Source organism: Shewanella sp. DNRA4 (genome assembly GCF_012843185.1).
Taxonomy (GTDB): domain Bacteria; phylum Pseudomonadota; class Gammaproteobacteria; order Enterobacterales; family Shewanellaceae; genus Shewanella; species Shewanella xiamenensis.
The window spans coordinates 115343-173013 of record NZ_JABAIP010000003.1 but is presented as its reverse complement, the minus strand read 5'-3'; the positions used below and the strand labels follow the sequence as shown (position 1 = coordinate 173013).

The following is a 57671-nucleotide window of genomic DNA, read 5'->3' as shown; positions in this document are numbered from 1 at the left end:
ATAGTCTCGGTTTTGATTTTCCAAGTTGTTTCCTTAACCCAATTGTAAAAATAACTATCTTGCTCTTTAGCAAGTAGTAAATTGACTTTGCCGTTTCTAGCACTCAGCTGCGCACCGTCAGCAGATTTTATTTTAGTAGCTTTAAGAGTTATATCTCCAAAATCAGAAGATATAAGAACATCACGCCCTGCTTCTAGAGCAGTACGAATTGCAATTGTTTGAAATTGCTGTTCCTGCAAAGTAATATTTCGCACTTTTCCAGAACGAGACGAGCTAAATTGATTAAATTCATTACCAATATAAACCCCTTGCTCTGCAAGTATACGAAGGTAACCGGACTCTGAAATCAACTTTGCAGCATTAATTTCAATCGCCCCTGATGCCAACAGCATTATGTTGTCTTTCGCACTCAAGCGACTACCGACATACTCAACAATGTCTTGTTTCTCGTTATAACCACCAACAGGTTCATTCCGATTATAAGTTGTAAATTGAGTAGTTAGCTTTATGCTTCCATTTGCAGCTAAAACTATATTGTTTCCAGATATTGTACCACCAGTAACTATAAGGTCCCCGTGGGAGCGGATCGAAATATTACCATTGGTCGCATCTATACTCGCTATTTGTCCTAAACGAGTACCTTGTTCATATTTAGTTGCAAATCGATGCACTACAGTTTTTTGCTGATATTGATTAGCTATAATATTGACATTATCTTTAGCTGAGAAATGACCGGAAAGATTTTGTAAGGTGCCACCCACAATTAAATTCAAATCACCATCAGCAATAAGACTAGCACCTTGGCTAACAGTAAAGTCTCCGGCAGTATTGATAAAAGTGCCTCTGCGAGAATATATTGTACCCGCATTAACTGTTATTGTATTAAACTTAGCCTCATCTCCAGAAAACTCAACTCTATGGCTATCAACCAATAAATTGGCAACGGTTGCATCAGTAAGATGAACTATTGGAACTAAAACGGACTCTTTATTAATGACCCTGATTTCAGGCCAAATAAAATTATGCCCAAATGAGTTAATCTGTGCTCGAGTAATCTTATCACCAAACTTTGACGATGATACCGCACTGAATTGATAAGCATTATTATAAAGATCATTTATTTGCTCAATCTCGTTTGAGTAGGAGTCACTAATTAAATTTCTATTTAATAGGTTAAATATTTGAGCCCTAATAAAACGTGATTGAACATATTGATCTCCAATACGCTTACCTAGTAAATAGTTAGGCACGAACACAGTAATACCATTATTAATGATCGGTATCATCTGTGGTTTAGGCAATGAGCCTTTTCTAAACTCGATTAGTTTCTTATGCAATGACTCAATGGTTTGCACAGTCAAACCTGCAGAGTCATTAATATAAAATACTTTCTCAAACTGTCTATCTTTATTATAAACTCGCTCAAACTGAGGGTTCGAGTTTACATCAGACTCAATAAATGAATCAGAAAGTAATTCAACAGCTTGCACAGTGGCCGGCAAACAAATCTGCAACAACATCAAGAATGACATGAAACAAGCTGTAATCCTTTGCCACAAAGGAGAAGCAACAGCTATATTTTTCTTCGTTTTACTATTCATATATGCACCCTGTTGCTTAACGTGGCAAATAGTTCATTAACTCAGCAACAGAAACTCGCTTAGTTAAATCATGGGATTCAGAGAAACTTCTAGTTCCGGCATATTGCACTGTGACAGTATATTGTTCGGTCTGTTTGTAACTAACCAAAACATCATTGTCACTTAGAGAATAAGAAATAAAACTTATCGTATTAGACGTGGTTCCTTTTACTTTACCATCACGCACCTGTTTGAAATTAGCACTCCAAAGATTAGAATCGATTGGCAATGTAGATACGTACTTTTTAGCTGCATCACTGTACTGCTTTTCAGTGTAATGCTTATTATCAGTATTATTTGATGAACACACTGCTTTACCTGGTGAGCCTGCTGCTGATTTCATTAAAACTTCAATAGGGATTCTAACACTATAACTTTCTGTAATAACATTCGTATAAGGGGCATGGTTATAGCCATAGAATGTATTTAACTGCTTATATCCAATAATGGCAAAACACCCATCAATAGAATAAGACGAATATGAAAGTAAGCTACTAACACGAGTGAATGCCTTCCTCTGAGAGTCTGTCCAAGTAACTGGTTGAATAGGTAGAGAGGCAACGTAAGCCTTACTTGCAGCTTCCAGTTGTGAAGGAGTATACCCAGTAGCACCTAATTCACGATCTTTAGCTTCCTCACTTAGCAACCAATTTATACTTACCTGGAAATTATTGTTTTTACAGTTACTATATTGGCGATTAACGCCCCATCCTTTAAAGACTTCCATTTTACACTGAGTCCTAACTCCGGAAAGAATATCACCTTGGACTTCAGAATGTTTGACCGTTCCATATTCATAATCATTATTTTTATAGAAGAATGGTGCCAAATATTTATTGATAGCTTCAATTTCTTTAGATTTTCTTACATTAATATTTGCAACTACCAAATCGGCTTGTGATGCAACATCTTTATCAACACCATAAATGCTCCCATTAACTGAAAATAAAGTTTCAGCTTCCGCAAGTGTTGTCACATTATCACCATCACAGGTTCGAAACATTAAACAGTCACGTATGCCATGCAAATTTGTATAGTCATAATTTTCGGATACTTCTAAACCAATGGTTTTGATTTCAGTTTGATGAAAGTGTGCATCATTGAAAATTTCAAAATAAGACAACTCATTAACAAAACTTTCTCGTTCCGAATCATTAGTACTACCATCACTAAATAAAAACTCACCAAAAGAATATATCCTTGCTGGTGGAGAATATGCAATAATCTTAGCTACAGTACCAACACCTGCAGAATCAAATTGACGCCCTTTGTCTCCACTCATTGTCATCTGATTATAAACATAATTTTCCATTTGCATTCGATAGCGCTCATTACTTAGTTTCGGGCTATTTATAATAAACTTTCCTGTTTGATTTACTCCGATTATGCCAGAAGAGTTCAGAACATAGTTAGATGCTTTAATTTCAATTTTATTCTCAGCTCTAACAGAAACCTGATTTGAAAGTTTATTCTTAATAGAAATGCCTGCAGTCCAATCATCTGATGACGATTTAACAATAGAGTACGGGTTAATATTTTCAAAAGCTTTAGCCTGGATAAATATATTATTTGCAGAAATATTAGCAGATAAGTCAGTTGCTAGAACACCTGATTCATTTACATCATAAAAAACACCAAGTTTGAGAGATGTGATATCAGGTATAATAGGAAGGAATTTTACTTCTCTCGAAAACACTCTTTTGTCGCTACGAGAACCATTAATCACATTTCCATTATTAGATTTAAGAACAACCTCTCCAGCTTTAATATCACCACCATAACTATTAGAAATGTTCCCCTCTGCCTCAGCACGAATAATTTTAGATGATAGCCTGCCTGAGTTAAAAATATTTCTCGCCGCAACTTCAGTCAATGTTGACTGAACATAACCAGCGATATAAGAATCTTCACCTGATATCAATGAAAGATCATCGCTGACAACTGAAGCATTAAGATCTAATCTATTTATTGATTTTATAAGAACTTTATTATCAGAAGACAATTTTCCTTCAGCGACAATATTACTTAAACTATTCTGGGATGATTTTTTTCCTACACTTTGAACAAAAATACCTTCTATAGGTGCATAGAACTGCTCATTTAATGTACTCGTCGATATAACATCAGATATAGTACTCAAATCAGCTGTGGGTGTGATTTTGATATTCTTAGGACTAATAATTGCAATTGAAGCGGCACGAACTTTTGCACTTAATAAAAAATCCTCTGGAACAACATCCGCAGAGACAATTCTCAAATTCTCATAGTCAATTACCATCTTCCCTGGATAAAAGTTAATTCCGCCAGAACCAACGACCTTTCCACCATTAGGATGAATAACATAACCACCTTCTGGGTGAACATCCGCTCTCATGTTAATATCAACAGTTCCGACAACAGATATATTATCAGCAATAAATTCTAACGATTGAACACCTGGAGATATCAAATTTGACACTTGAATACTTCCAGACCCAATAGCTGACAATTTACCAACAACTCCAGAGCTATGTACTAACTGTTTACTATCCATTGATGCATTAGCAAAAGTGACCCTTCCTGCATTATTAAATGAACATCCTGCACAAGTTAAAACAGATGATGATACAAGTATTATATTCGCAGGTGCGCCAATAATTTCAATTTCATTTGCTATAGAAATGTTTTTTGATTTAATGATGATTGTGTTTGCAGGTGCGACACTGTCAGTAAAGCTGTTGAATATCACAAGTTTTTTAGAAGAGATGGAGAACATAGAAAACTCATTATACGATATTCCACCCGACGGTTTATCTATGATCAAAGTATCGAAATTCGAAGCTTCTTGTGAGATAAACTTACTCTCACCACTGCCCGCTAAAACTGATACCGCACCGTATGTCATACCAGTAAAAAAAACGTTCAAGGCTAATAGTGTGAAACAAAAAAACTTAAAATTTGTGATTCTCATAACATTCCATGTCTTTTGACATTTGGATTAATAAAAAATTACCCTAAACATTAACATAAATACTTAAAATGTATCAATACAGGTTTAAAAAAATAATTCAGACAATATACAGAATAAAGAACTGATTGACAAAACAAAAACAATTAAACAACAAAAAACTCACTTAAAATAGAGTGTCAACTTCAGAAATCAAAACTTTATTATCAATATTCTAAATTGCAGGAATACAAAAGTTTACTATCTAAATAAATATGCGAAGACCACACAGTATATTAAGTAAAAGATTAATCAGTAAACATTTACATTTAGCGTAAGTTATCTAAGTGTACCTAATTAAGAGTATACTCAGGCTTTGTTTCCTAAATCGGTTGAACTAAATCAGTAGCCGCTGATCTGATCGACACAGCCTATCAACTAACCCCTCAACCGAGCCAAAACTAGCTATAGAACAACCAACTGGAAGCAATACAATCAGGCTTAAATTAATCGTGGCTCATTTACCTTCTGGATTGATGAAGGCGCTATTGCCCACTGGAAGGCCAATGCAGAGCAACCAGGGAAAGGTCGCCCTCGCGAGTTTAACGACTTAGCCATTACCACTGCGCAGATGGTTAAACGTGTTTTCTCTATGCCACTGCGAGCGCTGCAAGGCTTCATTAACTCGGTGTTTAAATTGGGTGGCATTTTACTAATGTGTCCAAATCACACTTGCATCAGCAAACGCGCAAAAACGGTCGATATTGCTTTTAAAACCAAGACTCGCGGCATCATCGAGCACTTGGCACTTGGCAATCGACTCCACAGGCTTAAAGGTTTACGGTAAAGGTGAGTGGAAAGTGAAGAAACACGGCACAGACGGAAAGCGCAGAATGTGGCGTAAACTGCATATTGCCGTAGATACACATACTCACGAGATTATTGGTGCAGAACTCAGCTTATCAAATGTGACCGACGCTGAAGTCATGCCGAATTTGCTCAAACAAACCCATCGTAAAATCCGCAATATCTCAGGTGATGGTGCTTACGACACGAGATCCTGTCATGATGCCGTTCGTAGAAAACGCGCTTTAGTGCTCATCCCGCCTCGGGAAGGTGCAGCGCTCTGGGAACAAGGACATCCAAGTAACTTAGCGGTCCGTTGGCAACAACTTCATGGCTCAAAAAAACAGTGGAAGAAGCGCTATGGGTATCATCGTCGGTCAATCTCAGAAACTGCCATGTATAGGGTAAAGCAACTACTCGGTGGCAGATTAAGCCTGCGAAATTATAACGGTCAAGTAGGAGAACTTACGCGATGATAAGGGCGTTAAACAAGCTCACTAGGCTAGGTATGCCTGAAATTCACAATATATTAAACAATTATGAGGGGCTTTGTTCGCTGAGTCGATTTAGGAAACAAAGCCACAGTTAACACGTAAAGTGACTCATTTGTACTTTAATAAATCTTAACATGCAGAAATCGTGTGTTTACGCGCATTTTTTTGCTATTTTTGAAGCGAATTGCTCGATTTTGTCGATAGACTTCGATTATGCATACAGAACTGCATAAATAGTCAGATTTTGACTCATATCTGACTTCTAACTAGCTTATGCGTGCAGAAGCATATCAGCACACAACGAACACGAGATCTCTAGGCTTATGCGTGAGTCAGTCTCTCAGAGACTAATTCACACATAAAGCTCACTTTGGACAAAAGCGCGTTTGCTATATTACTCAAAATCGTCTTGTTCACATTACGATAAGTATGGCGAGGGTCAAAAGTTTAAAATTAGGGGACCATTTCAAAGTCCCTAATGGGCACCACCAACGGTTATGCTCATGAAAGCGTCTTCTCTAAGGAAGGTGCAACGTAAGCGTCACCTTGATTTACTTGTACTAGCTCAGACCTGATCTGACAGTTGCCCATTTTTTAGGGTGCCACTGTCAGTTTAGATTTGAGCTAAATTCTTTTCAGCCCAAAACCGTTTCCCATCTATTAATGTGGCCAGTGGTGTTCTGCCGCAGCACATTTTACCTTGATGGGTTCGTTCATTGTTGTAATAAGCCAGCCATTCGTCCAGATCTTTTTGTAGTTCCTCCATGTTACCGTACAGTTTTTTTCGGAAAGTAACCTGATAAAACTCATTCAAAATAGTTTTATGGAACCGTTCGCAGATCCCATTCGTTTGCGGGTGTCGCGCCTTCGTCTTAGTGTGTTCTATATCGTTAATCGCTAAATACAGCTGATAGTCGTGCTGTTCCACTTTGCCACAGTATTCGGTTCCTCTGTCAGTTAAAATGCGCAACATGGGCAGCGCCTGTGTTTCAAAGAACGGTAATACTCTGTCGTTGAGTAAATCGGCCGAGGTGATTGGGGTTTTCGTGGTATACAGTTTCGCGAAAGCAACTTTGCTGTAAGTATCGACAAAGGTTTGCTGATAAATCCTGCCTACGCCCTTAAGACTACCAACGTAAAAGGTATCTTGTGAGCCGAGATAACCTGGATGATGCGTTTCAATTTCACCACAGGCTTCATCGTCTTGCTGCTTACGCTCAAGGGCGGCAACTTGTTCATCCGAAAGGATTATCCCTTCTAGCTCGACTTTGGCTTCGAGGGCTTTTAATCGCTTTTTGAAGTTCTCTAAGCCATGCCGTAACCAAATGGAGCGCACGCCACTAGCGGAGACAAATATCCCTTGTTTTCGAAGTTCGTTACTAGAGCGAGACTGCCCATGGGCAGGAAATGCGATAGCATGTGTTAAGACGGCATTTTCAGTTACATCATCAACACGATTCTTGAGGTTAGGTGTTCTTCTGGACTGATTAATCAACGACTCAACACCGCCGTTTTCAACCAGTTCTTGATAGCGATAGAAAGTATCACGGGAAAGCCCCATGATTTTACAAGCTCTAGACACGTTTCCCAATTCTTCAGCGAGATTGAGTAAACCAGCTTTGTGTTTAATGATGGGATTGTTAATATGAAGCATGAGAGTTACCTTTTTGCTTTGATTAAGTTTCGACACCTTTATCAAAACGGTTAACTCTCATCTTTTCAAGATGATGTGTCAGATCTAGTCTGAACTAATACAATTTACTTGTTAAATTAAACTTGCTTGTTTTGTTCCATAAAATAATTCCCAGCGTTAACTAACTCGTTTAAATAAGCTATTACTATCTCATCAAAAATATCAAGCGCACTAAGAAAATCATTTATAGTTAGTATTATTTTTTCATCTTTTACTTTCCCATTATTATGTGTAAAAGCATTTCTGATTTCTAATATTTTAATAATTAACCCATTACTTGGCTTTGGAAATGGAAGCCCAAATAAAGCCTCAGCTATCCTTGCAACCTTGATTGGATCGTGAAGTGTAGTTTCTCTTAATTTTATCTTAAAATCTTTAGCGTTTCCGTTTTTTTTTATTTTCAAATAGCCTTGATCCTTTGGATCTAACTTTGAAATATTGGCTATTGCGTTATCCATAAACGCATCCTTCCTAAGACATGCATCTAGCAAGTCGTGTACAAAGCCCTCATATGCAGAAATAACTCCAGAAAGTAAAGTCCCATAAAGAAATGAATTATCTTCTCTTATCAACTCTTTTGTTGGGATAATTGCACCTTGTTTCAGTGATCGTAAATTATTTTGAAACTGTTCTGTTAGAGATTTTAGATCGAGTAATACAATCCACCATTCAAAAGCTTCATTCGTTAAGGCGGCCATACGATCAATCTCTGCTAGTTCTTCATCTAAAGGATCAAAATCAAATTCATCAAATTCCATTTCTAGCTCCATGCTTGCTATTATCCAAAATGTAGTGGCCAACTGTTTAGTTGGCCATCAAGACCAATTTTCGAGATTGTTGTGATACAAATTTCGATGCAAAGAGTTGGCGTAATAAGGAATATAAAATGTTTAAAAATACTTATTGACGCCATATAGTTGTTATACAGAGGCTGCTCGGCGATGGTTTTGGTATTCTGACAAGCTGAATGATATAACCTCTAAAAACACCATAGCTATCCAATACATTGCCATTGGGTTTATAAATTTAAATAATTCATCAGAGTCAATAACTTTACCACTTTCAATATTTTTAGCGCCACCATTAAGGTTATGAAAGAACCTATTCCTAATACTAATTATGAAGCTACCCATTTCACAATACTTTATTGAAAGTCTATCAGGCTCAAGTGTAGACTCATGAATAAAATCGGTTGAAATCACTTTCTTAACCTCATTAAAAATTTGAGACTTAACATCATCAGATGCAATAAAGTTAATATCTACCGAAGTATTTGATATACTATCACCTCTATAAATAATGTCGATGAATGTTTTAAAAAAACCTAATTCCTTCTTTTCAGAATCGCCAACAAACAATTCTTTCAGATTATTAAATGAACGCTGAAAATCTTGTGTTTTTGATGTGTAAATCAAAGGGAAAGAATAAGATATTTTTTCTAAAATTCTATAAATATAAATAAAAGCAGAAGTATGAGATTTTCTATTTGTATGTAAAATAAAATGAGACAATTCTGAAAGTATTACAGAATAAAAACCTCTGTTCTCATACTTCTTATTATCGATAAATAATGCTAAATCATTCGCCTTTACATCTTCTGAAAAGTATGTAGGAAATTCTTTTCCCCAGTTTCTAAATTTAGATAAGTCGCTAGAAAAATAATTTACCGTACTTTTTATTGTTTTACTTGTATAATTATGAGTCAACGTCACATTTCCAGACAAAAGACGAATTATGAGCAAAATTTCTGGGTCTCTATTATTTGTAATCTTCAACTTTTCTGGAAGCTGCCCAATAAAACGTAATGGCAAGTTATCCTTATAACTGAATGTTTCATATAAAGGCATTAAGAAGTTAACTCCATGAAATGCTCAACTAATTCCATCTCATCAAACTCAGAGTATTCCGCATAGTTTTCAATATAGTTTCGCGATAACTCACGCCTAAACTTACCTAAATTTACTTTTGATGGATTAATTGCTTTAAATGCTGCCTCAAATAAATTAATTGATGCAGAGAATTCATCAGGAGAAACATCAATAATCACATCATAAGAAGCCTTAACACCTACAGAGAAACCAATCAAATTATTCCCAATTTTCAACCATTTTTTTGTCAAATCGTTCTCAGAAAGTTTTTCAATAAGCTTAATTACTTGCTTAAAGTCTATATCTTCAGCAGTCGGTTGCTTATCCATTATTCTTCCAACAATGATCTGATCCATTTTTTCACCAATGATCTTGTTATTATCATTATTTACACAATCAGTCAAAAATGCCAGATATGCTTTTGATAAGTCTCCTAAATCAAAAGCATCTTTAATAATAGATTTCCCTCTTTCTTTTTCTGTTTGAACATCCAAATTCACATCAGTGAAATCAAATAACTCTTGAGTAAGGATCTCTATTTGATGCCTTGGCGTCATTGGTTTTTGGCCATTATTAAGAGTTATCATTCGATACAACAACTTATCCTCACTAGGTGATATAATGACGTTTAAATATAGTGACTGAGTATCATCAAAACGTTCATTATCTTTTGCACGATTTAACGTACTTAAGCGCTGAATGCCATCCAAAACATAACCAGAATTGATATTTTCTTCAATATATCTAGCAATATCAGCTTCGTCCGTTATTTCAAAATTCGGTTCTACAAATGCAATGGTTAGAGGGGGCATAAGACATTTATCAAGAATATCTCTTTCCAAGCGTGCATAGAATTTTTTATCTTGAGTTTTTCGTTGAGCAGAAAAACGGTCAATTAATGGGTAAAGATTATCAATCGCGTAACGATATGTTGTTTTTCCTGTTGCGACAACACTATCAATTACTCCGTCTTTAGTTTTATCAAATATTATAACATTCATAATTAGCCTTTAAAATCTCACGTCAATGATTCAACAATACTCTATTAATCAAACAGATGGTATCTTGCCGTTAAGCTAACCAGTTTCAAATATAAACACGTACATGAGCGCAAACCTGTGAGCATCGCAGTGACCTACAAATGGCCAAAACTTGTCATTTCTCACTTACTTTCCAACAGTGAAAATGCTGGCAACTGAAAGTCAGATTTACTATTGACAACCCAACTATATACTTGAAAATGCTCACCACTAAGTTCTTTAATTCGATGGTCTGTCTCAATATTATTCTTGCACGTTTGCTGCCATAGAGTATTTACTTGCCGTATGAAGCTGACCTCGACTTCACCAGAGCGCTCATTGAAAGCTATTGTCCTGACAAAGTTGCTCAATGCATCAGCTTTAAATTTCTCTTCGTCAGTTGGGTAAAAGTAAAACTTCATACTAGCTCCAAGAGTTAAAGTATTTATTCATTATCTTCAGGGTATTAAATACTTGTTACAGTTAGTCACAGCCACATCTACGTCAATTGGTATAGATGATGCTATAGGAATTTGCTTTTTTGTGATAGCGGTTTTATACAGTTTGATAGATAATTCCTTGATAAATTTTCAGCTTTCTCATTCTTTTACGCTCACTTTAGACTAATTTTTTAATTTGATTGACAGTATCTTGGCCTCGCATTAAGGCTGATACTCGTACCACATCCTCTCCAATGCTTACAACTATAAGGCTGACAGCTTTTAGCTATCGGTCATTCCATTTAGTTTTGAGGGGGTAATCCTGACAAGCATACTGGCTGGTTTTTGAAAGAGAGTAGGAACATGACTTCTAGGTTGAAAGTAACATCATCACATTAGCTTTACATGCATTTTTAACTTTGAAACGGCTTTGGGGCATATCCTCGTTAGCACTTAACGATCGGCATACTTCGCCACTTAGTCGTGTATTGAGGCGTCAGCAAATCCCTCCGCATTGCCCATTTTTGCTCTATGCCTTGAACCGCGATAAACAGAGTATCACTGCCATAGCGTTGGTTAATGTGATCGAGTGTAAGCATCAGTGCTGGCTTTGCTGTCGGTGGATTGAACAAGTCTAATTGGCTGTGTTTCTCGCTCGCTAAATCAATCAAACCAACGCCTATCTTGTAATAGCGTACACCTTCGCGAAATAGCTTGGGGGCGGCTTCACAAACTGCTTTCGTCAACTCTATCGTACAGTTCGTCGGACAGGGGAAATGCACCACGGTTTTATAGCTAACAGGCCGCTCATCATGGGGTGAGTTACTCGCAAATAGCAGCATCGTCTTGCAAACTGAGCCTTGCTTACGTGCTTTAGCTGCTGCAATCCCCACATGCTTGCTCAGTGCTTGGAGTAACGATTCAAAATCAGCAATGCGCTCCCCCATGCTTCTTGTCGAGAATATCTGCTTCTTATCAGCTCTCGCTTCATCCCACACCTTGCATACTTGGCCGTTAAGCTCTCGTACTGTCCGCTCGACTTCAATGCTGAACTGTTTACGGGCTAACCCCGCTGGCATGTTCGCTAGGTCAAACGCAGTACGGATATTCATCAGTTCAAGCTTTGCACTAATCCTGCGCCCAATTCCCCAAACATCACCTACTGCTAGCTGCTTTAGAATAGCGGTTCGGTCTTGGTTATTGTCGATAACACAAACCCCTTTATAACCCTCAATCTTCTTAGCAGCATGGTTAGCCAGTTTTGCCAAGGTCAGGGTTTCCGCAATTCCCACACAAACTGGCAAGCGAGCTTCTTTCCACACTGCTCGTCTTATTAATTGACCTTGAGTATGTAGGCATTTTATTGCTGGATAGCAGTTCTTAAACGACAGGAACGTTTCATCAATGCTATAGACATGCTGCTCAGGCGCAAAGCGGCCAATGATATCCATCATCTTGCTCGACAAGTCAGCATACAGTTCATAATTAGATGAACACGCAATCACACCACGCTCCGCACACTGCGCTTTGACTTGAAAGTAAGGCACAAACTTCTGAATACCCGCCTCTTTTGCCTGCCTATTGGCAGCAACAATCATCCCATCATTATTACTGAGCACAACAACAGGCTTACCACGCCAATCAGGTCGGAATACTTGTTCCGCACTACAGTAAAAGCTATTGGCATCGACTAGCGCAAACATCTACTTTTTACCCAATTTTTTACTCAATACAGGACTTTTACGGTGGCAACGAATAGAACGAGTGATAACGCCTTCAATACTAAACTCGTCGTATTCATGAATAATGACGGGCTGGTGTTGCTGATTAGAGGAAAGCAGTAAACGGCGGGGGATATCAATGATTTTACAGACAAACTCCCTATTTAAATTGGCTACAATGACATCGCCATTTCGCACAGTCTCGTGGCGGTCAACAATGAGAATATCACCATCAAAGATGCCGACATCTTGCATCGAGTCCCCTAGGGCATAAGCCATAAAAGTTGAGCTTGGGTGGTCGACCAGTAGCTCATCCAAGCTTAGACCTAGCTGAGTGTATTCAGCCGCAGGTGACTCAAAACCTGTAATGCCAGCACGGGCAGGAATAGGGATAACACGCATTGCAATGAACCACTGTCAATATATACAGTGATTATAATCGCAGAATAGCAGCTAGCAAGATCTATTGAACGACCTCGATATAACACCATTGGTTCTTTTCTTTATCGAATGCAGCACTGATGTGCATTGGTGAAGTGTCGCCCTGCTTAGCTCTGAGCAACGCAACATCGGAAACCTCCGACAAGTCATCAATACATTGAGGCTGAGTTAGGGAGTATAAAAACATAGCAGCATAACCGAAAATGGTTAACGCAGCTGTCGCTACAAGAACACGTATAGGTCTGAAAACCATAGGTTAGCCATCCTTAGCGCAGAATCAAAATACCATTTATCGATATGACATTAGTATAGTTTTACCTTAGTTCAAGTAGGATTGGTGCATCGTAATTAATTTTTTGTCTGTATAGACGTTACTAATATACAAAACTTTCTTTGGAGTAAAAAATTCACTGAATCGCGTACTTCACCAGACGACTTTCAGCACCATAACAACAGAACTGAAATGCAACAACAGTGTCACATCTAGTCTGAATATGTGTTGGCGTATATTTCACCACTCACAGTCATTATCATAGCGATCCTTAAGGTATTCCACTTTATTGAGAAGGCAGCCTTCAATTACATTTTTAGCAAATTTGTAGTCTTCGCCAAGGATATCGGCACAATAATGAGCAGCATCAAGGGGTAGGTACCTCTAAGCATTCTATGAATTATCAGTTATTCTAGCCTTTAGGAGCCAATGATAACTCATATCAGAATGAACCATTCTTTTACAAATTCTAATATATTTCAGTACTGATCTTCCTGAAATAAGCTCCCTAACATCATCTAAATCATAATGGCTATTATTTAACATTCGTCTTAGATATTCGACACCATACTTAGTATTATACCAATTAATATTTGTCATTGTAATATATGAAAAACTGTGTAATCTCTTCAAAACCTCTATAAGTCTAGACTCACTAATTCTAATATCCAGCTCACACCTAACCAAATCTGTTAGACATTCAATTTCCTCAAATTCGAAAATAGCCTCCTTAGACGGAGCATCTTCATGTCCTATTATGATATAACCTAACTCACCAACATTAATACCTCCACCTAAACCATTTTTATTTCTTCGAATATTTTTCCTAGAAACAGAAAAGACTTCACCTAAAAAATATCTAGAGTTAAATCTGTTATATAAAAAGAGAGCTATCTTTATCTCATTGATTTTCAAAAATGAATTAGAATAGACATTTGAGCAAAAGTAATCACTGTTTTTTTCATACTTCAAATCAGATAATTCAGCAGCCTCACTTCCTTCTGAATATTGGAAATCAGAGTAGTAATCCAGCAAGAACCTTGCCATATAAATTGAATTTTCCTGTTTCTTTTCTGTAATTGACTCAGGGACAGGAATTATTGGATTTTCAATTGTACCTATATCAGCCATAACTTTCCTCTCTATAACTGTTAGTACGCCCATTCATTTGGCTAAGTGCTCAACTATACTATCATTCATCAAAAAGAACACAAGATGTATGCAATTTTACTAATTAAATGATTAAAAACAATAAGATAAATATTTAACAAATACTTATAGACTCCTGACTTAGGATACAGCATGGATTCTAAGGGAATATGACTGTACCTAACTTCTACTCATGCCTCATGTGTTAATAGTCGGGTAACTTTCTAGAGGAGCACACCATGAAGAAACAAAAAAATCACTCTAAATCCCAAGTGCAACAAGGTAAAAACAAGGAGAATCAGCTGCGTAAGGTAACAAAGAAAATCACACCACCGAAGAAGCCAAAAATAAAGGCCATCACAAAGACTAAAAATTTAAAAGGCAATTTAGTAAAGGGTATTCAAGACTATTCAATATCCACATTCGAATACATTGTTTACGACCCAACAAAGCCATTAGTGGTAGAAGACAAGCTTCCAAAGTTTGGCCTAGAACTAGTGAAGTCTATCTCGTTTGCCTCAGCCTCATGCATTGAATTTGCTGCTGCTGGGATGCACTGCGTCCTTAGCTGTGCTATCTCCAATATGTTCCGCATCCGCCCCTATGCCGACAATAAAACTTACTTAGTAACCCCTAATCTTTCAGGTGTCATTATTGCTGAACCAGGGAGTAATAAATCTGCTCCATCACAATTATTAATGCAAATCATTAATGATATCCAATTGCAATTGGCAGAGGAATTCGCAGAGAAGTCAAAGGTCTTCGAAAAAAATTTAATCAAGCAGCAATTGGATAATAGTTATTTCAAAAATGAAGCTCGTCGACTTAATGACATGCTACACAATTTTCCGCCTCACTCTAAAAAGGCCGAAGAGATCCGCGAGGAACTGGATAGTGTCTTGGAACAGTGTGTTGAGTTACCAAAGCCCATCTACTCGACTATTTTGACAGTACAAGACGTGACACTAAAAGGCTTGATGCAGATAGCTGCTAATCAAGCTGTTCCTGTCTTAATTTACAAAGATGAACTAGCCGTCTTTTTAGAAGACATATTTGAACGCAAAAATGGAAACATTCGTCGCTACTTAATCGAAACAATGGATGGCAAAAGCAACTATACCAATGTCACTGCTAACAAGCGCAATCATTCTGTGCGCCCACCAGTTGCTTCAATCATAGGCACAACACAGCCAAGCGTGATTAAAAAGCTGATCAGCAAAGTATTAGAGGAGAAGATCGCCAACGACGGTTATCTCGATCGCCTACAATGTATTGCCTATCCAAACTCAAAATATCTGGAACCGTATACCGGAGATAATGTAAAACGGGATGAAGTGCTTAAAAAACTAAAAAAGCTGCTCTTTATACTTTATACCACAGCACAAGACCAGCTCATCGAAGTCAGTTTATCTGATCAAGCAAAATCAATCTTTGAAAAATTCAAGGTTAGTTTAGCTAAGCAGCAAAAATCGGATGCTGTCTCTGAAAATGTTAAAAACAAACTCTCAAAGTACCCCGATATGGTGTTGAGCATCACACTGATATGCGCGGTATTACGTCAATACGAAAAGGATCCAAAGTCACTTTTCACACTCAAAACACTCGAAAGTACTGATATCCGTATGGCAATACATTGGGCAAAACACTACCTGATGCATTTAAAAAAACTTTGGGGTTCTAAAACTCCAAAAATGCAAAATGCACTGAAAATCTTGAAAAACCTCAACAAGCTCATGGATAAAGATCGCTGCTTCACTACTCGTGATATCACTCAACGCAATTGGGCTGGGATCAAAAATGACAACGACAAAGCCAAAAAGGCACTGGAAGTGCTGGTCAATGAAGGGGTTATTAAATCTGTAAATACCAACAAGAAGACCGGACGTCCCTCTGAAAAATGGCAGGTAATTGTCAATATCGTTGATTAATTCGGTTTGTGATGGGGAGGGACACCTCCCCTCTATTTAACAGTTTACAGAGAGAATTCTAATGAAACACAAATCATCTAAATCAATCATTAATAGTACTATGTCTAATAGTTCTAAGTACTTAGATAACACTAACAATGATATTCACATTACACCAGATAACTATCTAGAAGCCATCCCTCAGTATCGTGTTAGCCATAATGCGTTTGTCTCTAAGTCTATGCACCTACGTCTAGCCGAGCATACAGCGCTAAACGTGATGGACACAAAAGCGCTGAAATACGCATTGCAACATGCCACTGTAGGTTATGTCTCTGATAGCGCGAAAGGCCTGCACCTTCAGAGTATTTTGCTTGCATCTCAATTAGCCAATCCACAGGCATGGGCGTGTTATCCCATCATCGATAAACTGCATATTACTGTGGATGTGGCTGAAGATGAGATGAATGAGCTATACCGTCAATTTCCGTCTATCTATGAAAGCACTCAATTCAAGTGCTCTAAGAAAAAAACTAAGCGCCAGAATGGCCAATTCTATAGTGATGTACTGACATTCTCATTAAAGACTGATAAGACCGCACAGATACGCATTTTCTTTGGTGATAACGCTAAAAGTCGTGCCACCAAGCACAATAAGCTAAGATTTGAGCTTATTCCTGCGAGGTTTACGCCCAAACAGATTAATGAGTTTTTCTATCAACTTAAGCGTTCTAAGTGCATTAAGGACTATAAGGCAAAGATGCAAAACGCTAAGGTCACTCGTTGTGATGTCGCCATAGATTTGTTGTGTGTTTCAACACCCTTAGTGATTGTAGATAAGCCAAAGGTTAAACATTTTAGTAACCACAGTCAGCATGAGCATAAGGAAATGCGCTTTGTTCAAACGATGTACATCTGCAAGCAAGGTGATAGCCACATCGTTGTTTATAGTAAGTCAGAAAAGTTGTTAGAGAAGTCGCATAAACAGGCCAAGAATAGGCTATCGATGCTCATTAATGAAGACGGTAACCCCTTATCCATCTCACGATATGAAAACGTCTACCGCCCCCAGCAGTCTGGAAGCACTTTGTTGCTGCAAGACCTACATAAAATGAGTCACTTGTTTAAATCTGTCGAAATCTATAACCCTGACATACTCAGCAATTTAAATGAGGCAGAACGCAAATTAGCACTTAGAGATGGTCTAATGGTTTATTTGAAAAATGAGTACGATGAAACCGCCTTTATGGCTCGGAGTGAAATGCTTCAGCGTCATGCAATGTTTATTAATCGTAAACAGTTTAAGTTGATGCAAGAGAAAGTGCTGCGTAAGTTACGAAAGTGCATCATATCGCCCAAAGCTTAGCCAACCTAACCGTGTCAAAAACAGCGGCTGAAAAATAGCCGCACTTGTGATACCATACGCTTACAGTGTGGTATCACTATTCCCTTCTGTTTCAATCCCCTAGCAACATATCAATCTGATTCTTACTGGAGTTATCTATGACTACAGCGACTGCTTATGCGCTCTATTTGAGCCGTCTTGCGCCCAACAGTCAGCGCTCGATTGCTTCGCAGATGCACAGCATTGCACAGCTGATGGACTGGCCTGACGAAGCGATAGGCAAGCAACTCAGCAGCATTAACTATCAACAAGCGATGCAGATACGCGCATTGCTTATCCACGAGCAGTGGTCGGCGCGCTCGATTAACCGTGCGATGACCGCGATTAAGAGTATCGTCAAAGTTGCGGCCTTAATGGGTGAAGCGGATATGCAGCAAGTCGCGCATATCAATAGCATCGCTAACATGAAACACGGTGCCCATCAGGGTAATCCCCTGAGTGCTGAGCAAGTCACTAAGCTGCTCGCCTTACTTTCCAAACGCCAAGACACGTATGGGCTTCGTACATTAGCTATCTTTGCGCTATTCCTCGGAACGGGGCTGCGCCGTAGTGAACTTGCGGCACTGATGCTCGCTGATTATGACAGTTCAACATCAACGATTAAGGTGGTTGCGGGTAAAGGTAATAAGAGCCGTATTCTGTTCTTACCCGATTGGGTTGAACAGCATGTCATCGCTTGGCTCAACGTGCGCAAGATGCAATTGGGGCCACTCATTTGCCACTGTCGCACGACTGGCATTATCGTCCATTACCGCCCCGTGAGTCAGGATGCGCTCTATCGGTTAGTCAAAGACAAGTTGGGAGATATCGGCGTAATGGGTGCATCACCCCATGATTTACGTCGCACCTTTATTACTCGGCTACTGGAGCAAAATGTTGATATCAACACCGTGCGCCAAATGGCCGGCCATGCGGATATCAGTACCACCACTATTTACGACAAACGCGGTGATGCGTTTATGCGTGAAGCCGCTGCCACCCTGAACTATGTGTCAGCACCGAATGAACGGGGCGGGAAAACAAGATGCTAAAGCGTGCAAAATCCCCCCGTAAATGGCGTGCCAATCATTGCCACTACCTCGCCTCGCAGTTTAGTGAAGCATTGATTTTTGACCTCATTACCGTCGATAAGGAAGTGCCATCTTCGATACTGGGCGCAATCACAGGCGAGCAGATAGAGCCGTTTCTTCGCCTGAGCCTAGAAGATGCATCACTCAAGCTACCAAGCAAAGACCGCGCACCGCTCAACACGGCAACGGTTAAGCATAATGCGCAGTTTCTTGGTCAGTTGTTTGGCTTAATGCCGCAGATGCAACCTGTAGTTGAGTTCTTGATTGTCATCAATGCCAATGCCGGACTCAGGGAGTTAACCGAATTCCTGATTGATGATGACTTTGATGTACTTGAACGAATGCTACAGGCTAAGACAACCCTTGATTTAGAGGTCATCCTGTCGCAGTTAGCGGTGTTCGAGCGTTACCAACTGATTGCAGAAGCGACCTTGGATGCACCTTATCGATTGCTGTTCCCAAGCGTACTGGTATCCATTTTAGTATCGCAGAAGTTAACGAGCGCGGTCGACTTCTTAGCCCCAATGCTCAGCAAAAGCCCCGAGGCACAATTTAGCTTGTCGCAATTTGGGCATGTGAACACTGACTTACTGGCTAACTACCTTGAGGCCATTACTCAAAAGCCCTCGGTAGGCGTCAATATCCTGCTCTATGGTAAAGCAGGTACAGGTAAAACGGAGCTGGCTCGGACATTGGCAAAGACGATTAAGCGTAATCTACTGGAAGTCCAAAGCCAGCAGTTAATCGAGAGCCAATACCGAAATGACAACATCGCAAAGGCAACCAGCATACGCCTTGCTCACCTGAACTTGTTACAAGGTCTACTGGCTCACAGCAATGACAGCTTGTTGCTGGTCGATGAGTGTGAAGCATTATTTGTGCAAGCCGATGAACAGTATTCCAAAGAACAATTGATGCAGGCGTTAGAGCAAAACCCTGTCCCTGCCATTTGGATAACCAACCATGTTGGCTTGTTAGAACCCAGCTTTATTCGCCGTTTTAAGTTGGTGATGGAAGTCCCTGTACCCGATGAACCCTTTGCCTATGCCATTAATGAGCACTTACTAACACCGCTTAAAGTGTCACAGGACTATCACCTGCTACTGGCAGAAAAGCCTAATGTCACCCCCGCCATGGTTGGTAATGCTGCCCATGTGGCGATGACACTCAAGCTCAAAGGTGCCAAGGCGGAAGTCCTGATTGATGAAGTGATTGATGCCACCCTAGAAGCCTGTGGTGAAGAAGCGCCGCCGCCAAAGTATCAAGGGGAACTGGCGTTTGATAGCAACATGGTCAACTTCAAGGGCAGTGATGAAGCAGCAAGTATGACTACCGTAGAAACACTGGCCTCGATTAATCATGCGGTTAAGCAGGCCATGCCGATTAGGGTGATGCTGAGTGGTCCCCCTGGTACGGGCAAGACAGCATGGGTACATCACTTAGCCGACACCCACGGCTTTGAGCTGATGCACATCAAATGCTCTGATGTGCTCAGTAAGTATGTCGGGGACAGCGAGCAGAACATCGCTAGGCTCTTCAGAGAAGCACATAGACAGCAAAAGCTGATGCTCATTGATGAAGTCGACAGCTTGCTCAGCAAACGCGATAGCGCTCAAGCGATGCATGAAGTGCAACTGGTTAACGAACTGCTATCACAGCTTGAGTGCAACACCCTGCCCGTGTTCGCAGCAACCAATGCGCTTGCCAGTATTGATAGTGCGGTCATGCGCCGCTTTGATTTCAAGTTGGCATGTGACTATTTAACGAGTGACCAACGCCAAGCGCTGTATCGGCAAGTCCTTGGCATTAAACGCCTGACCCATGAAGAAGTCTCAACCCTAAACAGCCTAAACCAATTAACGCCCGGCGACTTTGCCATTTTAGCAAGACGCCAACGTTTTGAACCCAAGCGCGACCACCGCGCAACCGCCCTTGCGCTACTCACCACTGAGAACAGCCGCAAACAAGGGCAACCCCGTATCGGATTTATCCGCTAACACCCACTAAAGGAAACACACCATGACCACAGTATTGAGTTCTCTCAAGGTAATCGCTCGCCCTGAAATTGCCCCTAAGCCACCTGTGCTCGGCAAACGAATGAAGCTACTCGATAAGCTAGACCAGCAATTGTCGCTAGCCGAATGCATGATTGAAGGCCGTGAATTTGAAGCCTACAAAGAGCGCTCGGTTAAAGACCCAGAGACTGGTGAGCGTAAGAAAATTCGCCGCCGTTACATCGTCCGACCTTGGTTCTATGACAGCAACGAGCACTACTACTTTGAAGTGCGGATTAGTAACAAACCCATCGAACTGGAAAAAGGCTGCCCTGCTATTGATGTGGGTGAAAAGGCCAACTTGCCAGCAGTGATTAAGGTGGTCATTGATGCCGTGGAGAAAGGCGAGTTGGACGAGCAGTTACTCGCCCCCGCACCCAAGATAGGTAAGAAGGCCAAAACCGATAAGCCCACCACCGATAAAGCCAGCTCGAAAGCCAGTAAGTGACAACTCACATCACCCACATTCCATACCAACAGGGGGACATGATGCCCCCTTTGTTTTGCCACTTTTGAGGGTTAAATAATGAAAACCATTGATACTGACCTACCATTACCCGTGTCACCTGTCTTTGCCCAAGCACTGGCAGAACTCGTGAAAAATATTGATAGCAACGCTGTCACCATTAACTTTCGCGACCCTGATTACAGTCCACAAACGGGCGGCTTTCATCCCGTGGAAATCAGGCTAGAGAAAGGTGATGAGCAGTGGCAATTATGCTACATCACCGACTTTTGCTATGTCGGCTATGCGGGACAATGGGAATTAGTGAAAGAGCTGGACTTTGATTTTAGCTGCGGCGTATTTCAGTCCATTAGTGGCTTGTTAGTGATTGAAGCGGCAGCAGAGCTTTATCCCATTTGGGAGCAAAACTTCTTGTGTTACTGGCAGGAAATGGACGTTTTTAATGTCAGCATTTCGACAGACTAACCATCAAAACACTCAAAAATGTGGCATCGGCACATATCAAACCAGATAAAGTCGACTAGACTGAGGCACGAGCAGGAAATGGTTTCCTCGCTTGCGCTATGCAATGCCTTAAAGAAGAAGGAGCAACCCCATGTCAGGATGGTATGAATTAAGCAAAAGCAGTAACGATCAATTTAAGTTTGTGCTTAAGGCTGGTAACGGAGAAGTCATCCTCACCAGCGAACTCTACACGGGTAAGAGTGGTGCCATGAATGGTATCGAATCCGTTCAAACCAACTCTCCTATCGAAGCCCGATATGCCAAAGAAGTGGCGAAAAACGATAAGCCGTACTTCAACCTAAAAGCAGCGAACCATCAGATCATTGGCACTAGCCAAATGTATTCGAGTACCGCAGCAAGGGACAACGGGATCAAGTCGGTAATGGAAAATGGGAAAACCACGACGATTAAAGATCTAACCTAGATCGGTATGTGCGGAGTGGTGGAACTTGAAGGGCATATGTGTACCAACAAAAAGCTGGACATAAAGCGGTAAGTATCTAACAATGCTGAATTTTAGATACAAAAAAACCGACTTAATGTCGGCTATTTGTATGGTACCAGAGGACGGACTCGAACCGTCACGCTTTTAAGGGCGGTGGATTTTGAATCCACTGTGTCTACCGATTTCACCACTCTGGCACAACTTTGGAGCTTCAAAAACTTTGCAAATCTTTGCAAGGCTTTTGCGTGTTAATTATTTCAAATTAACTCTTAATAACAACAGCTTAGTGAAGTTTAATATCGTAACGCAGTGACTTTTGAATCCGCTGTGTCTACCGATTTCACCACTCTGGCATTATCAATACTTAGAGCTAATAAAAACAACTAGCTGGCTCTAAGTGGTGGGAATTATACCTTTGCCAAAGACAATGGCAAGCCCTTTTAAAGACCTTGTTGGCAAATTAGTTTTAACCGCTCAAAAATCCGGCGTCTATTAATTTTACCTTGCATATTGCTCGATGACTCTTAAAGCAGCATCTTAATCTACTCAGCGCCATGGGAGAGTAAAAACTGCGTATATTCCTTGTCACTTTTTTGAATATGGTTAACCAACCAAGATTTTAAGAATGCCATTAACTCGTCAGCCACATCTTCACCTCTACCAACCCGCTTTTGAAAATCAAGCACTTGACCAACAAGCTGCGCATGTTTCTCCTTATGGGCAATAGTTTGTGGGTATCCAAAACGAGCAAACAACTCTTCTTCATAGGAAAAATGATTCGCGGTGTAATCCACAAGTCCTTGAACAATCCGTTTAATCGCTTCGAGGCCATAGGCTTCGCTTAAGGTACGGTGCAATTCGTTAACAAGAGAGACTAAGCGTTGATGCTGGCGGTTAATCTCCGGCATACCGATATCAAGTTCTGGCCCCCATTTTACAAATAGTTGGCTTTGGGCTTGATTAGAGGTAAATAGCTGCTTATCCACATGGAAACGATGTAGCAGTGAACCAATCTCCTGAGACATATTATAAACCTTAAGACTAGATAGATTGGTTAGATTAGTATGATGTGCATTTTTCAACGCTAATTCAGCCATCGCGTTGATATTTTTGTTAATTTCCTCTGCAACGGCATGCTGCTCTTCCGATGCAGTGGCAATTTGATGAGACATATCCGTAATGCTTTCAACGTGAGTGACAATTTCACCCAAAGATTGATGCGCTTTCTCTACCATCAAGGCGGTTTCGTCGGCGATAGTGACGTTTTTTAACATCACTTCAACCCCTTGTTGAGCGCCCTTTTGTAATGCGGTTATCTGCTGTTGAATTTCAGCGGTCGCCTCTGAGGTACGTTTTGCCAAATTACGGACTTCATCGGCAACAACCGCAAATCCACGGCCATGCTCACCCGCTCGAGCACTCTCAATCGCCGCATTAAGAGCCAATAAGTTGGTTTGTTCGGCCACTTGCGAGATAGTCTCAATAATGCTGCTAATGCTATTCGTATCGGCGGCAAGGTGTTCAATCACTGCTTTTGTTTGGTGAATTTGCGAAGTCATATCGCTGATTTTATTGACAATAGCGCCCATGACTTCATCACCATGTTTAGCTGAAGTCTGCGCAATATCAGCGGCTTGCGCGGTATTAGCCGCATTGTGTGACACTTCTTGTACGGTTGAAACCATCTGGGTCATGGCCGTTGCCGCAAGCTCGGTTTGACGTTCTTGCTCCAAAACGCCTTGTTTTGCCTGCTCACTAATCGTCTTGATGTCGGTGGCGACCTTCTTCATCCATTCGCTGGTATCAACTAGAGATAGAATAGTACGACTCACATCTTCGCCCATGCGATTGATGCTGTGAACGACAGTGTGAAACACTCCCGCATCTTTCTCATCAAGCTGGTAACTCAAATCACCGTCACCCAAGTGATGAGCCGCACGCTCGAGGTGCCTCAGATTACGGATAAGTTTGTTAATGTTAAAAAATAGAATAAGGGCAAGTGCGATTAAACATAAGGTTGCAACCCAATGCGCGCTACTAAGCAAACAATAAAGGGGATATAAAAGTAAGACCATAGGAGCGAAAATAATACCATATCCCATAGTGCCCTTTTTAACAGTGGTGCTAGCCATTTTTGGCTCCTTCAAAAATGCAGTCTAACTTCAATCAATGCTAAAACGGATTAGCAAATACCTTGTTCTTGGTACCACTTAATAGTTACTACTCTTAAGACTAGTCCCGAATGAAGTAAGAAACAAAGCCCAAAAGATTGAGTTTGATAAAATTTCATCACCCGCTAAATTTGAGGTAGATCACAGGGTTAATCTTTGGTTACAAGATTGTTTTGGGACGTCGATTTTTTATTGATCAGGATCAGTATTTGCTGACAGTAAGAGCGCTAGTGTATGGATGACTTCACAAGAAAGAGGATTTCAATCATGGCATTTTGGTTAGATTTAATGTTCGGTAACCCAATTGGTTTACTTTCAATGATCGTTATCTTTAGCACTATAGGGATAATTTCTTATATCACTTGGATGTTTATCGTGAAGTCAGCGCAACAATCGTAGTTTTTGCTTCCAAATTGTTATTCTGTTCATTGTAGCTTGTAAAAATTGCACGTTGTTATGGGGGTTCCATTAACCCCCATTTTTTATGCCTGTAATTTCGAGTTAGAGCCAACGCTACACTTAAGCAGCGTGTTTACGGTTTTGTACTAAGCCATTGAGAAACTGCGGGCGCGCTTTAATCAGATGTTGCATTTCTTCTTCACTTGGTTCCCCTGCAGGTAAACGTAAAACGCCCCGATTTAAGTAGATACGTGCTTTCATCGAAATTTTATAGTCTGCTGTGGGCCCTTGGATTGCGTAATGACGTTCATTACCTAAACATTCGAGGATACAGGCACTGAGCAAACTTTTGACCGCGGGTTCGTTTTGCGGCAATGTCAAAATAGTGGCTCCTTGCAAAAAGAATTCTCGTAATAATGCTCGCTCTGCACGATCCAGCAAATTAACTTTTGCTTCAATGGTCTCGGTGATGCGCTTATCACTTAAATGACGAATCGACTCATCTAATCCCAAGTTCAATAACTGAGTTAAAAAATACGCGATCGAGATAATAAGTCCAAGCCCGACAAAATGTGCGTGCTCGGGTACAAACTTATCCAGTGCCAGCAAAGTAAGAATATTTGACGGCATCGCCAATAAAACTGCACAACTCACCATTAGCCACAGCATAACCCGAAACATTACCTTCTTAGGGTTAAACAACTTCACTGAATCGAATTTGAGTTTAATCATAGTGTTATCCCAGTGACAAAAAATTGAACTTAGCCAAGACCAAGCAAGTTTGATGCCATTGCTTTATTCAATATTGAGGGATTTTTCACTGGGATAACATGCGAAATTTTTTAAGCTTGAGTCTATGCTTATAAGCATCCAACTTGCTATCAGATAAAGATTATTTAAGATGCTGACATTCTTCAGTCAATTTATAAAAAGCCCGATTGGTAGGCACCTCACCTTGTCAATTGTGCTATTCAGCTCCTTAATCACGCTAATGACGACAGCCTACCAACTCATTAGCGATTATCGGGGCGATGTTAGTCGGATTGATCGGGTATTTTCTAATATCGAGAAAGCTAACCTCGATGTATTAGCCGCAAGTATTTGGGTAATAGATGAAAGACTGATTAACACCCAACTGAATGGTCTCATCCAACTACCTGATATTAACTACATTTCAATCAAAGATGATAGTGGCCAGTCGTGGAACGGAGGAACCCCAAAACCAACTCATACTTTAAATAAAATCTTTCCTCTGGTGTATAAATCACCGACCGACAATATCAACGTTGGTACTTTAGAAGTACAAGTAGACATGGATGCCATTTATGACCGCCTTTACGATAAAGCCATCCTTATTTTACTCTCCAATGGCATAAAAACCTTCTTAGTCGCTGGATTTATTCTATTTTTAGTCTGGTACAACATCACTAAACATCTCGATAAACTCAGTAAATACTGCAAACGGATTAACTTAGACGCGGACTTCGAACCCCTTCAATTTGAACGTAAGGAGAAAATCGATGAGTTTAAACAAGTTGCTGATGCGATTAACAGCATGCAAGGACAACTTCGCAACTCATTTGAAGCACTGAAAAGTTCTAAAGCAGAGTTACAAACAGCATTAGAAGATAGAGAGCGTTTACTGAAACTCGAACGTAGTTATAAGGAAGAACTAGCAAGACAAGTTAAAGAGCGAACCCAAGAATTAGAGCAATCCTTAGCCGCTCTAAAGCGCGCACAACAGGTGTTAGTTGAACAGGAAAAAATGGCCGCCTTAGGAGGATTAGTGTCTGGTGTGGCGCACGAAATTAATACCCCCATTGGTATTTGCTTAACGGCGGCAAGCGCACAATTAAATCATATAGAAGAACTCATTGAGCTTATCCATAGTGAGCACGCGACACTAGACGAAATCAATGCGATTTTGGACGAGTATCAACAAAGCTGTGAGCTTATAGTTCGTAATATCACCAAAGCCAGCAGCCTAATTCAAAAATTCAAGACTATTGCTATCGACCGCAGCCACGAAGAGCATCAGTGCATCAATCTGCAAAGGCATCTTAAAGAGATTTTAGCGTCTAGCTTGATAATGCATCCTAAACTCAACGCAAAAACCGACCTACAAGTCGATCCCAACTTAAATATTCAAACTAATGTGAGTCTATTAAACCAAATCGTCAGTAATATATTGTCCAACGCTTATACCCATGCATTTCAAGACCGAGAAGATAATCAGATACAAATCTCCGCCAGTATTGAGCAGGGTTTTGTGAATATCAGCATCCAAAATAATGGCGTCGCAATCCCCCCCGAAGTCGCTGAACATATGTTCGAGCCTTTCTTTACCACCAATAGAAGTAAAGGCGGCACGGGATTAGGTTTATCCGCTGCCTTTAATGCAGTCACCTTGTTAAAAGGTTCAATGAGCTATCAAGCAGACTCTTCACTTGGCGGCGCGCAATTTAACATTCGCATTCCTCTTAACCAATGCGATGCGCCTAAGATAACCACTCACCACGAGTTCACTATTTGAAAATATTTAGAACAATAAAACATACAAATTGGATTATTCGTTAGCTAATTGTGCCAACCGAGAAAGGACACGGCTCGCCGCCACAAATCCAAAAGTACCAGTGACCATAGTCACAGCACCAAACCCCGAAGCACAATCCATCCGCATGCTACCATCGGCGGTGGCTTTAGTACTACAAACCGAGCCATCAGCTTGAGGGTAAACGAGCTGTTCACTAGAAAAAACGGCATCCACAGCAAAACGACGTTGTACATTTTTGGAGAAGTTATATTCACGGCGAAGAATATTACGCACTTTTGCAAGCAATGGATCTTGATAGGTCTTAGCCAAATCAGTCAGTTGGATCTGTGTTGGATCAACTTGCCCACCAGCACCACCTACGGTCACAATCTTGATTTTTTGACGTTTACACCAAGCAATAAGCGCTGCTTTTTGTTTTACCGCATCAATACAATCAACAACATAATCAATATTGCCGCCTGACTGAGAACCTAGTAAATAGTCACCCAGATTGTCGACCGTAATAAAATCTTCTACTTCATTGACTTGGCAATCAGGATTAATCTCGCGGATCCGTTTGGCCATAACTGCAACCTTAGAATCGCCAATAGTTGAGGTAAGCGCATGAATTTGACGGTTAGTATTGGTCACGCAGATATCATCTAAATCAATTAAGGTAATTTGACCAATACCACTCCTTGCCAATGCCTCAGCCGCCCAAGTGCCCACACCACCAATACCAATTACCACGACATGAGATGCTGCAAATTTCGCAAGCGCTTTTTGCCCGTACAAGCGGCCTATGCCACCAAAGCGATTTTGATAGGCTTCAGTCATCAATACTTACCTTATTATATCTAGCGAACCCAGCCGCAACGAGAAGGAGGAGAAACACTTACCAACGCAGCATAATGCATGAAAAATGCGCCGAAGATTCTAAACGATTTAAGCCAAAAACCGAAATCAAACTCAACCCATGAGCTAAAAGATGCAGCTAGATATTAAATTAAACCACTCAGCTTTCCTAAGGCACTGAGCAGACATGTTTGCGCGAATGCGAGTGTAAGCGCTAAACCCACGTTGATTGACGGCTTTACTCGTCAATAATCATTCCTCGTTTCGCAAGCACGAGCTTGCCATAACGAATAAAATTCACCCTCAAAACGTCAATACGTCCTAATACTATGGTCTAGGATCATGGCTATCGCATTGAAGTTATGCTTATGCTAGCTGAGTTAATACAATATCTAAATAATAGAACAGCAACATCAACTAAATAATTGATTCTAAACACATTAAACAACAGCCTCGCAGGTATTTTGTTGCTAAAAAGTAACTTTACTTGTTTTTTTTATTGTACTCGGTACCCAATAACACCAACTCACGCGTATATGACAAACTTGCGACAACATTAGTATATGCTACAGTTAGGCCCGCCGGTCTGTATATGCTACGGCACTTCGCATACCTCTTTAGTAGTATGCCAAAAATACAATTTTATCTCTTACACGCCGATTTTCGGTCAAGTGATAGGGAAATGTCCTAAAAAACCCCGAATACAGACAAGGAGAGCTAAAAACTTGATCTATGACACAGCCTGCAAGGCATAAAACTGTAAAAATCGGCGGCAACTTTGTTACTTATTTCTGTAACAAACGTGTTAAACCACACAAAAACCATGAAAAATGGATAAGAACTTAGGTTCGAGGGAGCACAAAACATGAAAAAGACATTCATCTCTGCATCAGTTGCATCAGTATTAGCGCTGGCTTCATTCGGTGCGCTAGCCGAAGGCCCAAGCTTCTATGGTCGTTTAGAGCTTGCGACAACCTATACAGATACTGGTGCGACTCTACAAACTGGTACTAACGGTGTTGATTTAGGCGAAAGTGGTACTTACTTAGAAAACAACTTCTCTCTGTTAGGTGTTAAAGGCACTGAGAAAATCGCTGATGGCTATGATGTTGTTTATCAAATGGAATTCCAAGTTGAAAACACTTCTAGCAAAGGTGATGTGTTCAAAGCGCGTAATACCTATTTAGGTTTAAAAACTAATGCTGGTACTGTATTATTCGGACGTAATGACACAGTATTCAAACAAGCTGAAGGTAACGTAGACCTTTTCGGTAACACCAACGCGGATATCGACCGTTTAATTAGCGCTCAGACTCGTAGCGCAGATGGCGTATGGTACTACTCACCAAAAATCGCTAATTTGGTGACTTTAAACGCTACTTACCTATTCGATGATAATGACACTACTGCCACCACTAACGAAAGCTTATATGCTTTAAGTGCGACTTTGGGTGATAGCAAGTTCAAAGAGCAAAACTACTATTTAGCTGTTGCATACAACAAAGGTATCGATACTGTTGATGCATACCGCGGTGTGGCTCAAGTTAAATTAGGTCAATTTAAACTCGGTGGTTTATTCCAAAACTCTGAAAGCACTTTCAATAGTGCAATTGACGGTAACACTTACTTCGTAAACGTAGCTTATGATCTGAATGGTGTTAACCTGAAAGCTGAATATGGTGTAGATGAAGCAGGTTATGGTAGCTACTTCAAAAACCTTTCAGGATATGACTTCAGAAAAGACACCACAGCAAACCTAGCTGTGACTGATACAGACATTAATATCCAAAACTTTAACATTGGTGCTGATTACCGTTTATCTAAATCAACTATGGTGTATGGCCAATATGCCATGTACAAAGGTGATTTTGAACTAAATGGTGGAGCTAAAGTCGACCTGAAGGACGACAATGTAGTTTCTGTAGGTGTACGTTACGACTTCTAATATCCTTACGGATATTCGCTAATAAAAACCTACCGCAAGCGGTAGGTTTTTTTATGCCTTGTGTCTCGTCCTGAAATACGTTGACATAAAGAGGATTTCTTTATGACAACATCAATTAACTCAAGCTGTAAGCGCACACAACGAGATTACACCTTAGCCTTTAAATTAGGCGTTGTAGAGCGTGTTGAAAAAGGCGAAATGACGTACAAACAAGCCCAAGCTCGTTTTGGTATTCAAGGCCGTTCAACTGTACTCGTTTGGCTTAGAAAACATGGTAGACTCGATTGGTCGAAACCTTTTCAACATCCCCTTATGCCTAAGTCAAAAGAACCCCCTGCCGAAACTATTAAGCGCCTTGAACGTGAGTTAGCAGAAGAGAAACTGCGTAACAAAATCCTCAATGGTATGGTTGATATCATGGACAATGAATATGGAGCAGGCCTCAGAAAAAAGTACTTATCCGGTACGTCTGGCAAGCAAAAGGCAACGGAGAAATAAACCTCGTAGCCGCATGTCGTGCTGCGGGTATGTCGAGGCAAGGTATTTATCAGGCAGTTGCTCGAATGGAAAGTCGTAGAGCTGAGCTATCGATCATCAAAGACTGGGTCCAGTACTGGCGTAAATATATGCCAAGGTTAGGGGCCCGTAAGCTCTACACGTTGATAAAATCCAGGCTGGTTGAGCACGATATTAAACTTGGGCGAGATGGGTTCTTTACCTATTTGAGAAGTGAAGGTTTACTGGTTAAACCGAAGAAAAGCTACACAAAAACCACGTTCAGCAAACACTGGATGAAGAAGCATCCTAATTTGCTGAAAGAGAAAGGACTGCATGATGCAGAGCATGTACTGGTCAGCGATATCACCTATCTTGAGTCAGACCAAGGTGTGCACTACCTGTCATTGGTCACCGATGCCAGTTCGCGTAAGATAGTCGATCATCACGTGAGTAAAGACATGAAAGCCGAGAGTGTGGTGAAAGCGTTAAAAATGGCCATAAAAGATAAGCGCTATATCGGCAACGCAGTGCATCACTCAGACAGAGGCTTACAATACTGCTCAGCCGTTTATCAGAATGCGCTTCAGGCGAGCCAAATCCAGCCGTCAATGACGGATGGTTATGATTGCTACCAAAATGCATTAGCAGAAAGAGTGAATGGCATACTGAAGCAGGAGTTTTTACTGCACCGATGTAGGACATTTGCGGAGCTGAAGATACTTGTTAGAGAATCGATAGCAATATACAACGATATGAGACCGCATCTGAGTTTGAATATGGCAACCCCTAATCAGGTGCACAATAGAAAAGGCCAGCTACTGGAGCTGGCCTAAAAACTGTCAACCTATCTTAGGACGGGACATTGTATTTAAGAAAAGTGACTCTGTAGCGCATAACTCTGATAATAAAAAAGCCACTCCAGTGAAACTTGAGTGGCTTTGATTAACGGTTTTGATAACTTGTGCTGGCAAGCTCAAATTAACAGTTAAATGCTAGGCAAGACCTCTGCACCTTCGCCTAATTCCACACTATCAACACGCTGTAATCCACGTGGTAATTTTGCCCCACGACGTCCGCGCTCACCGCGATAATGCTCTAAATCACTTGGTTTAAGTGTGAGTTTGCGCTTACCCGCCCACAAGGTAACTGGAGTATCTGCTGGCACAAGTTGTAAATGTGTCATTAACTCTTCACGGTTTTTAGCGCGCTCGCTTGGAATACCGATAATCTTATTACCTTTACCCTTGGATAATTGCGGCAATGCTTCCAATGAAAACAGTAGCATACGACCTTCATTGGTGATGGCAAGGATAGACATCTCTCGATTACGATCAATCGGTTTGGGTGGTAAAGACTTGGCATTCGTCGGTAAGCTCAATAGCGCTTTACCCGCCTTATTACGAGACACCATGTCATTGAAAGTACATATAAACCCATAACCCGCATCGGTTGCTAAAAGGAAGCATTGCTCGTCTTCCCCCAAAATAACATGCTGCATGGTCTCACCAGATGCCATATTAAAGCGCGTAGTAATGGGCTCACCTTGGGTACGAGCCGATGGCAGACTATGACTATCGGTGGCAAAGGCGCGACCGGATGAATCAATAAACACTGCCACCTGATTACTGCGCCCGATAGCACTACAGAGATATTGATCGCCCGCCTTATAGGATAAAGACTCGGCATCAATATCATGGCCCTTAGCACAACGCACCCAACCTTTTTCTGATAACACCACAGTCACAGGTTCACTCGGGGTAAGCTCTTGCTCTGTTAAGGCGCGGGACTCATGGCGTTCTACAATAGGAGAGCGGCGATCATCGCCATAGGTCTCACCATCTTGGATTAATTCTTTCTTTATTAAGGTTTTTAAGCGGCGTTCAGAACCTAATAATTGCTCTAACTTTTCACGTTCAGCTTCCAGTTCGTCCTGCTCAGCTTTGATCTTAAATTCTTCTAACTTAGCTAAATGGCGTAATTTTAACTCGAGGATGGCCTCAGCCTGCTTGTCTGTCAGGTTAAAACGCGCCATCAACTCCGCTTTGGGCTCATCATGAAAACGAATGATCTCAATGACTTCATCAATATTGAGAAAAGCGATCATTAACGCTTCAAGGATATGTAAACGCGCCAACACTTTATCTAAACGATATTCGAGGCGACGTCTTACGGTATCGACACGAAACTCAAGCCATTCGGTGAGTAAGTCTTTTAGCCCCTTAACTCTTGGACGACCATCAAGGCCCAGTACGTTAAGGTTTACCCTAAAACTTTTCTCAAGATCGGTAGTCGCAAACAAGTGCGCCATCAGTTGATCGCAATCAACGCGATTTGAGCGCGGTACAATCACTAAGCGAACGGGATTTTCATGGTCAGACTCATCACGCAAGTCAGCAACCATAGGCAATTTTTTCGCCTGCATTTGAGCAGCAATCTGCTCTAAAATCTTACCACTACCCGCCTGATGTGGTAGCGCGGTGATCACTATTTCACCGGCTTCGACAGTATAAACCGCACGGGCTTTTAAGGAGCCCCGCCCAGTTTCATAGATTTTGGCAATATCGGCAGACGGGGTGATGATCTCAGCTTCTGTAGGATAATCAGGCCCTGGCACATAGGCCATCAACTGCGCAAGGTCGAGTTTGGGATCGTCCAAAAGCGCAACGCAGGCATTCACTAACTCTCTGGCATTATGTGGCGGTATATCTGTCGCCATGCCCACCGCAATACCAGTGATCCCGTTCAGCAAAATATGGGGTAAACGTGCAGGCAGCACTTTGGGCTCTTTTAACGTGCCATCGAAGTTCGCCCCCCAGTCAACCGTACCTTGTCCCAGCTCAGATAATAACAACTCAGAAAACTTTGACAGGCGCGCCTCGGTATAACGCATTGCTGCAAATGACTTAGGATCGTCTGGTGCCCCCCAGTTTCCTTGACCATCTACGAGTGGATAACGATATGAAAATGGCTGCGCCATCAGCACCATCGCCTCATAGCAGGCACTATCGCCATGGGGATGGTACTTACCTAATACGTCACCCACTGTACGAGCTGATTTTTTATGCTTTGATTGAGCCGATAAACCAAGCTCACTCATAGCATAAATAATCCGTCGTTGTACGGGTTTAAGGCCATCACCAATATGGGGTAAGGCTCGGTCCATAATGACGTACATGGAATAATTCAGATAAGCTTCTTCGGTAAAGCGCCGCAATGGCATCTGCTCTACGCCATCCAAGCTTAACTTGATTGCGTCACTCATTTTCTTCTAGTTCCTGTGGTTCTTCAGTATTATCGCCATCCCTATAGAACAGTCGATACAGGTTACCTTTCAAATCATCCGAGATGTACATGGCCCCATCTTCACCGGACAATAATCCATAGGGGCGGGCGACAGGAAACTCACCGTCGAGAAAACTCACTACGGTTTCGCGACTGACCACCTGTTGGTTCTCAAGCTTCAACATGACGATTTGATAACCGACTTTGCTTGAACGGTTCCAAGAACCATTTTCAGCAACAAACAATTGGTTATGATAGATTTCTGGGAATTGCTTACCACGGTAAAATGCCAGTCCCGTTGGCGCAACGTGTGCTGGAAGTTCGTATATCGGTACAGAAATTTTTAAATTTTTTGGCTTTTCATAGGCAGGTTCGACCACGGATGATGCGTGTAAATACGGAAAGCCATAATGGCTGCCCGCCACATCGATGCGGTTAATCTCATCGGGGGGTAAGTTATCGCCCATCCAATCGCGTCCTTGATCGGCAAACCACAATTTGCCGTCTTGAGGAGACCAGTCAAAACCTGTCACATCGCGAATACCTGACGCAATTTGCTCACTGGCGCCGGTATCCACATTAATCGCAATAATACTGCTATAGGGCGCGCTAGCTTCACACACGTTACAAGGTGCACCGATAGAGACATAGAGCCTGCCATCAGGACCAAAATTCATCGCTCGTGCACTTTTCTTATCTGACTCTGGTAAATCACTATAAATCTCTTTAGGACGACTTGGACGGCGTAAGCGCTGCTCGATATCAATAAAGCGGACAATTCGGTTTTCAGTTGCCACAAACAGATCACCATTATGGAACGCGATCGCATCGGGAGACTCTAACCCCTTGGCGATGACATAACGCTTGTCTACACGACCATCTTGATTACTATCAACAAGCGCATGCACTGTGCCACTCTTATTGGAGCCGACAAATAAGGTGCCATTTGCCCCCATCGCAAGCTGTTTGGCATCCCCAAGATCGGAAGCATAGAGCGATAAACCAAATCCCTTTGAGACGGTAATCATGATCGACTGAGACCCTGCAATCGCCGTCTGGATCGGTAACAAAGCCAGACTCACCAGTAGGGTCCAATAGGCAGAGAACACCTTTAAACATTTATAATTATTCGTTTTAATATACAACATGGTAATTTTCTTTATGCCTAAGTGTTATTGTTATCGGCAATAGTGCACAACATTAAAGTACCGCCATGTCACCCTTATCTTCGAGCCAGTTTTTACGATCGGGTGAACGCTTCTTAGCTAACAGCATATCCATAAGAGAATCAGTTTCTTCCGCATCATCAATAGTTAACTGCACTAAACGGCGAGTATTAGGGTCCATTGTCGTTTCACGCAATTGCAGTGGATTCATTTCACCCAGACCTTTAAAGCGTGTTACTTGAACTTTACCTTTTTTATTCTCAGCGCTGATACGATCGAGAATACCTTCTTTTTCAGCCTCATCTAAAGCGTAATAAACATCTTTACCTATATCGATACGGAACAGTGGCGGCATGGCGATATAAACATGCCCCTGCTCAACCAACACTCGGTAATGTTTCAGAAACAGTGCACAGAGTAAAGTCGCAATATGCAATCCATCGGAATCGGCGTCGGCGAGAATGCAGATTTTGCCATACCTTAACTCAGAAATATCATTGCTATCGGGATCACAACCAATTGCCACCGAAATATCATGTACTTCCTGCGACGCTAATACCTGAGATGCATCCACTTCCCACGTATTTAAGATTTTACCACGTAGCGGCATAATAGCTTGAAACTCACGGTCTCTAGCCTGTTTAGCACTGCCTCCCGCAGAATCCCCTTCCACAAGGAAGAGTTCGCCGCGCATTGGATCTTGGCCACTACAATCGGTCAATTTACCCGGTAATGCGGGACCTGATGTGACTTTTTTACGGGCGACTTTTTTGGCTGCTTTTAAGCGTTTTTGCGCGTTATTAATACACATTTCAGCCAATGACTCGGCTAATTCGGTATTCGAATTTAACCAAAGCGAAAATGCATCACGCACGATACCTGAAACAAAGGCTGAGCTTTGACGGCTCGAAAGCTTCTCTTTTGTCTGTCCCGCAAACTGCGGGTCTTGCATTTTCACTGACAGAATGAAGGCTGCGCGATCCCAAATATCCTCAGGAGAGAGCTTAATCCCACGGGGGATGAGATTACGAAACTCACAAAACTCACGCATCGACTCTAGCAAACCTTGGCGAAAGCCATTCACATGGGTGCCACCTAAGGGAGTTGGGATCAAGTTGACATAACTTTCGTTAATCGACTCTCCGCCCTCTGGCAACCAGGTAATAGCCCAATCTGCCGCCTCAATTTGCCCCTTAAAACTACCGATAAAAGGCTCTTCCGGCAGCATGATATTATCGCCTACCGCCGTCTTAAGATAATCGGTTAAGCCACTCTCGTAGTACCACTCATGCACTTCGTTAGTGTGCTTATTAGTGAATTTAATTCTAAGGCCAGGGCACAATACCGCCTTGGCACGCAGTAAATAAATAAGTTTGGAATTGGAGAAATTCGCCGAATCAAAATAACTCGCATCAGGCCAAAAATGTACTCGAGTACCGGTATTGCGCCGACCGCAGGTACCACTGACTCGTAGATCTTCGACTTTAAAGCCATTTTCAAAAGCCATATCATACACTTGGCCATCTCGGCGCACAGTGACTTCAACTCTGCGAGACAGGGCGTTAACGACTGAAATCCCTACACCATGCAAACCACCAGAGAATTGATAATTTTTATTTGAAAATTTACCGCCGGCATGCAGTTTAGTCAGGATCAGCTCGACCCCTGGAATACCTTCTTCGGGATGGATATCTACTGGCATACCACGACCATCGTCTGTGACTTCCAGCGAGTTATCTGTGTGGAGCACTACTTCAATTTTAGTGGCATGGCCAGCTAAGGCTTCATCGACACTGTTATCTATGACCTCTTGGCCTAAATGGTTAGGTCGGCTGGTATCGGTATACATACCTGGACGGCGTTTAACTGGGTCGAGTCCGTTAAGAACTTCAATGGCGTCAGAGGTGTATTGATTAGTCATAGTGTACGCTATAGGTTGTTATATCCGGCCATGTTGCGGCTGTGGATGACGATTTGTCAAGGTAAGTGTAAAAATTGGCTTACAGTTTGCAGATATCGCTCATAACCCACAAAACTGTGATCACCACCGGATTCAATCCGTAATTGGCAATGATGATATTTATGCAGTGCTTCGCGATAATCCAGCACTTCATCGCCCGTTTGCAATAGTACCAAAAAACGATCGGGATTGCGGATAACAGCCGTATTAAATTCAGCCACTTCCTGCTTATGCTCTGGCAATACCTGATAATGCTCTTCGGTATAAGGGTTAAATTGCGGCCCCATAAATTCATCAAACAGTTCAAAGGGTTTTACTGCCGGATTCACCAACACGGCTCGGCCACCATAATGCTCAGCCAAGTAACTGGCAAAATAACCCCCTAAGGACGAGCCAATATAGTTAAGCGGCTCACCCGCTTGCAAAGCCTCCTCTACATAGCGCTGTAGTAAGGCCATCGCAGCTTTGGGTGTATTGGGTAACTGTGGCTGATGAAAAGTGAGGGACGGGTGATGCTCGGCCATATATTGTGCCGTCATCACCGCTTTATCAGAGAAAGGAGAACTGTTGAATCCGTGAATATAGAGCAGCATAGTTCCTCAAGCTGCGGTCACTCGCGTTAATAACCGCTGGAATCTTTATCGGGGGAAAACAGATTTCCCGGTACGCGATACACATTAGTGCTGATGCTACCATCGGCCTTGAGCTCCAGCAAACGATAACCGGGTTGCAGTCCATCGAGGGCAAAATAAGGCGATTGCGGTTTAAACTGGATACAAGTAGAAGGTGTCGCCATTAATTGCAACGCACCATGGGGACCATCGTAAAGGCTATCCAATTGTTGATGCACATGGCCCCAAAGCAAAGCTTTGACTTGCGGGTATTGAGCGACACGCTTTAAAAATTCCGTCCCATTATCCATGCAGTGTTGGTCTAACCAAGCACAATTAACCAAAATAGGATTATGATGCATCACCAGTAAGGTATGGCGGTCTGGATGTGCGGCTATAGCCTGTTCAATGAGTTCGAATTGACTCGCGGCCATATGACCACCAGGTTTTCCTCTCACGGTGGAATCCAGCATCAAAATTTGCCATTTACCAACTAAGATACGTTGCTGGCCAAAAATCCGCTCGCCCTGCATATGCAAAAACATGATCCGCGGATCATCATGATTACCCGGAAGATAATGGCAAGGTAAATTGAGCGGGGCGACCGCTGACACAAATTGGCGATAAGACTCAGGGGAATAATCTTGACTTAAATCACCTGTGGCAAGCATAAGATGCGCAGGGTAATTGACGGCACGGATCGTATTGAGTACCGCGGCCAAACTTTTGCTGGTATTAACACCAAGTAGCTGAGCTTCAGGATCGGCAAAGAGGTGCGGGTCGGTGACTTGCACTATGCGCACATTTTCATCAGCTACAGAGTAAGAGATAGCCTCTTTCAGCACATTGAATACCCAATTCTAAGACTGGCAAACCAAACGTTGTTGGCCACCAATCTTCAATAATTCTCCCAGGAATGCATTTACCTGGTACTTCTCATCACTATGATACATACGTAAATTGGGATAATCATACACTGGGCGCAGTTGGTAAATCTGTTGACCAGTTAACACTTCTGCTAATTTAGCATCATGATAAATTCTCACTAACACCTTGGGAATATTAATAAACTCCACTATTTGTAGTGGGCGTGAGATTTCAACTAATTGAGTATATTTGGTATTTTCTAAAATACGGATAACTAATACACCAAATTCACCTTCAAGTTGCCAAGATTGACCTACAGCAATATCCAGTGGCAACCACTTTTGCATATAGCTATAGTTACGCCCGCATAGCGCTAAAAAGTCGCTCACGTTGGGTTGATAACGCGGTTTTTGATGTGATGTTGAATGCGCCAAACCTTTTCCAACCTAAACCAGTTGCTGATAGTTTAATTGCAACCACTGCAATCCAATAACGGTCGATGCATTGTCTATTTCGCCATTAACGACACCGTGATAGGCAACCTCACGGTCTACAACATGCAATCGAATATCTTCGTGTTCGTCAGCTAATCCATGCAAACCTTGGGCTTGTGATGAATCCACCTCAGCCCAATAAAAATAGAAACGTTCAGTACTGCCACCAGGGCTTGCAAGATAACTGCTCACAAAATGGATGTGGCGAGCGGTCAAGCCAGTTTCTTCTAACAATTCGCGGTGCGCGACATCCTCTGGCGTTTCGTCGGGCGCAATCATACCCGCGACTAACTCCATAAGCCAAGGAGATTTAGTGGTTGCTAATGCAGGAAACCTAACTTGCTCAATCAACACAACCTTATCGCACTTAGGATCATAGGGCAGCACAACGACTGCATGGCCACGTTCAAAGACCTCACGGGTGACCGGCTGACTCCAGCCTCCAGCAAATAGCTTATGTTTGAAGGTAAATTGCTCTAAGGCAAAAAAGCCTTGATATAGCGATTTTTTTTCGAGGATTTCAATATCTGTTTGCGAAAAAACCTGAGGCTTCATATCTTATCCTTAACAGTTAAATTTTCGCCTATTATCAAGGCAATTTGGCTCATTTTTAAATAAAATCTGTTACACTTCGCAGTTGACTTGAACGTGTGGGAGTTTTTAGACTCTACGTCATTAAGTTTTAGCTGTATCGGGAAGCGTCGGGAAGCGCAAACCGCCTTGGTAAAGGCATTACTTAGTCTAAACGAAGTTATATATTTCTCCTTTTGGAGATTTTGTCTAATAAGGACAGCAAATGAAATTTAAGATCCGTTCTCTATGCGTAGCATTAACTCTAGCCGCTTCCGCTCCTGCGGTTCAAGCAGATGATTTACTGCAAATTTATCAACAGGCACTGACAAGTGACCCACTCGTGTTACAAGCGCAAGCGCAACGTAACGCTTTGTTTGAAAAGATTGAACAAAATCGTGCGCCACTGTTACCGACTATCAGTGCAAACGTGGGTTATGACAAGGCATGGAATGATCCTCGAGATGATAGCAGCGGCCTGACTGGCAACCTAAAGCTCAATCAAGTCATTTATGACCATAGTGCTTGGGTAGGTTTAAGCCTTGCGGAGAAAGCCGCTTCTCAAGCTGACTCAACCTATGCATCGGCACTGCAAAATTTGATCACTCGCGTGACTAAAGCCTACTTTGATGTATTAACGGCCAAAGATAACTACGAGTTCCAAGGTGCAGAAAAACGCGCGATTGAGCGTCAACTTGAGCAAACTAAACAACGTTTTGCCGTTGGTTTAACTGCGATTACTGACGTTCATGAAGCTCAAGCACAATATGACTTAGCCTCAGCCTCTGAAATTTTGGCAGAAAATACCCTTGCCAATAGTTATGAAGCACTGCGCGAAATCACGGGTATCGATCACAAAGCCTTAAACGTACTCGACACTAACCGCTTCTCAGCAGTCACACCAGCACCGAGTTCATCTAGTGATTGGTTAAAAATTGCCGAGACCAATAGCGTCGATCTAATGACTCAACGTATTGGCAAAGATATCGCTCAAGAGACCATTAGCCTCTATAAAGCAGGCCATATGCCATCACTAAGCTTAAATGCTGGTTATAGCAAAGGTTTAGAGCAAAAATTAGGTAATTCGAATGAACCTGATTTTGACAACATGAGCGCAGGCATTAACTTAAGTATTCCGATTTTTGAAGGCTTTAAAGTCTCATCACAAGTCAAAGAAGCGCAGTTCCAATATGTTGAGGCAAGCGAGAAGTTGGAACAAACCTACCGTAGCGTAGTGAAAAACGTTCGTAATAACTACAACAACGTGGGGGCGTCAATCAGCTCTATCCGTGCTTACGAACAGTCTGTAATTTCATCTGAAAGTGCATTAAAGGCTACGCAAGCAGGCTTCGAAGTTGGTACTCGTACTATTGTTGACGTATTGAACCGTACACGCGATCTGTACGACTCAAAACGTAAATTATCAGATGCGCGTTACAGCTACATCAACTCGATTGTTGCACTGAAACAAGCAGCGGGTACATTAAACGAAGATGATGTTATTGCTATTAACAACGGCCTAAAAGCTGAATAAGTTAAGCAATATTGTCCAATAAAAAAACCGCCAAAATTGGCGGTTTTTTATTGTCAGAATTACGACTTAGAAGTCAATTTCGACGCCAGCGAAATAGCCATCAAACTTTGAGTCAGCACTAATGCCAGAGAAATTATTCACATCAAAGGCAAACTCACGGTAGCCAACGCGCACACGGGTATCCACCGCAACACCATCAAACTGCCAGCCTAAACCGACCGCATAATCGTGTACATTCGACTCATTCACCCCAAGCATTAAATCTGCAAAGCCAAATAAGCCTAAACCCGGCATGCTCACATGGGTACTGGCGTACCCCATAACAATTCCGCTATCTACGTCTTTCTCTTCTGGATGACCTGCATCTTGGACACGCAGAGAGCCATTCATCAACTTATAAGCTGCGCCCAAATCAAAAGATAAAATATCGTTATCCAGCAGTTCGTAATACAACACAAAATCGGTGTTGCTCAGATCGGTATAACTGGTCACATTACCTTTAAAATCATGACCATTAAAGCTGAAATCAGCGTTCGCCAAGCTACCTTTTTGATCAAGACTGTTTTCACGAATTTTCAGATTTGGCACAAAAGGCAGTGGGTGTTCAACGGCAAACCAATAGCTACCCTGCGCTGATGAGCTGTAGTCAAAACCTTGTTGTGGCTGACCTTTATCGGAAAAAGTACCGCTAGTATCGGCGCGCCAATAATCGCCACCTATTTTAAAACCAACCACAGTGGCCGCGTGAGCTGATGTAGCCATTATGCAGCCTAATACTGCACTGGCCAGAAGTATTTTTTTCATAATTAACCTTGAGATAGCAAGTTCGTTAAATCAATCACCGCGGCATTTGCACGGGATACATAGTTAGCCATAACCAATGAATGATTAGCGACTAGACCGAAACCACTGCCATTAAGCACAACAGGGCTCCAAACCGTTTGCTGAGTTGCCTCTAGTTCACGAATGATCTGTTTTAGGCTCACTTCAGCATTTTTCTTTTTCAGCACGTCAGCAAAATCGACTTCAACTGCACGCATAAAATTCAGCAGTGCCCATGAGGCGCCGCGGCTCTCATAAAACACATCATCAATTTTCCACCAGCTGGTTTTCACCTGATGGCTGGCTAAATTAGGGGTTGATTGACGCGCAGCATTATCCCCCGCTAAATCGGTGTTAAGACGTTCTTGACCTACACTTGCAGATAACCGTTGCGACATACTGCCTAAACGTTTTTGCACTTCTTTGAGCCACTCATTAAGGTTATCTGCGCGGGCATAAAACTGTGCATCTTGATTATTCGGATCCATCATTCGCGCCCGGTACAACTTAAGTAGCTTAATACCATCGCGGTATTCGCTTTCAGCACTCGGCACTAACCAACTGGTATGGTCGATGTTTAACTTAGCCTGCGCTTCACTCAAATCTTTATCAGCGGTAGATTGCGACTGTGAACGGCTAAACTCTTTACGCATAATCAGCGCCAAATCACGCGCTTGCTCTAAAGCGCCATACTCAAAGGCGGGCATGTTATCCATAAAGATTGAGGGTGGCATAACATCATTCGATAGCCAACCACCTTGCTTATCCAGCAGCGTTTCAACGGTCATAATCAAAGAGGTTGTGGTCGCATAACCAACAACATTCTTTTCTGTGGCAGTAAGCTGTTGTGGCGTCAGCGGATCAGGCTCGATACTCCACCAGACACTCACAACATAACCAATTAAAACAACGCATAAACTAACTCCAGTGACCTTCTTCCATGTGATTTGCATCAAGCGACTCCTTAATGATGGTGATGATGCTCGGGTTCAGCAGCATTCTCGGCCTGCTTAGCGACAGGCAATGTAATCGTCATTTTTTCGCCATCGTTAAACTCTAATTGCAGCTTAACTTGCTGATCTAACACTAATGGAGCCTTAAGCCCAATTAGCATGACATGCTCCCCCGATGGCATCAGGGTTAATTTTCCATGGGATGGAATATCAAAGCCTTCAACATGGCGCATTTTTACCATACCTTGCTCTTCAATAATGGTATGCAATTGCGCTTCGTTCGCTACGTCGGTTGTCACGCCAATCAAGCGTACGGCTTTATCGTTGTGATTTTCGAGCGTAAAGTAAGCGGCAGTATTTGGAACGGTATCAGGCATTGCACGTACATGACCTTCAGTCATCACTACGTTGGCGAAAACAGAAAATGAGGCACAGGATAAGGCAACACAATTAAACATCTGTTTGAATATCGGTTTCAATGTCTTAAACTCCATGTCTACCCAATGTCGTCGTAAAGGAAAACAACCCATGAGTCATATACAGGTTCGGGATGATCAGGGCGTTCGTGTTATCAGCTTTAATCGCCCAGATAAACGCAATGCACTTGATCTTAATATGTATAAACAACTGACAGAATACCTGATCGAAGGTGAAGCAGACAACGACATTCGTGCCTTTATGCTCCATGGTGAAGATAATTGTTTCACCTCGGGCAATGATGTTGCAGACTTTTTGAAAAATAGTGACTTAGGGCCAAACCATCCTGCGGTACGCTTCTTATTTTGTTTATTAGAGCTCAAAAAACCACTGGTCGCTGCCGTTTCTGGTGCGGCTGTTGGTATTGGTACCACTGTGCTACTGCATTGCGATTTAGTTTACGCAGACAATACAGCTAAGTTTCAACTGCCCTTTGTTAATTTAGCCTTGGTCCCTGAAGCGGGCGCGAGTTTACTCCTACCCGAATTAGTGGGTTATCAAAAAGCAGCTGAATTATTGCTGCTCGGAGAAAGTTTTGATGCTGATACCGCCCACAGACTGAACATCATTAACGATGTGATCGCCCAAGAAGAGTTATTGGTTTATGCCTTTAACCAAGCGAAAAAACTAGCCAATCAACCACCGCAGGCGCTGCAAATTACCCGTCAGTTGATGCGACCACATAAAAACCGTGTGCAACACCAAATGCATCAAGAATTAGAACAATTTAGTGCAAGACTTAAAAGTGATGAAGCAAAAGCCAGATTCCAGGCTTTTCTTAAAAAGTGATACTCACTTAGCAAGTGCTCATTATTGGCATGAGGGTCAATGTGCCCTCTTGTTGATAGCATCTCGCTAACGATTGTGGCCATAAACGTGTATAGGCTGTCCCATTAATGTCCCACAATCTAGAGTACAAAAACTTGGCTTAAATCGGTCTTTTCCATTGTTCTACAAGCAAAGCCAACACAAAATACACCAGTAGACTCACGCCTGGCATAAACAGAATTGCCCCCGCCCATACCACTCGCGTCCAAAAACAGGACCAACCAAATTGCCACGCCATACCTGATGCAACACCACAGACCAAACGTTGTGAATTGTTCATTCGTATTTGCGCTCGTTTCATTTTGAACTCCAAAATTTTATGAGTTACTTATCGCTGACACTATGCCACTGAAACCAGCAGATAATGCCTGAAAACAACGCGAGGCTAATCACTGGTAGCAGTAGCAAAGTCATTAGAGGTGCTACAAACCACATAGGTAGATCCTTACTTATTCGCGCTCAATTCACCTGTGGTTGCCGAATCAGTTTGGGTATCCGCGCTCAGTGTTAGTTGACTATTAAAGTCATAGATACTTTCAGCCAGTTGCGTTTGCAGCGATAACACCAATTCACGCTTTGTATTCACTAACAACTCCTGCGCTTGGGTGCTAAGAGTTTGCTCAATGGCGCTCATAACATCAGATACAGGAGCCGCTTCAGCATGTGCTGTAACACTCGCCATTAATGCACCGAATAACACACTCACTTGAACTGATTTTTTAACATTTGAAGTAAACATGATGTCGTCCCTTTCGATTGATTAACTTGACATAGGGACTATTACAAAGGACGTGCCAACTTATCAAATAAACAATAACATACTAATTTAATTAGATTTAAAAATTTATTTTAAGCTGGAACGAGATAAGCGAGATATTTAGGAAAGGTAAAGTGGTGAAAAATACTACAACGTTTAGTGAATCTCACCACTTTTTAAATCGAATGATTATTGAGCAATTATTTCTGTTTGAATACTCAAATAAGCCTGCTTTACCACCTCTATGCCCGCACCGTTTTTATGGGCGTTTTCGCTTAAATAACGACGCCACGCACGGGCACCAGGCAAACCTTGGAATAAGCCAATCATATGGCGAGTGATATGATTTAGGCGTCCGCCCGCCTGCAAGTGAGCCTCGATATAGGGCACCATCGCTTCAATCACAGCCTCACGGCTAATCACCGTCTTCTGGCTGCCGCAGAGCAGTTGGTCAACCTGCGACAACATATAAGGATTTTGGTAAGCCTCACGTCCAACCATCACCCCATCTAAGTGCTGCAAGTGGGTTTGGGCCTGTTCAAGGCTAGTGATGCCACCGTTAATGCTGATATTAAGCGTCGGATAATCACGTTTGAGCTGATACACACGTTCGTAGTCTAAGGGCGGGATCTCACGATTCTCTTTCGGGCTTAAGCCTTGCAGCCAAGCCTTACGCGCATGGATAATAAACTCACTACAGCCCTTAGCCATGACAGTATCAATAAAGTGAGTCAAAAACTCATAGCTATCCTGCTCATCGATCCCGATGCGCGTTTTTACCGTCACAGGAATATCAACCACTTGCTTCATGGCATCGACACATTCAGCCACCAGCTCAGGTTCAGCCATCAAACAGGCACCAAAGCGACCATTTTGCACCCGATCCGAAGGACAGCCCACATTGAGGTTCACTTCATCATAACCGCGCTCGGCGGCAAGTTTGGCGCAGCGAGCAAGTTCAGCAGGATTCGAGCCACCCAACTGCAATGCAAGAGGATGTTCCTCTTGGTTATAGGCAAGATAATCGCCACGGCCATGCAAAATCGCGCCGGTGGTCACCATCTCGGTATACAGTAAGGCATTGGCCGACATTAAACGCGCAAAATAACGGTAATGACGATCCGTCCAATCGAGCATCGGTGCAATGGAAAAGGTGCGGTCGAGCTGTAGACCATCATTAAGATTATTTTTCAACACGTGACTATCGACTCAAGTAATTAAAATTTGCGAATAAGTTGCCACTCAGAGGAGCCAAGAGTCCTAATTTGAGTCGCAGATTGCCAATAAGCCTTAAGCTTAAAAATGGAAAAACAGTAAACGAGTTAACGTTTACTGTTTTATTGCCCCTCAGAGCAAGCGGGATTATACCCTAAACCGCCTGCTTTGTGGAGATAATGCAGGAACAGGAGCCGACTCTGAACCAAAGCTACAACTCGCTCCAACGCCTGAGCAAGTTATGATAAACACCCGTTAGATTAAACAGCTCTTGTTCAGGCGCGGCCTGCAACGTCAAAGATTGAATCGATTGATCGAGTTGAAATAACAAGCGGCGCTGCCCCTCATCGCGCACCATGCTCTGTAGCCACATAAAGGCGGCGGTTCGCTCACCTGATGTGACAGGCGTAACCTGATGTAAACTCGTTGACGGGTATAATACCAAAGATCCCGCCGCCAGCTTAATGCTTTGCTGGCCATAGGTATCTTGGATGACCAGCTCACCACCTTGATAAGTGTCTGGTTCGCTTAAAAATAAGGTGGCAGACAGATCGGTACGCACCATACCGTCACTCGTCGAGCGAATTGCATTATCGATATGATAGCCAAAGGTTTCTCCACCTTGATAACGATTAAACAAGGGCGGATAAAACTGTAATGGAAGTGCTGCCGAGACAAATAAAGGATGAGCTAACAAGCGCTCCATAATCAATTCACCGATGCCAATCGCAACAGGATCGTCTTTATCCAACTGCTGATTGCGCTTACGAGTACTCGCCATCACGCCTGAGGTTTGATTGCCATCAATCCAAGTGCGAGCATCGAGTTGTTCACGTAACTGATTGACTTCTTGTTTAGAAAAAACATGAGGAATTTCAATAAGCATCTTCAAACCTTAAGGAAAGCATAAACATCAAAGGCAGCCCTAGGGCTGCCATTCAAATCGTCATTCACTGATATTAAAAGTGCATATCGGCACTTAACATCACCAAACGTCCAGGCGCCATATTGGCAAAGTGCGCGGTGTACGCTTTATCGTAATAACGCTCGTCCGTTAGATTTTGAACGTTCAGGCGTAAGGTCAAGAATTCGCTCATCTTATAGGATGAGGTCAAATCAAAACGCCAGTAAGACGGAATTGACAGCGTATTAGCCGTATTGCCATACACTTTGTCCATATAATAGGCACCCGTGCCGACCGTTAACTGCTCGGTAATATCGTAAGTTGTGAATAAGCTAAGACTATTTTTGGCTGTATTAGGGAAGCGATTACCATTAAGCGCAGCGTTGTAACCATTGCTTTCGAGGGTAGCGTCCAAATACGTATAACCACCAAAACCATGCCAATCTTTAGTAAAGTCACCGGAAAAGCCGATTTCAAAGCCTTTGACTTTTTGCTCGCCGACGTTTTCCTGCGGTGCATTACGATCGCCAGAGGTCGCAACGCGGGCATTGTTTTTCTCGATTTGGAATACAGAGCCATTCAGAGATAAACGCCCCTCCCAAAGATCCCATTTAGTGCCTAACTCGTAGCTTTCGGTGTCTTCTGGTTCTAAATCGGCGTTAGTGCTGCCAAGACGATCTGCCCCATCTCCGTTAGACGTGCCAGGTGGATTAGAGGAAGTGCCCCACGCAGCGTAGATACTGCCATTTTCTGCGGGCTTATATAGCACCGACAATTGGTAGTTGAAGAAATCAGCATCATTGCTGAATCGAGAGGTTGAGTTCTCAGCACTGGTGGTATAGTCATCCCAGCGGATACCTGCGTTAACCATCCATGCTTCAGTTAACTCAATCGTATTAAAGGCATAGATAGAGCGAGTATCGGTTTCAGTCACTGTCGCATCGGTACCGAGTGTAATCGTACCAACCCAAGGATCGTGGGGATTCGGATTATCCAGCAACGTACAGTTGTAGTTATCCAGCATTGCCTGATTACAACCCGCGTTGCGACCATTGCCCGTATCGACGGTGTAACTCAAATTGCTAGTACGTTCGTTACTGAGTTCAGTACCGACTGCAAAACGGTTAGTCATTCCTGCAAGTTTTGCTTCACCCGAGAGTTGCAATTGAGTCGCTAGGGTTTTAGTGACCGAATGGCGCGACTTAGTGTTTCGCCAAACATAACCATTAGCCACGTTGCCAGTGGTGTCGTCTGGGTTAGTCACAATATAGTAATTGCTGTTACGGCTATAGATAGACGTCGAAGTGAACTGCATGTCGTTGTTAAAATCATGGCTGATCAACACCGAAGCTGTATCGTCCATCGTATCGCGAAAATCCCGCGATAATAAGCCATAGAAATTGTCGGGATCGACATCGGCAGGTTTGCCTGTCGCCTGATCGTAGGGAATACCATAATCAGGAATATCATGGTTTTCAAAATGATAATATTCAAGGGTCACTTTAGTTGGCGTCGTTAACCCAAAGGTAACAGACGGTGCAACGCCCCAACGATTACCTGTGACCTCATCACGCCCTGGAGTGTCAGCATCGTGAGCCATCATGTTGACACGAACCGCAGCTTCATCGGTAATCACATGGTTAATATCAACATTGGCACGTTTGAGGGCATCAGTCCCCACGGCAACATCGGCGTTAATAAAATCTTCAGCCTGAGCTTTTTTGGTCACAATGTTAATGCTACCGCCAACCGCGCCACGGCCGTTATAGACAGAGCTTGGGCCTTTCAGGACTTCAATTTGTTCAATGTTAAAGGTTTCACGGCTTTGTGAACCCACATTACGCATACCATTGATAAAAGTGGAGGATTGAGCATCGTACCCACGAATAAAAGGTCTATCACCGTAGGGGTTTCCCCCTTCGCCAGTACCCAAGGTAATACCAGGCGTCGCTCGTAGCGCATCAGTAAAACTCTGCGCGCCCATATCTTTGATCAGATCTTGATTGATGACTGTTACAGTTTTCGCAGTATTGAGCAGGTCTTCGGTAAATTTACCCGATTGTACTTTGCGGGTGTTATAACCCAAGTACTCACCATTGACTTCAATATGTTCAACTTTTTTATCTGCGACTTGTGCCTGCTCCGCTGCCATAGCAGGGATAGCAGAAACCGCCATCCCTATGGTTAACGAACCTAAAACATGGGCACCAAGCGTGACTCGACCATTGCGACGTTTTGCAAATTTCATTTAAAGCATTCCTGTTGCGGACTAAACCCTGTAACAGATGTCCCCCACCTGTTAATCGCCCGCTAATATATGTAAAATTATTTTTGTGATCAATAATTATTATCATTTATATTATAATTTAATGTAAATCACAGTTTAAGCCGTTTATAGTTGTTAGGCACAGCAAAACGACTGTAGCTACATTGGTAGGGTTAAAGATACGCCTATGATAGAAATGAAAATTTCCTTCAAAAATCTTTCGCATACATTCAAGCTATCGCACTCATAGCCTAACGGCATGCTCATTCGAATCATCAACCTTTCGGTGGAAACGTGCCTTTGGACTCATTGAGGGGACATGCAGAATACGCGGCTCTTTTACCGCTTGTAGTGTGGCTTTTGGTAAAAAGACTTTTACGATAAATAACAAGAAAATCGTGAAATTAACCTCACATTTCCATTTGTGTCATCTAAGCTGATAGAGTGTGATTAAGATTGCTGTGGTCAAGCCACTTTTCGACTACCCTTAATTACGTGGTGACCATAAGGCTTAAGTTCATAAGAGGACACACTGAAGCATGAACGTCAATTTTATTAATCCTTTTTTGCAGTCGCTGCTCAATGTTATTTCGACCATGGCCAGCCTAGAGCTCACGCCAGGTAAACCCCAAATCAAAACTGACAACTTAGCCAAAGGCGATGTATCAGGTTTGATTGGTATGGTTGGGCCACAAACCAAAGGCTCACTTTCAATTACGTTTGAGCAAAAACTGGTACTGCAAATCATGCAAAATATGCTGGGCGAAAACCCCGGCAAAATAAATGAAGAAGTAACCGATCTGGTGGGTGAAATCACTAATATGGTTACGGGGGGCGCAAAAAATCTTTTAGGACAAAAGGGTTACGAATTCGAAATGGCAACACCAATGGTCGTTTCAGGTCAAGGGCATACAATTTCCCATAAAGCCAACGGCACCAAAATTATCATGCCATTTACCAGTTCTTACGGAACTGCATTTATCGAAGTTTGCTTCGAAAATTAATTAAATATCATAAGTTTGTAGGAAAACATTGGATGTTTGGTTGGCTGTAACGAGTACGCTTTGCTCGACTAGAGCGAACCTAATAGCCAAATCAGTAAATCGATTAACTGTATGCTAGATAAAGAAAAACGGCGCATTTGCGCCGTTTTGTCATTCTAATTTGAGCAAACTATGCTAAGCAAACAGCTACTCTTGGAGTCAGTTTAGTCACTAATTCATAGGCGATGGTACCAATGTGTTCGGCCACCTCCTCTACGGGTAAAGCCTGCCCCCAAAGTAGCACATCATCACCGACTTGATCCGCCGCATCTTGGCCTAAATCTACGGTTAACATATCCATAGATACCCGGCCAACAATCGGCACTCGGCGACCATTTATCCATACAGGCGTACCTTCAGGCGCATTCCGCGGATAGCCATCACCATAGCCAATAGCGACAACGCCAAGGCGAGTATCTTGTTTGGCTGTCCAGTAACAACCATAACCTACAGGTTGACCCGCTTTATGATCGCGCACAGCGATCAAACGTGAGACTAAGTTCATCGCGGGGATCAAACCATGGTTCGCACCGCAATCTCCTGTGACAGGAGATACGCCATAGAGCGCAATGCCTGGACGGATCCAATCCCCTTGGCTTTTAGGCCAATAAAGCGCACCCGCCGAGTTGGCTAAGGTTCTAAACCCAGGTAAATCCGCAGTTAACTGGTTAAAGGTTTGCATTTGTACTTGAGTGTAATGATTATCCGGCTCATCGGCACAGGCAAAGTGGGTCATCAAATGAACAGGTTTGGCAACATTTTCGCAGGCGGCCAAACGCGCATAAACCGCAGTGAATTGTTCAGGCGTGACCCCTAAACGATGCATCCCCGAATCGACTTTTAGCCACACGGTGACAGGCTTCGTTAAGTTTGCCTGTTCTAACATCTCGATTTGCGATTCGTGGTGCACCACAGTATCGATATCGTGCTCCACCAACAAAGGTAAGTCGGTGCTGCGAAAAAAGCCCTCCAGCAATAATAAACGCGCCTTAATACCACCTTCGCGCAGTTCTAATGCCTCTTCCAAACGGGCTAAGCCGAAGCCATCAGCAGTATGTAAACAATGAGCGACATTTAATAATCCATGACCATAACCATTGGCTTTCACCACCGCCATCACTTGGCTGCTGCTCGCCTGTTGGCGTAAAACGGCGAGGTTGTTTTGCAGTGCAGTACTGCTAATTTCTGCTCGAGGAAAAGGTTTCAAAATTTGCCTTGTCTATTTGGAAATGTCTGGAAATAAAAAGAATACATAAGCTTTGCTTATCTTCTAACACCGGGAATTAATCTTCTTCAAACTGAGGACCTGCATAGTTATCAAAACGGGAAAACTGGCCTTGGAAGGTCAAGCGCACACGTCCAATTGGGCCGTTACGCTGTTTACCGATAATGATTTCCGCCGTGCCCTTATCGGGAGAGTCGTTGTTATACACCTCATCACGGTAAATAAACATGATGAGATCCGCATCCTGCTCAATAGAACCTGATTCACGTAAGTCCGAGTTCACAGGGCGTTTATCGGCACGTTGTTCGAGCGAGCGGTTAAGCTGGGAAAGTGCGATAACGGGGATTTCTAATTCTTTAGCTAATGCCTTAAGAGAACGAGAGATTTCAGCAATTTCAAGGGTACGATTGTCCGATAATGCCGGCACTTGCATCAGCTGCAAGTAGTCGACCATGATCATCGATAATCCGCCATGCTCGCGGGCAATACGGCGGGCACGGCTGCGCACTTCTGTCGGCGTTAAGCCTGAACCATCATCGATATACATCTTGCCTTGCTCAAGCATAATGCCCATGGTCGAGGATACCCGCGCCCAATCCTCATCATCGAGTTGTCCGGTACGGATTTTGGTTTGGTCAACGCGCCCTAAAGAGGCCAACATACGCATCATGATCTGTTCTGAAGGCATCTCGAGGCTGAAAATAAGCACGGGCTTGTCTTCATTCATCGCCGCCTGTTCGCACAGGTTCATCGCAAAGGTCGTTTTCCCCATCGACGGACGCGCCGCCACGATGATCAAGTCGCCGGATTGAAAGCCTGCTGTCATTTTATCGAGATCAGTAAAGCCACTCGATACCCCGGTTACACCATTGTGTGGATTGTTGTAGAGCTGCTCAATCTTATCAACGGTTTTTTCCAGAATGGTTTTGATGCCTTCAGGGCCTTCGTTAGCATTGGTGCGCTGCTCAGCAATTTTAAAGACTTTGCTCTCAGCTAAATCGAGTAGAGCGCTGGAATCGCGGCCTTCAGGGTTATAACCCGCATCGGCAATCTCATGGGCAACGCGGATCATCTCGCGTACGACTGCGCGCTCACGGACAATTTCAGCATAGGAAACAATGTTGCCCGCACTCGGGGTGTTTTTGGCAATCTCGCCCAAGTAGGCAAAGCCGCCCGCTTCTTCGAGTTGGTTTTCAAGCTCAAGCTGTTCAGAAACCGTAATTAAGTCGATAGGTTGGCCTGTTTCGACTAAACGGTGCATGGCGGCGAAAATCATCCGGTGCGAGCGAGAATAAAAATCCTCCTTCACTACGGTTTCAGCCACTTTATCCCAAGCGTCGGCGTCTAACATGAGGCCGCCTAATACCGATTGTTCAGCCTCAATTGAATGCGGCGGTAGCTTGAGGCTATCGACCTGCAAATCCCTTGGCTTACTCTTAGGCTTAAAAGCACCTTGTTGTGACATTAACACTCCCGATTTCCAACAACTTAACAAAATATGATATAAAACCCCGTCAAGCAAACAGGTGGTTTACACAGGCCTGTTATCTCACCCAACGGATACTCAAACTAAAAATAAGGAAAGAACATGCGTATTGCATTGGTTGCAGCCTTAGTACTGACCTCTGGCATTGCAACAGCCGATGAAGGGCAATGGCAACCTTATCAAATGCCTTCTATTGCAGACAAACTCAGCGCGCGTGGAATTGATATTCCCGCAGATAAGCTGGCCGATCTCACCAGTTATCCAATGAACGCCGTTGTCGGGCTGGGCTATTGTACCGCCAGTTTTGTCTCGCCCCAAGGGCTAGTTGTGACAAACCATCATTGTGCCTACAAGGCGATACAATATAACACTAAGAAAGAGCATAACTATCTCGAACAAGGCTTTTTAGCCACTTCAATGGATAAAGAACCGTCGGCCGGTCCCAATGAGCGTTTATACATCACCGAAGCCGTGACCAATGTCACCGCTGAGGTCACCAAAGACTTAAGCCAAGATCCACTCAAATGCTACGAAGAGATTGAGAATCACAGCAAATCCTTAATCAAAAGCTGTGAAGCCGATGATAACTACCGCTGTAACGTTCGCAGCTTCCACAATGGCTTGGAATATTACCTCATCAAGCAATTGATGATCCGCGATGTGCGCCTAGTGTATGCACCACCTGAAAGTGTTGGTGGTTACGGTGGTGATATTGATAACTACGAGTATCCACGCCACTCGGGTGATTTTGCCTTCCTACGGGCTTATGTGGGTAAAAACGGAAAACCTGCGGCTTTCAGCGAAGATAACATTCCTTATACGCCCAAAAGCTATTTAAAAGTGAACGCCGATGGCGTGAAAGCTGGCGATGGCGTTTTTGTGGCAGGCTATCCTGGCACGACCAACCGTTACAATCTCACTAGCGAGCTTAAATTTGCCAGTAATTGGTTGTATCCAACTCAGGCAAAACGCTATCAATTACAGATTGATACTATCGAAGCCATGGGTCAGGAAGATGCCGACATCGCGATTAAATATGCGGGCAATATGGCGTCTATGGCGAACCGGATGAAAAAGCTCAACGGTCTGCTGGCGGGCTTTAAAGCCACGGATATCATCGGCATTAAGCAGCAGCGTGAAGATGACTTTCTGGCTTGGTTAAAGAAAAACTCTAGCCTTAATCAAAATCTTATCAGCGAACTAGAAGTGTTACTGGCCGAGCAGCAACTGCAAACCCAAACCAATTATCACTTCACCAACGCCCAATCGAGCACACTGCTCACCGCGGCCAACAACCTCTACCGCTTAGCGAAAGAAAAGCAAAAGAGTGATGCCGAGCGTGAAATCGGTTACCAAGAGCGCGACTTAGCCATGTTCAGCTCGCGCTTAAAACGTATCGACTCTAGTTTTGATGTCAAAGTCGATAAAACCCTCTGGTTACAAGATTTAAATGCTTATTTATCGCAGCCAAACCGTGTTGCGGCCTTAGACAATATGCTGAATTTGGACGATAAAAACGTCAGTCTAGAGGCTAAACTTGATGGCCTGTATTCGCTGACCACTCTGACAGACCAAGCGCAGCGTTTGGCCTGGATGGACGCCGATGCCAAGGCCTTCGAAACCAGCAGCGATCCGTTTATCCGCCTTGCCGTCGCGCTGTATGACACCAATATGGCCCAGGAAAAAGCAGAAAAAATCCTTGCAGGTAAATTGTCTACCGCTCGCCCAGCCTACATGGCAGCCGTTATCGACTACTACAAAGCCAACAACTGGCCAGTGTATCCCGATGCTAACGGTACGCTACGCATCAGCTACGGTATGGTCGATGGTTATCAATCCCGCGATGCGCTGTACAAACAGCCATTTACACGTCTTGATGGGATAGTAGCTAAGCACACCGGTATTGAGCCCTATAATGCCCCGAAAAAATTGCTCGATGCGATTCACGAGCAACGTTTTGGCGATCACTTAGTGAAATCTGTCTACCAAGATCCCCGTGGCTGGATTTGCCGTCTGTTCTCTTGTTTGGACAAGCCAGAAGAATTCAACTCAGTACCAGTTAACTTCTTATCGAGCGTAGATACCACAGGTGGCAACTCAGGCTCACCCGTATTTAACGGCAAAGGGGAACTTGTAGGACTTAACTTCGACTCCACCTACGAAGCGATTACTAAGGATTGGTTCTTCAATCCCACCATCACCCGTGCCGTGCACGTGGATATTCGTTATATCCTATGGATGATGGATGAAGTTGACCATGCCGATAATCTGATTAAAGAACTGGATTTAGTAAGAAACTAATTATTATTAATCTGTCATGATTAATGATAATGGAATTAACTAATATGAACCGTTTAATTTAATCAATATAAATTAAGCATCTTTAAAAACCGTCCAAGGAATATTCCTTGGACGGTTTTTATTTTATGTAATTTATCAATTTGTGATCTGCCGCATTATCAATTCACCAAAAACTCAATCAAAGTATCTTAATTAGTATTATTTAAAGCAAGACCACACATGGACAATTTGTCTAACCTAAAAATAAAATCCAGTGATAAAAACCACATTAACCAACAAATTTCAATCTAAGCCTTTAAAACATCACAAATAGTGGTAGGTAAACACAAAAAGAAAAATAACACACTGTATTTAAATAAAAAAATATAAAAATCACCACTATAAAATTAACCAAGATTGTTATTTTTATTTCTCAAAAAAACTCAAAAAACGCAAATAAAACTATTAAAAACACCTGTTTTATCAAAAACCATAAAACTTGATCACCATCATGTTTTTCATAGGTTCAATTTCCTATCATCCAGCCGCCTAAAATTTCACAAATTAAATGTAACCGTCAACATAAGCACTTAACAAACACATTAAATAACACTGAAAATATAATTCAGGTTGAAAATGAGGAACGCAAAATTCTATGACAGCGACAACTTATCAACCAGGAGAAATCCAAGGGCTGATCAAGATTAATGCATCCAAATGCAAAGGATGTGATGCTTGCAAACAGTTCTGCCCAACCCACGCCATTAATGGTGCCTCGGGTGCAGCGCACTCTATCGATGAAGATAAATGTTTAAGTTGCGGACAGTGTTTAATCAACTGCCCCTTTAGCGCCATTGAAGAAACCCACAGCGCCCTTGAAACCGTGATTAAAAAACTCGCCGATAAGAATACCACCGTCGTTGGCATTATCGCCCCTGCGGTACGGGTGGCGATTGGTGAAGAATTTGGCTTAGGCACGGGCGAACTGGTGACAGGTAAACTCTATGGCGCCATGAATCAGGCGGGCTTTAAGATTTTTGATTGTAACTTTGCCGCCGATCTCACCATTATGGAAGAAGGCAGTGAGTTTATTCATCGCCTCCATGCCAATGTGAAAGGTGAAGAAAATGCAGGTGCATTGCCGCAGTTCACCTCCTGCTGCCCGGGCTGGGTACGCTACCTCGAAACCCGCTACCCTGCACTTTTACCCAACCTGTCAACCGCCAAATCGCCCCAGCAAATGGCCGGAACGGTTGCCAAAACTTACGGCGCCAAGGTGTATCAAATGCAGCCGGAGAATATTTTCACCGTCTCTGTGATGCCTTGTACCTCGAAAAAACTCGAAGCCTCACGCCCCGAATTTAACTCGGCTTGGCAATATCATCAGGAACACGGGGCTAACACGCCTTCGTACCAAGATATTGATGCCGTGCTCACCACAAGGGAAATGGCACAGTTACTCAAACTGCTTGATATCAATCTCGCTAATACCGCGGAATATCAAGGTGATAGTTTGTTCTCTGAATACACAGGCGCGGGCACTATTTTTGGTACAACCGGCGGGGTGATGGAAGCGGCACTGCGTACCGCCCATAAAGTGCTGACTGGCGCTGAAATGGCTAAGTTGGAATTTGAACCCGTACGTGGATTAAAAGGGGTGAAATCAGCCTCTGTCAGCCTGTTTGATACCCAGCTTAAACAAAATGTGACCGTCAATGTCGCCGTAGTGCATGACATGGGCAACAACATCGAACCCGTGCTACGCGATGTGATGGCAGGCACCTCTCCCTACCACTTTATTGAGGTGATGAACTGCGCAGGTGGTTGCGTTAACGGTGGAGGTCAACCTATTGAGGGTAAAGGCTCTTCATGGCTTGGTAACATTTAACGGGAAACAGAAATGAACAAGAAAAAACACCTATTTGCCGAGGACAGTTTCTTTCTGTCACGCCGTAAATTTATGGCTGTCGGTGCCGCGTTTGTGGCTGCGCTCGCGATCCCTATCGGCTGGTTTACCAGCAAGCTTGAGCGCCGGAATGAATACATTAAGGCCAGAAGCCAAGGGTTATATAAGGACGATAGCCTAGCGAAAAAACGTGTCAGCCACGCCAACCCCGCGGTTGAAAAGTACTACAAAGAGTTCGGTGGCGAGCCATTAGGACATATGTCCC

General features: G+C 42.7%; 48 protein-coding genes, 1 tRNA gene and 1 pseudogene (2 of these 50 running past the window's edge). 18 read left to right on the top strand and 32 right to left on the bottom strand.

The genetic code is table 11. The annotated features are described in order from the left end of the window. Positions 1–1601, bottom strand: the 5' portion of a protein-coding gene (locus HG547_RS04435; RefSeq protein ID WP_169547111.1) for a DUF637 domain-containing protein. The gene continues 2041 nt to the left of window position 1, outside the view; only the first 1601 of its 3642 coding nucleotides appear in the window; its start codon is at positions 1599–1601; the stop codon falls past the left edge of the window. Between the two features lie 16 nt (positions 1602–1617). After that, a complete protein-coding gene (locus HG547_RS04430) occupies positions 1618–4590 on the bottom strand; it encodes a hypothetical protein (protein WP_169547110.1) in 2973 nt (990 codons plus the stop codon). Between the two features lie 481 nt (positions 4591–5071). Between HG547_RS04430 and HG547_RS04425 the strand changes: the two are divergent. Continuing rightward, positions 5072–6001: pseudogene (locus HG547_RS04425) on the top strand (IS5 family transposase). A 518-nt stretch (positions 6002–6519) separates the two neighbouring features. On the opposite strand, the gene HG547_RS04420 reads toward HG547_RS04425, so the two are convergent. From HG547_RS04420 to HG547_RS04380, 9 genes are all read right to left on the bottom strand, one after another. Beyond that, the gene (locus HG547_RS04420; protein WP_169547109.1) at positions 6520–7560 is read right to left on the bottom strand and encodes an IS481-like element ISShes15 family transposase; all 1041 of its coding nucleotides are present in this window, start codon (positions 7558–7560) and stop codon (positions 6520–6522) included. Positions 7561–7676: 116 nt separating this feature from the next. Next, on the bottom strand, positions 7677–8357 hold the full coding sequence (locus tag HG547_RS04415) for a hypothetical protein (RefSeq protein WP_169547108.1): 681 nt from the start codon (positions 8355–8357) through the stop codon (positions 7677–7679). Positions 8358–8519: 162 nt separating this feature from the next. Next, positions 8520–9446 carry a hypothetical protein gene (locus HG547_RS04410; protein ID WP_169547107.1) on the bottom strand — a complete coding sequence of 309 codons (927 nt, stop codon included), beginning with the start codon at positions 9444–9446 and terminating at the stop codon, positions 8520–8522. Beyond that, positions 9446–10468 (bottom strand): hypothetical protein, encoded by a 1023-nt coding sequence (locus tag HG547_RS04405; protein WP_211164544.1) that lies wholly within the window; start codon positions 10466–10468, stop codon positions 9446–9448. The genes HG547_RS04410 and HG547_RS04405 overlap by 1 nt, the downstream gene beginning before the upstream one ends. A 161-nt stretch (positions 10469–10629) precedes the next feature. Further along, positions 10630–10908 (bottom strand): hypothetical protein, encoded by a 279-nt coding sequence (locus tag HG547_RS04400; protein WP_169547106.1) that lies wholly within the window; start codon positions 10906–10908, stop codon positions 10630–10632. Between the two features lie 464 nt (positions 10909–11372). Then, positions 11373–12629, bottom strand: a complete 1257-nt coding sequence (locus HG547_RS04395; protein ID WP_169547105.1) for a Y-family DNA polymerase — start codon at positions 12627–12629, stop codon at positions 11373–11375. Continuing rightward, a complete protein-coding gene (umuD, locus tag HG547_RS04390) occupies positions 12630–13049 on the bottom strand; it encodes a translesion error-prone DNA polymerase V autoproteolytic subunit (protein WP_169547104.1) in 420 nt (139 codons plus the stop codon). 61 nt (positions 13050–13110) lie between these two features. Next, entirely contained in the window at positions 13111–13341 is a 231-nt protein-coding gene (locus HG547_RS04385; RefSeq protein WP_169547103.1) for a hypothetical protein, read from the bottom strand. 411 nt (positions 13342–13752) lie between these two features. Next, positions 13753–14490 carry a hypothetical protein gene (locus HG547_RS04380; protein ID WP_169547102.1) on the bottom strand — a complete coding sequence of 246 codons (738 nt, stop codon included), beginning with the start codon at positions 14488–14490 and terminating at the stop codon, positions 13753–13755. Positions 14491–14747: 257 nt separating this feature from the next. On the opposite strand from HG547_RS04380, the gene HG547_RS04375 reads away from it, so the two are divergent. From HG547_RS04375 to HG547_RS04345, 7 genes are all read left to right on the top strand, one after another. Then, complete coding sequence (locus HG547_RS04375; protein WP_169547101.1) at positions 14748–16436, top strand: DUF3987 domain-containing protein; 1689 nt, start codon at positions 14748–14750, stop codon at positions 16434–16436. 61 nt (positions 16437–16497) lie between these two features. After that, the gene (locus tag HG547_RS04370) at positions 16498–17781 is read left to right on the top strand and encodes a hypothetical protein (RefSeq protein ID WP_169547100.1); all 1284 of its coding nucleotides are present in this window, start codon (positions 16498–16500) and stop codon (positions 17779–17781) included. 137 nt (positions 17782–17918) lie between these two features. Continuing rightward, positions 17919–18851, top strand: coding sequence for a site-specific integrase (locus HG547_RS04365; protein WP_169547099.1), 933 nt, complete (start codon positions 17919–17921; stop codon positions 18849–18851). Then, positions 18845–20887: an AAA family ATPase gene (locus HG547_RS04360; RefSeq protein WP_169547098.1), complete on the top strand. Its 2043-nt coding sequence runs from the start codon at positions 18845–18847 to the stop codon at positions 20885–20887. The genes HG547_RS04365 and HG547_RS04360 overlap by 7 nt, the downstream gene beginning before the upstream one ends. Positions 20888–20909: 22 nt before the next feature. Then, positions 20910–21392, top strand: coding sequence for a hypothetical protein (locus HG547_RS04355; protein ID WP_169547097.1), 483 nt, complete (start codon positions 20910–20912; stop codon positions 21390–21392). Between the two features lie 78 nt (positions 21393–21470). After that, the gene (locus HG547_RS04350) at positions 21471–21875 is read left to right on the top strand and encodes a DUF2787 family protein (protein ID WP_169547096.1); all 405 of its coding nucleotides are present in this window, start codon (positions 21471–21473) and stop codon (positions 21873–21875) included. A 130-nt stretch (positions 21876–22005) separates the two neighbouring features. Continuing rightward, the gene (locus tag HG547_RS04345; RefSeq protein ID WP_011073636.1) at positions 22006–22338 is read left to right on the top strand and encodes a YegP family protein; all 333 of its coding nucleotides are present in this window, start codon (positions 22006–22008) and stop codon (positions 22336–22338) included. A gap of 131 nt (positions 22339–22469) precedes the next feature. Here the strand turns inward: HG547_RS04345 and HG547_RS04340 are convergent. Together HG547_RS04340 and HG547_RS04335 are read right to left on the bottom strand one after the other, a co-directional pair. Continuing rightward, positions 22470–22556: transfer RNA gene (locus tag HG547_RS04340), tRNA-Leu, on the bottom strand. 345 nt (positions 22557–22901) lie between these two features. After that, positions 22902–24491 (bottom strand): bacteriohemerythrin, encoded by a 1590-nt coding sequence (locus tag HG547_RS04335; protein ID WP_169547095.1) that lies wholly within the window; start codon positions 24489–24491, stop codon positions 22902–22904. A 306-nt stretch (positions 24492–24797) separates the two neighbouring features. Here HG547_RS04335 and HG547_RS04330 point away from each other — a divergent pair, with 306 nt between their 5' ends. Next, positions 24798–24929, top strand: a complete 132-nt coding sequence (locus HG547_RS04330) for a DUF3149 domain-containing protein (protein ID WP_011715898.1) — start codon at positions 24798–24800, stop codon at positions 24927–24929. A 120-nt stretch (positions 24930–25049) separates the two neighbouring features. Here the strand turns inward: HG547_RS04330 and HG547_RS04325 are convergent, their stop codons facing one another. Continuing rightward, positions 25050–25661 carry a superinfection exclusion B family protein gene (locus HG547_RS04325; RefSeq protein WP_047540754.1) on the bottom strand — a complete coding sequence of 204 codons (612 nt, stop codon included), beginning with the start codon at positions 25659–25661 and terminating at the stop codon, positions 25050–25052. Between the two features lie 169 nt (positions 25662–25830). On the opposite strand from HG547_RS04325, the gene HG547_RS04320 reads away from it, so the two are divergent. Then, complete coding sequence (locus tag HG547_RS04320) at positions 25831–27462, top strand: ATP-binding protein (RefSeq protein ID WP_169547094.1); 1632 nt, start codon at positions 25831–25833, stop codon at positions 27460–27462. Positions 27463–27495: 33 nt separating this feature from the next. Here the strand turns inward: HG547_RS04320 and tcdA are convergent, their stop codons facing one another. Further along, complete coding sequence (gene tcdA / locus HG547_RS04315) at positions 27496–28299, bottom strand: tRNA cyclic N6-threonylcarbamoyladenosine(37) synthase TcdA (RefSeq protein ID WP_047539345.1); 804 nt, start codon at positions 28297–28299, stop codon at positions 27496–27498. A gap of 883 nt (positions 28300–29182) precedes the next feature. Between tcdA and HG547_RS04310 the strand changes: the two genes are divergently transcribed. Continuing rightward, positions 29183–30262 carry a porin gene (locus HG547_RS04310; protein ID WP_169547093.1) on the top strand — a complete coding sequence of 360 codons (1080 nt, stop codon included), beginning with the start codon at positions 29183–29185 and terminating at the stop codon, positions 30260–30262. 102 nt (positions 30263–30364) lie between these two features. Continuing rightward, a protein-coding gene (locus HG547_RS04305) for an IS3 family transposase (protein ID WP_169547092.1) occupies positions 30365–31593 on the top strand; the annotation gives its coding sequence in 2 pieces (ribosomal slippage) (positions 30365–30716 and positions 30716–31593; 1230 coding nt in all). A 152-nt stretch (positions 31594–31745) separates the two neighbouring features. Here the strand turns inward: HG547_RS04305 and parC are convergent. The 7 genes from parC to nudF are packed head-to-tail and all read right to left on the bottom strand — an operon-like array spanning position 31746 to position 39695. Then, positions 31746–34022: a DNA topoisomerase IV subunit A gene (parC, locus tag HG547_RS04300; protein WP_037428012.1), complete on the bottom strand. Its 2277-nt coding sequence runs from the start codon at positions 34020–34022 to the stop codon at positions 31746–31748. Beyond that, positions 34015–35190, bottom strand: coding sequence for a PQQ-dependent sugar dehydrogenase (locus HG547_RS04295; RefSeq protein WP_037422162.1), 1176 nt, complete (start codon positions 35188–35190; stop codon positions 34015–34017). The genes parC and HG547_RS04295 overlap by 8 nt, the downstream gene beginning before the upstream one ends. 52 nt (positions 35191–35242) lie before the next feature. Next, positions 35243–37129, bottom strand: a complete 1887-nt coding sequence (parE, locus tag HG547_RS04290) for a DNA topoisomerase IV subunit B (RefSeq protein ID WP_037428014.1) — start codon at positions 37127–37129, stop codon at positions 35243–35245. Between the two features lie 56 nt (positions 37130–37185). Further along, on the bottom strand, positions 37186–37761 hold the full coding sequence (locus HG547_RS04285) for a YqiA/YcfP family alpha/beta fold hydrolase (protein ID WP_055647703.1): 576 nt from the start codon (positions 37759–37761) through the stop codon (positions 37186–37188). A 26-nt stretch (positions 37762–37787) separates the two neighbouring features. Then, entirely contained in the window at positions 37788–38624 is an 837-nt protein-coding gene (gene cpdA / locus HG547_RS04280) for a 3',5'-cyclic-AMP phosphodiesterase (RefSeq protein ID WP_169547091.1), read from the bottom strand. A gap of 15 nt (positions 38625–38639) precedes the next feature. Beyond that, positions 38640–39080 (bottom strand): DUF1249 domain-containing protein, encoded by a 441-nt coding sequence (locus tag HG547_RS04275; protein ID WP_169547090.1) that lies wholly within the window; start codon positions 39078–39080, stop codon positions 38640–38642. 12 nt (positions 39081–39092) lie between these two features. Then, positions 39093–39695: an ADP-ribose diphosphatase gene (gene nudF, locus HG547_RS04270; RefSeq protein ID WP_037422148.1), complete on the bottom strand. Its 603-nt coding sequence runs from the start codon at positions 39693–39695 to the stop codon at positions 39093–39095. 241 nt (positions 39696–39936) lie between these two features. Here nudF and tolC point away from each other — a divergent pair, with 241 nt between their 5' ends. Further along, entirely contained in the window at positions 39937–41244 is a 1308-nt protein-coding gene (gene tolC, locus HG547_RS04265; RefSeq protein ID WP_037422145.1) for an outer membrane channel protein TolC, read from the top strand. Between the two features lie 66 nt (positions 41245–41310). Here tolC and HG547_RS04260 read toward each other — a convergent pair whose 3' ends face one another. The 3 genes from HG547_RS04260 to HG547_RS04250 are packed head-to-tail and all read right to left on the bottom strand — an operon-like array spanning position 41311 to position 43513. Further along, positions 41311–42048: a TIGR04219 family outer membrane beta-barrel protein gene (locus tag HG547_RS04260; protein ID WP_037428021.1), complete on the bottom strand. Its 738-nt coding sequence runs from the start codon at positions 42046–42048 to the stop codon at positions 41311–41313. Between the two features lie 2 nt (positions 42049–42050). Continuing rightward, positions 42051–43019 carry a DUF2333 family protein gene (locus tag HG547_RS04255; RefSeq protein WP_037422138.1) on the bottom strand — a complete coding sequence of 323 codons (969 nt, stop codon included), beginning with the start codon at positions 43017–43019 and terminating at the stop codon, positions 42051–42053. Positions 43020–43030: 11 nt separating this feature from the next. Continuing rightward, positions 43031–43513, bottom strand: a complete 483-nt coding sequence (locus HG547_RS04250; protein WP_037428023.1) for a copper chaperone PCu(A)C — start codon at positions 43511–43513, stop codon at positions 43031–43033. A 34-nt stretch (positions 43514–43547) separates the two neighbouring features. Between HG547_RS04250 and HG547_RS04245 the strand changes: the two genes are divergently transcribed. Next, the gene (locus tag HG547_RS04245) at positions 43548–44285 is read left to right on the top strand and encodes an enoyl-CoA hydratase-related protein (RefSeq protein ID WP_037422131.1); all 738 of its coding nucleotides are present in this window, start codon (positions 43548–43550) and stop codon (positions 44283–44285) included. A gap of 139 nt (positions 44286–44424) precedes the next feature. Here HG547_RS04245 and HG547_RS04240 read toward each other — a convergent pair whose 3' ends face one another. From HG547_RS04240 to HG547_RS04220, 5 genes are all read right to left on the bottom strand, one after another. Beyond that, positions 44425–44625 (bottom strand): PspC domain-containing protein, encoded by a 201-nt coding sequence (locus HG547_RS04240; protein WP_037422129.1) that lies wholly within the window; start codon positions 44623–44625, stop codon positions 44425–44427. Positions 44626–44769: 144 nt separating this feature from the next. Continuing rightward, positions 44770–45063 carry a hypothetical protein gene (locus HG547_RS04235; protein WP_037428026.1) on the bottom strand — a complete coding sequence of 98 codons (294 nt, stop codon included), beginning with the start codon at positions 45061–45063 and terminating at the stop codon, positions 44770–44772. A gap of 207 nt (positions 45064–45270) precedes the next feature. Beyond that, positions 45271–46278, bottom strand: a complete 1008-nt coding sequence (dusA, locus tag HG547_RS04230) for a tRNA dihydrouridine(20/20a) synthase DusA (RefSeq protein ID WP_169547089.1) — start codon at positions 46276–46278, stop codon at positions 45271–45273. A gap of 229 nt (positions 46279–46507) precedes the next feature. Beyond that, positions 46508–47182 (bottom strand): Fe2+-dependent dioxygenase, encoded by a 675-nt coding sequence (locus tag HG547_RS04225; protein ID WP_055647698.1) that lies wholly within the window; start codon positions 47180–47182, stop codon positions 46508–46510. A gap of 73 nt (positions 47183–47255) precedes the next feature. Further along, on the bottom strand, positions 47256–49448 hold the full coding sequence (locus HG547_RS04220) for a TonB-dependent siderophore receptor (protein ID WP_169547088.1): 2193 nt from the start codon (positions 49446–49448) through the stop codon (positions 47256–47258). A gap of 557 nt (positions 49449–50005) precedes the next feature. Here HG547_RS04220 and HG547_RS04215 point away from each other — a divergent pair. Next, the gene (locus tag HG547_RS04215; protein ID WP_037422113.1) at positions 50006–50470 is read left to right on the top strand and encodes a chemotaxis protein CheX; all 465 of its coding nucleotides are present in this window, start codon (positions 50006–50008) and stop codon (positions 50468–50470) included. 169 nt (positions 50471–50639) lie between these two features. On the opposite strand, the gene alr is transcribed toward HG547_RS04215, so the two are convergent. Both alr and dnaB read right to left on the bottom strand, forming a co-directional pair. After that, positions 50640–51716 carry an alanine racemase gene (gene alr, locus HG547_RS04210; RefSeq protein ID WP_037422110.1) on the bottom strand — a complete coding sequence of 359 codons (1077 nt, stop codon included), beginning with the start codon at positions 51714–51716 and terminating at the stop codon, positions 50640–50642. Between the two features lie 76 nt (positions 51717–51792). Then, positions 51793–53199, bottom strand: a complete 1407-nt coding sequence (dnaB, locus tag HG547_RS04205) for a replicative DNA helicase (protein ID WP_037422109.1) — start codon at positions 53197–53199, stop codon at positions 51793–51795. Between the two features lie 123 nt (positions 53200–53322). Between dnaB and HG547_RS04200 the strand changes: the two genes are divergently transcribed. From HG547_RS04200 to hydB, 3 genes are all read left to right on the top strand, one after another. Further along, positions 53323–55521 carry a S46 family peptidase gene (locus tag HG547_RS04200; protein ID WP_169547087.1) on the top strand — a complete coding sequence of 733 codons (2199 nt, stop codon included), beginning with the start codon at positions 53323–53325 and terminating at the stop codon, positions 55519–55521. Positions 55522–56155: 634 nt separating this feature from the next. After that, positions 56156–57388, top strand: coding sequence for an iron hydrogenase large subunit HydA (gene hydA / locus HG547_RS04195; RefSeq protein ID WP_055647694.1), 1233 nt, complete (start codon positions 56156–56158; stop codon positions 57386–57388). 12 nt (positions 57389–57400) lie between these two features. Then, positions 57401–57671, top strand: partial view of an iron hydrogenase small subunit HydB gene (gene hydB, locus HG547_RS04190; protein WP_023268564.1) — the 5' portion only. Its footprint extends 50 nt past the window's final position; the window shows 271 of its 321 coding nt (coding positions 1–271); its start codon is at positions 57401–57403; the stop codon falls past the right edge of the window.

Excerpts from the sequence above, each read along its gene's own strand:
- dnaB (WP_037422109.1), bottom strand. The coding sequence starts at position 53,199 with ATGTCACAACAAGGTGCTTTTAAGCCTAAGAGTAAGCCAAGGGATTTG.
- HG547_RS04345 (WP_011073636.1), top strand. The coding sequence starts at position 22,006 with ATGTCAGGATGGTATGAATTAAGCAAAAGCAGTAACGATCAATTTAAG.
- HG547_RS04295 (WP_037422162.1), bottom strand. The coding sequence starts at position 35,190 with ATGTTGTATATTAAAACGAATAATTATAAATGTTTAAAGGTGTTCTCT.
- HG547_RS04415 (WP_169547108.1), bottom strand. The coding sequence starts at position 8,357 with ATGGAATTTGATGAATTTGATTTTGATCCTTTAGATGAAGAACTAGCA.
- HG547_RS04215 (WP_037422113.1), top strand. The coding sequence starts at position 50,006 with ATGAACGTCAATTTTATTAATCCTTTTTTGCAGTCGCTGCTCAATGTT.
- HG547_RS04400 (WP_169547106.1), bottom strand. The coding sequence starts at position 10,908 with ATGAAGTTTTACTTTTACCCAACTGACGAAGAGAAATTTAAAGCTGAT.
- HG547_RS04355 (WP_169547097.1), top strand. The coding sequence starts at position 20,910 with ATGACCACAGTATTGAGTTCTCTCAAGGTAATCGCTCGCCCTGAAATT.
- HG547_RS04405 (WP_211164544.1), bottom strand. The coding sequence starts at position 10,468 with ATGAATGTTATAATATTTGATAAAACTAAAGACGGAGTAATTGATAGT.
- HG547_RS04245 (WP_037422131.1), top strand. The coding sequence starts at position 43,548 with ATGAGTCATATACAGGTTCGGGATGATCAGGGCGTTCGTGTTATCAGC.
- HG547_RS04320 (WP_169547094.1), top strand. The coding sequence starts at position 25,831 with ATGCTGACATTCTTCAGTCAATTTATAAAAAGCCCGATTGGTAGGCAC.
- HG547_RS04430 (WP_169547110.1), bottom strand. The coding sequence starts at position 4,590 with ATGAGAATCACAAATTTTAAGTTTTTTTGTTTCACACTATTAGCCTTG.
- HG547_RS04220 (WP_169547088.1), bottom strand. The coding sequence starts at position 49,448 with ATGAAATTTGCAAAACGTCGCAATGGTCGAGTCACGCTTGGTGCCCAT.
- HG547_RS04200 (WP_169547087.1), top strand. The coding sequence starts at position 53,323 with ATGCGTATTGCATTGGTTGCAGCCTTAGTACTGACCTCTGGCATTGCA.
- HG547_RS04365 (WP_169547099.1), top strand. The coding sequence starts at position 17,919 with ATGACTACAGCGACTGCTTATGCGCTCTATTTGAGCCGTCTTGCGCCC.
- HG547_RS04420 (WP_169547109.1), bottom strand. The coding sequence starts at position 7,560 with ATGCTTCATATTAACAATCCCATCATTAAACACAAAGCTGGTTTACTC.
- HG547_RS04260 (WP_037428021.1), bottom strand. The coding sequence starts at position 42,048 with ATGAAAAAAATACTTCTGGCCAGTGCAGTATTAGGCTGCATAATGGCT.
- HG547_RS04395 (WP_169547105.1), bottom strand. The coding sequence starts at position 12,629 with ATGTTTGCGCTAGTCGATGCCAATAGCTTTTACTGTAGTGCGGAACAA.
- HG547_RS04375 (WP_169547101.1), top strand. The coding sequence starts at position 14,748 with ATGAAGAAACAAAAAAATCACTCTAAATCCCAAGTGCAACAAGGTAAA.
- HG547_RS04250 (WP_037428023.1), bottom strand. The coding sequence starts at position 43,513 with ATGGAGTTTAAGACATTGAAACCGATATTCAAACAGATGTTTAATTGT.
- HG547_RS04325 (WP_047540754.1), bottom strand. The coding sequence starts at position 25,661 with ATGATTAAACTCAAATTCGATTCAGTGAAGTTGTTTAACCCTAAGAAG.
- HG547_RS04285 (WP_055647703.1), bottom strand. The coding sequence starts at position 37,761 with ATGCTGCTCTATATTCACGGATTCAACAGTTCTCCTTTCTCTGATAAA.
- tcdA (WP_047539345.1), bottom strand. The coding sequence starts at position 28,299 with ATGACTGAAGCCTATCAAAATCGCTTTGGTGGCATAGGCCGCTTGTAC.
- HG547_RS04350 (WP_169547096.1), top strand. The coding sequence starts at position 21,471 with ATGAAAACCATTGATACTGACCTACCATTACCCGTGTCACCTGTCTTT.
- parC (WP_037428012.1), bottom strand. The coding sequence starts at position 34,022 with ATGAGTGACGCAATCAAGTTAAGCTTGGATGGCGTAGAGCAGATGCCA.
- nudF (WP_037422148.1), bottom strand. The coding sequence starts at position 39,695 with ATGAAGCCTCAGGTTTTTTCGCAAACAGATATTGAAATCCTCGAAAAA.
- HG547_RS04410 (WP_169547107.1), bottom strand. The coding sequence starts at position 9,446 with ATGCCTTTATATGAAACATTCAGTTATAAGGATAACTTGCCATTACGT.
- HG547_RS04370 (WP_169547100.1), top strand. The coding sequence starts at position 16,498 with ATGAAACACAAATCATCTAAATCAATCATTAATAGTACTATGTCTAAT.
- HG547_RS04335 (WP_169547095.1), bottom strand. The coding sequence starts at position 24,491 with ATGGCTAGCACCACTGTTAAAAAGGGCACTATGGGATATGGTATTATT.
- HG547_RS04225 (WP_055647698.1), bottom strand. The coding sequence starts at position 47,182 with ATGCTTATTGAAATTCCTCATGTTTTTTCTAAACAAGAAGTCAATCAG.
- hydA (WP_055647694.1), top strand. The coding sequence starts at position 56,156 with ATGACAGCGACAACTTATCAACCAGGAGAAATCCAAGGGCTGATCAAG.
- HG547_RS04310 (WP_169547093.1), top strand. The coding sequence starts at position 29,183 with ATGAAAAAGACATTCATCTCTGCATCAGTTGCATCAGTATTAGCGCTG.
- HG547_RS04255 (WP_037422138.1), bottom strand. The coding sequence starts at position 43,019 with ATGCAAATCACATGGAAGAAGGTCACTGGAGTTAGTTTATGCGTTGTT.
- tolC (WP_037422145.1), top strand. The coding sequence starts at position 39,937 with ATGAAATTTAAGATCCGTTCTCTATGCGTAGCATTAACTCTAGCCGCT.
- HG547_RS04330 (WP_011715898.1), top strand. The coding sequence starts at position 24,798 with ATGGCATTTTGGTTAGATTTAATGTTCGGTAACCCAATTGGTTTACTT.
- HG547_RS04240 (WP_037422129.1), bottom strand. The coding sequence starts at position 44,625 with ATGAAACGAGCGCAAATACGAATGAACAATTCACAACGTTTGGTCTGT.
- parE (WP_037428014.1), bottom strand. The coding sequence starts at position 37,129 with ATGACTAATCAATACACCTCTGACGCCATTGAAGTTCTTAACGGACTC.
- HG547_RS04235 (WP_037428026.1), bottom strand. The coding sequence starts at position 45,063 with ATGTTTACTTCAAATGTTAAAAAATCAGTTCAAGTGAGTGTGTTATTC.
- HG547_RS04380 (WP_169547102.1), bottom strand. The coding sequence starts at position 14,490 with ATGGCTGATATAGGTACAATTGAAAATCCAATAATTCCTGTCCCTGAG.
- HG547_RS04360 (WP_169547098.1), top strand. The coding sequence starts at position 18,845 with ATGCTAAAGCGTGCAAAATCCCCCCGTAAATGGCGTGCCAATCATTGC.
- HG547_RS04385 (WP_169547103.1), bottom strand. The coding sequence starts at position 13,341 with ATGGTTTTCAGACCTATACGTGTTCTTGTAGCGACAGCTGCGTTAACC.
- umuD (WP_169547104.1), bottom strand. The coding sequence starts at position 13,049 with ATGCGTGTTATCCCTATTCCTGCCCGTGCTGGCATTACAGGTTTTGAG.